The organism is Bullifex porci, assembly GCF_009695635.1.
Classification (GTDB): Bacteria; Spirochaetota; Spirochaetia; order Sphaerochaetales; family Sphaerochaetaceae; genus Bullifex; species Bullifex porci.
Map to the genome: position 1 here is coordinate 1 of NZ_VUNN01000005.1, position 57,671 is coordinate 57,671.

The 57,671-nt window shown below is 35.1% G+C and carries 57 protein-coding genes, 2 tRNA genes, 1 pseudogene and 1 riboswitch (1 of these 61 running past the window's edge); of the genes and pseudogenes, 34 read left to right on the top strand and 26 right to left on the bottom strand.

The features are described from left to right. Positions 1-190: 190 nt before the first annotated feature. A complete protein-coding gene (locus FYJ80_RS03895) occupies positions 191-1,717 on the top strand; it encodes a recombinase family protein (protein WP_154424832.1) in 1,527 nt (508 codons plus the stop codon). Between the two features lie 491 nt (positions 1,718-2,208). Continuing rightward, a complete protein-coding gene (locus tag FYJ80_RS03900; protein ID WP_154424834.1) occupies positions 2,209-2,541 on the top strand; it encodes a hypothetical protein in 333 nt (110 codons plus the stop codon). A 318-nt stretch (positions 2,542-2,859) separates the two neighbouring features. Here FYJ80_RS03900 and FYJ80_RS03905 read toward each other — a convergent pair whose 3' ends face one another. Next, positions 2,860-4,512, bottom strand: a complete 1,653-nt coding sequence (locus FYJ80_RS03905; RefSeq protein ID WP_154424836.1) for a PKD domain-containing protein — start codon at positions 4,510-4,512, stop codon at positions 2,860-2,862. Between the two features lie 722 nt (positions 4,513-5,234). Further along, positions 5,235-5,307: transfer RNA gene (locus FYJ80_RS03910), tRNA-Met, on the bottom strand. 128 nt (positions 5,308-5,435) lie between these two features. On the opposite strand from FYJ80_RS03910, the gene FYJ80_RS03915 reads away from it, so the two are divergent. Beyond that, positions 5,436-6,785, top strand: coding sequence for an MATE family efflux transporter (locus tag FYJ80_RS03915; protein WP_154424838.1), 1,350 nt, complete (start codon positions 5,436-5,438; stop codon positions 6,783-6,785). Here the strand turns inward: FYJ80_RS03915 and FYJ80_RS03920 are convergent. From FYJ80_RS03920 to hflK, 4 genes are read right to left on the bottom strand one after another with little or no spacing between them, the layout of a single operon-like run. Beyond that, positions 6,782-7,546, bottom strand: coding sequence for a fumarylacetoacetate hydrolase family protein (locus FYJ80_RS03920; RefSeq protein ID WP_154424840.1), 765 nt, complete (start codon positions 7,544-7,546; stop codon positions 6,782-6,784). The two genes, FYJ80_RS03915 and FYJ80_RS03920, sit on opposite strands and share 4 nt — an antisense overlap. Beyond that, the gene (locus FYJ80_RS03925; protein ID WP_154424842.1) at positions 7,543-8,184 is read right to left on the bottom strand and encodes a GNAT family N-acetyltransferase; all 642 of its coding nucleotides are present in this window, start codon (positions 8,182-8,184) and stop codon (positions 7,543-7,545) included. The genes FYJ80_RS03920 and FYJ80_RS03925 overlap by 4 nt, the downstream gene beginning before the upstream one ends. Further along, positions 8,184-9,164 (bottom strand): protease modulator HflC, encoded by a 981-nt coding sequence (hflC, locus tag FYJ80_RS03930; protein ID WP_154424843.1) that lies wholly within the window; start codon positions 9,162-9,164, stop codon positions 8,184-8,186. Before hflC ends, FYJ80_RS03925 begins: the two co-directional genes overlap by 1 nt. After that, entirely contained in the window at positions 9,161-10,135 is a 975-nt protein-coding gene (gene hflK / locus FYJ80_RS03935) for an FtsH protease activity modulator HflK (RefSeq protein WP_276986938.1), read from the bottom strand. The genes hflC and hflK overlap by 4 nt, the downstream gene beginning before the upstream one ends. A gap of 348 nt (positions 10,136-10,483) precedes the next feature. Between hflK and FYJ80_RS03940 the strand changes: the two genes are divergently transcribed. The 4 genes from FYJ80_RS03940 to FYJ80_RS03955 all read left to right on the top strand — a co-directional run bounded on the left by FYJ80_RS03940 (position 10,484) and on the right by FYJ80_RS03955 (position 15,583). Beyond that, positions 10,484-12,205 (top strand): hypothetical protein, encoded by a 1,722-nt coding sequence (locus tag FYJ80_RS03940; protein WP_206360958.1) that lies wholly within the window; start codon positions 10,484-10,486, stop codon positions 12,203-12,205. Between the two features lie 61 nt (positions 12,206-12,266). Further along, positions 12,267-12,416: a hypothetical protein gene (locus FYJ80_RS03945; protein ID WP_206360959.1), complete on the top strand. Its 150-nt coding sequence runs from the start codon at positions 12,267-12,269 to the stop codon at positions 12,414-12,416. A 16-nt stretch (positions 12,417-12,432) separates the two neighbouring features. Then, the gene (metG, locus tag FYJ80_RS03950; RefSeq protein ID WP_154424847.1) at positions 12,433-14,652 is read left to right on the top strand and encodes a methionine--tRNA ligase; all 2,220 of its coding nucleotides are present in this window, start codon (positions 12,433-12,435) and stop codon (positions 14,650-14,652) included. After that, entirely contained in the window at positions 14,636-15,583 is a 948-nt protein-coding gene (locus FYJ80_RS03955) for a lipid II:glycine glycyltransferase FemX (RefSeq protein ID WP_154424849.1), read from the top strand. Before metG ends, FYJ80_RS03955 begins: the two co-directional genes overlap by 17 nt. Here FYJ80_RS03955 and FYJ80_RS03960 read toward each other — a convergent pair. Continuing rightward, positions 15,570-16,895, bottom strand: coding sequence for a Mur ligase family protein (locus tag FYJ80_RS03960; protein WP_206360960.1), 1,326 nt, complete (start codon positions 16,893-16,895; stop codon positions 15,570-15,572). The two genes, FYJ80_RS03955 and FYJ80_RS03960, sit on opposite strands and share 14 nt — an antisense overlap. 105 nt (positions 16,896-17,000) lie before the next feature. Further along, positions 17,001-17,099: riboswitch (purine riboswitch) on the top strand. A 9-nt stretch (positions 17,100-17,108) separates the two neighbouring features. Between FYJ80_RS03960 and FYJ80_RS03965 the strand changes: the two genes are divergently transcribed. Further along, positions 17,109-18,380 (top strand): amidohydrolase family protein, encoded by a 1,272-nt coding sequence (locus tag FYJ80_RS03965; RefSeq protein ID WP_154424853.1) that lies wholly within the window; start codon positions 17,109-17,111, stop codon positions 18,378-18,380. 268 nt (positions 18,381-18,648) lie between these two features. Beyond that, the gene (locus tag FYJ80_RS03970; RefSeq protein ID WP_154424855.1) at positions 18,649-19,206 is read left to right on the top strand and encodes a carbohydrate-binding family 9-like protein; all 558 of its coding nucleotides are present in this window, start codon (positions 18,649-18,651) and stop codon (positions 19,204-19,206) included. Positions 19,207-19,208: 2 nt separating this feature from the next. On the opposite strand, the gene FYJ80_RS03975 is transcribed toward FYJ80_RS03970, so the two are convergent. Genes FYJ80_RS03975 through FYJ80_RS03985 form a run of 3 tightly spaced genes read right to left on the bottom strand, consistent with a single transcriptional unit; the run spans position 19,209 to position 21,960 of the window. Then, entirely contained in the window at positions 19,209-19,955 is a 747-nt protein-coding gene (locus tag FYJ80_RS03975; protein ID WP_154424857.1) for a tRNA threonylcarbamoyladenosine dehydratase, read from the bottom strand. After that, positions 19,927-20,547, bottom strand: coding sequence for a TatD family hydrolase (locus FYJ80_RS03980; RefSeq protein ID WP_154424859.1), 621 nt, complete (start codon positions 20,545-20,547; stop codon positions 19,927-19,929). The genes FYJ80_RS03975 and FYJ80_RS03980 overlap by 29 nt, the downstream gene beginning before the upstream one ends. 30 nt (positions 20,548-20,577) lie before the next feature. After that, positions 20,578-21,960 (bottom strand): MATE family efflux transporter, encoded by a 1,383-nt coding sequence (locus tag FYJ80_RS03985; RefSeq protein ID WP_154424860.1) that lies wholly within the window; start codon positions 21,958-21,960, stop codon positions 20,578-20,580. A gap of 201 nt (positions 21,961-22,161) precedes the next feature. On the opposite strand from FYJ80_RS03985, the gene rpsF reads away from it, so the two are divergent. The 6 genes from rpsF to FYJ80_RS04015 all read left to right on the top strand — a co-directional run bounded on the left by rpsF (position 22,162) and on the right by FYJ80_RS04015 (position 26,340). Beyond that, positions 22,162-22,443, top strand: a complete 282-nt coding sequence (gene rpsF / locus FYJ80_RS03990; RefSeq protein WP_154424862.1) for a 30S ribosomal protein S6 — start codon at positions 22,162-22,164, stop codon at positions 22,441-22,443. A 26-nt stretch (positions 22,444-22,469) separates the two neighbouring features. Then, positions 22,470-23,003, top strand: coding sequence for a single-stranded DNA-binding protein (locus tag FYJ80_RS03995; protein ID WP_154424864.1), 534 nt, complete (start codon positions 22,470-22,472; stop codon positions 23,001-23,003). 35 nt (positions 23,004-23,038) lie between these two features. After that, positions 23,039-23,302: a 30S ribosomal protein S18 gene (gene rpsR, locus FYJ80_RS04000; RefSeq protein WP_235899586.1), complete on the top strand. Its 264-nt coding sequence runs from the start codon at positions 23,039-23,041 to the stop codon at positions 23,300-23,302. Between the two features lie 224 nt (positions 23,303-23,526). Further along, positions 23,527-24,258 carry a hypothetical protein gene (locus tag FYJ80_RS04005; RefSeq protein WP_154424868.1) on the top strand — a complete coding sequence of 244 codons (732 nt, stop codon included), beginning with the start codon at positions 23,527-23,529 and terminating at the stop codon, positions 24,256-24,258. A gap of 12 nt (positions 24,259-24,270) precedes the next feature. Beyond that, positions 24,271-24,849 carry a 50S ribosomal protein L9 gene (gene rplI, locus FYJ80_RS04010; RefSeq protein WP_154424870.1) on the top strand — a complete coding sequence of 193 codons (579 nt, stop codon included), beginning with the start codon at positions 24,271-24,273 and terminating at the stop codon, positions 24,847-24,849. 93 nt (positions 24,850-24,942) lie between these two features. Then, entirely contained in the window at positions 24,943-26,340 is a 1,398-nt protein-coding gene (locus FYJ80_RS04015) for a replicative DNA helicase (protein ID WP_154424872.1), read from the top strand. Here the strand turns inward: FYJ80_RS04015 and rseP are convergent. From rseP to FYJ80_RS04055, 8 genes and pseudogenes are all read right to left on the bottom strand, one after another. Continuing rightward, on the bottom strand, positions 26,332-27,657 hold the full coding sequence (gene rseP, locus FYJ80_RS04020) for an RIP metalloprotease RseP (RefSeq protein WP_154424873.1): 1,326 nt from the start codon (positions 27,655-27,657) through the stop codon (positions 26,332-26,334). The genes FYJ80_RS04015 and rseP overlap by 9 nt on opposite strands. Then, positions 27,657-28,733: a 1-deoxy-D-xylulose-5-phosphate reductoisomerase gene (locus FYJ80_RS04025; RefSeq protein WP_154424875.1), complete on the bottom strand. Its 1,077-nt coding sequence runs from the start codon at positions 28,731-28,733 to the stop codon at positions 27,657-27,659. The genes rseP and FYJ80_RS04025 overlap by 1 nt, the downstream gene beginning before the upstream one ends. Then, complete coding sequence (locus FYJ80_RS04030; RefSeq protein WP_154424877.1) at positions 28,730-29,575, bottom strand: phosphatidate cytidylyltransferase; 846 nt, start codon at positions 29,573-29,575, stop codon at positions 28,730-28,732. Before FYJ80_RS04030 ends, FYJ80_RS04025 begins: the two co-directional genes overlap by 4 nt. Continuing rightward, complete coding sequence (gene uppS, locus FYJ80_RS04035) at positions 29,572-30,258, bottom strand: polyprenyl diphosphate synthase (RefSeq protein ID WP_154424879.1); 687 nt, start codon at positions 30,256-30,258, stop codon at positions 29,572-29,574. The genes FYJ80_RS04030 and uppS overlap by 4 nt, the downstream gene beginning before the upstream one ends. 3 nt (positions 30,259-30,261) lie before the next feature. Beyond that, the gene (frr, locus tag FYJ80_RS04040; protein ID WP_154424881.1) at positions 30,262-30,816 is read right to left on the bottom strand and encodes a ribosome recycling factor; all 555 of its coding nucleotides are present in this window, start codon (positions 30,814-30,816) and stop codon (positions 30,262-30,264) included. Positions 30,817-30,834: 18 nt separating this feature from the next. Continuing rightward, entirely contained in the window at positions 30,835-31,677 is an 843-nt protein-coding gene (gene tsf / locus FYJ80_RS04045; protein WP_154424882.1) for a translation elongation factor Ts, read from the bottom strand. 46 nt (positions 31,678-31,723) lie between these two features. Beyond that, a pseudogene (gene rpsB, locus FYJ80_RS04050) lies at positions 31,724-32,491 on the bottom strand (30S ribosomal protein S2); the annotation flags it as partial. Positions 32,492-32,676: 185 nt separating this feature from the next. Then, complete coding sequence (locus FYJ80_RS04055) at positions 32,677-33,900, bottom strand: argininosuccinate synthase (RefSeq protein ID WP_154424885.1); 1,224 nt, start codon at positions 33,898-33,900, stop codon at positions 32,677-32,679. A gap of 180 nt (positions 33,901-34,080) precedes the next feature. On the opposite strand from FYJ80_RS04055, the gene FYJ80_RS04060 reads away from it, so the two are divergent. Together FYJ80_RS04060 and cyaB are read left to right on the top strand one after the other, a co-directional pair. Continuing rightward, positions 34,081-34,854, top strand: coding sequence for a hypothetical protein (locus FYJ80_RS04060; protein WP_154424887.1), 774 nt, complete (start codon positions 34,081-34,083; stop codon positions 34,852-34,854). A gap of 2 nt (positions 34,855-34,856) precedes the next feature. Further along, entirely contained in the window at positions 34,857-35,393 is a 537-nt protein-coding gene (gene cyaB, locus FYJ80_RS04065) for a class IV adenylate cyclase (RefSeq protein WP_154424888.1), read from the top strand. Here cyaB and FYJ80_RS04070 read toward each other — a convergent pair. Together FYJ80_RS04070 and FYJ80_RS04075 are read right to left on the bottom strand one after the other, a co-directional pair. Continuing rightward, the gene (locus tag FYJ80_RS04070; RefSeq protein ID WP_154424889.1) at positions 35,349-36,104 is read right to left on the bottom strand and encodes a hypothetical protein; all 756 of its coding nucleotides are present in this window, start codon (positions 36,102-36,104) and stop codon (positions 35,349-35,351) included. The two genes, cyaB and FYJ80_RS04070, sit on opposite strands and share 45 nt — an antisense overlap. Positions 36,105-36,106: 2 nt before the next feature. Next, on the bottom strand, positions 36,107-36,778 hold the full coding sequence (locus FYJ80_RS04075) for a lysophospholipid acyltransferase family protein (protein WP_276998994.1): 672 nt from the start codon (positions 36,776-36,778) through the stop codon (positions 36,107-36,109). Between the two features lie 56 nt (positions 36,779-36,834). Here FYJ80_RS04075 and FYJ80_RS04080 point away from each other — a divergent pair, with 56 nt between their 5' ends. Together FYJ80_RS04080 and rnhA are read left to right on the top strand one after the other, a co-directional pair. Further along, positions 36,835-37,110: a peptidylprolyl isomerase gene (locus FYJ80_RS04080; RefSeq protein WP_154424891.1), complete on the top strand. Its 276-nt coding sequence runs from the start codon at positions 36,835-36,837 to the stop codon at positions 37,108-37,110. After that, positions 37,107-37,547, top strand: a complete 441-nt coding sequence (gene rnhA, locus FYJ80_RS04085; RefSeq protein ID WP_154424893.1) for a ribonuclease HI — start codon at positions 37,107-37,109, stop codon at positions 37,545-37,547. The genes FYJ80_RS04080 and rnhA overlap by 4 nt, the downstream gene beginning before the upstream one ends. Here the strand turns inward: rnhA and FYJ80_RS04090 are convergent. Further along, positions 37,509-38,108 carry a tetratricopeptide repeat protein gene (locus FYJ80_RS04090; protein WP_154424894.1) on the bottom strand — a complete coding sequence of 200 codons (600 nt, stop codon included), beginning with the start codon at positions 38,106-38,108 and terminating at the stop codon, positions 37,509-37,511. The genes rnhA and FYJ80_RS04090 overlap by 39 nt on opposite strands. Next, the gene (locus FYJ80_RS04095) at positions 38,101-39,162 is read right to left on the bottom strand and encodes a uracil phosphoribosyltransferase (RefSeq protein WP_154424896.1); all 1,062 of its coding nucleotides are present in this window, start codon (positions 39,160-39,162) and stop codon (positions 38,101-38,103) included. Before FYJ80_RS04095 ends, FYJ80_RS04090 begins: the two co-directional genes overlap by 8 nt. A gap of 119 nt (positions 39,163-39,281) precedes the next feature. Here FYJ80_RS04095 and FYJ80_RS04100 point away from each other — a divergent pair, with 119 nt between their 5' ends. Both FYJ80_RS04100 and FYJ80_RS04105 read left to right on the top strand, forming a co-directional pair. Next, positions 39,282-39,911: an adenylate kinase gene (locus FYJ80_RS04100; RefSeq protein WP_154424898.1), complete on the top strand. Its 630-nt coding sequence runs from the start codon at positions 39,282-39,284 to the stop codon at positions 39,909-39,911. Between the two features lie 42 nt (positions 39,912-39,953). Further along, entirely contained in the window at positions 39,954-41,789 is a 1,836-nt protein-coding gene (locus FYJ80_RS04105) for an alpha-amylase family glycosyl hydrolase (protein WP_154424899.1), read from the top strand. A 100-nt stretch (positions 41,790-41,889) separates the two neighbouring features. Here FYJ80_RS04105 and FYJ80_RS04110 read toward each other — a convergent pair. Further along, positions 41,890-41,961 (bottom strand) — tRNA-Val (locus FYJ80_RS04110). Positions 41,962-42,153: 192 nt separating this feature from the next. Here FYJ80_RS04110 and FYJ80_RS04115 point away from each other — a divergent pair. From FYJ80_RS04115 to FYJ80_RS04140, 6 genes are read left to right on the top strand one after another with little or no spacing between them, the layout of a single operon-like run. Beyond that, positions 42,154-42,963, top strand: coding sequence for a putative ABC transporter permease (locus tag FYJ80_RS04115; RefSeq protein WP_154424901.1), 810 nt, complete (start codon positions 42,154-42,156; stop codon positions 42,961-42,963). Continuing rightward, positions 42,956-43,627, top strand: a complete 672-nt coding sequence (locus FYJ80_RS04120) for a YggS family pyridoxal phosphate-dependent enzyme (protein WP_154424903.1) — start codon at positions 42,956-42,958, stop codon at positions 43,625-43,627. Before FYJ80_RS04115 ends, FYJ80_RS04120 begins: the two co-directional genes overlap by 8 nt. Next, a complete protein-coding gene (locus tag FYJ80_RS04125) occupies positions 43,620-43,955 on the top strand; it encodes a hypothetical protein (RefSeq protein WP_154424905.1) in 336 nt (111 codons plus the stop codon). The genes FYJ80_RS04120 and FYJ80_RS04125 overlap by 8 nt, the downstream gene beginning before the upstream one ends. Further along, entirely contained in the window at positions 43,945-44,853 is a 909-nt protein-coding gene (locus FYJ80_RS04130; RefSeq protein ID WP_154424906.1) for an RluA family pseudouridine synthase, read from the top strand. The genes FYJ80_RS04125 and FYJ80_RS04130 overlap by 11 nt, the downstream gene beginning before the upstream one ends. Before the next feature lie 31 nt (positions 44,854-44,884). Next, positions 44,885-45,817, top strand: coding sequence for a ribosome small subunit-dependent GTPase A (gene rsgA, locus FYJ80_RS04135; RefSeq protein ID WP_154424908.1), 933 nt, complete (start codon positions 44,885-44,887; stop codon positions 45,815-45,817). Then, a complete protein-coding gene (locus FYJ80_RS04140) occupies positions 45,814-48,093 on the top strand; it encodes an endonuclease MutS2 (protein WP_154424909.1) in 2,280 nt (759 codons plus the stop codon). The genes rsgA and FYJ80_RS04140 overlap by 4 nt, the downstream gene beginning before the upstream one ends. Here FYJ80_RS04140 and FYJ80_RS04145 read toward each other — a convergent pair. Then, the gene (locus FYJ80_RS04145; RefSeq protein ID WP_154424910.1) at positions 48,078-48,944 is read right to left on the bottom strand and encodes a DMT family transporter; all 867 of its coding nucleotides are present in this window, start codon (positions 48,942-48,944) and stop codon (positions 48,078-48,080) included. The genes FYJ80_RS04140 and FYJ80_RS04145 overlap by 16 nt on opposite strands. 106 nt (positions 48,945-49,050) lie before the next feature. On the opposite strand from FYJ80_RS04145, the gene FYJ80_RS04150 reads away from it, so the two are divergent. Together FYJ80_RS04150 and FYJ80_RS04155 are read left to right on the top strand one after the other, a co-directional pair. Further along, on the top strand, positions 49,051-50,316 hold the full coding sequence (locus FYJ80_RS04150) for an aconitase X (protein WP_154424912.1): 1,266 nt from the start codon (positions 49,051-49,053) through the stop codon (positions 50,314-50,316). Continuing rightward, complete coding sequence (locus tag FYJ80_RS04155; protein WP_154424914.1) at positions 50,313-50,759, top strand: aconitase X swivel domain-containing protein; 447 nt, start codon at positions 50,313-50,315, stop codon at positions 50,757-50,759. Before FYJ80_RS04150 ends, FYJ80_RS04155 begins: the two co-directional genes overlap by 4 nt. Before the next feature lie 39 nt (positions 50,760-50,798). On the opposite strand, the gene FYJ80_RS04160 is transcribed toward FYJ80_RS04155, so the two are convergent. Then, the gene (locus tag FYJ80_RS04160) at positions 50,799-52,850 is read right to left on the bottom strand and encodes an oxidoreductase (RefSeq protein ID WP_154424916.1); all 2,052 of its coding nucleotides are present in this window, start codon (positions 52,848-52,850) and stop codon (positions 50,799-50,801) included. Positions 52,851-52,981: 131 nt separating this feature from the next. Here FYJ80_RS04160 and udp point away from each other — a divergent pair, with 131 nt between their 5' ends. After that, complete coding sequence (udp, locus tag FYJ80_RS04165; protein WP_154424918.1) at positions 52,982-53,758, top strand: uridine phosphorylase; 777 nt, start codon at positions 52,982-52,984, stop codon at positions 53,756-53,758. Here udp and FYJ80_RS04170 read toward each other — a convergent pair. Then, a complete protein-coding gene (locus FYJ80_RS04170; RefSeq protein WP_154424919.1) occupies positions 53,739-54,041 on the bottom strand; it encodes a GIY-YIG nuclease family protein in 303 nt (100 codons plus the stop codon). The two genes, udp and FYJ80_RS04170, sit on opposite strands and share 20 nt — an antisense overlap. Before the next feature lie 119 nt (positions 54,042-54,160). Between FYJ80_RS04170 and FYJ80_RS04175 the strand changes: the two genes are divergently transcribed. The 4 genes in view from FYJ80_RS04175 to FYJ80_RS04190 are tightly spaced (at most 11 nt apart) and all read left to right on the top strand, a layout consistent with a single transcriptional unit that may run on beyond the window. Further along, on the top strand, positions 54,161-54,745 hold the full coding sequence (locus tag FYJ80_RS04175; RefSeq protein WP_154424921.1) for a hypothetical protein: 585 nt from the start codon (positions 54,161-54,163) through the stop codon (positions 54,743-54,745). Between the two features lie 11 nt (positions 54,746-54,756). After that, positions 54,757-55,299: a DUF2764 family protein gene (locus FYJ80_RS04180; protein ID WP_154424923.1), complete on the top strand. Its 543-nt coding sequence runs from the start codon at positions 54,757-54,759 to the stop codon at positions 55,297-55,299. Between the two features lie 10 nt (positions 55,300-55,309). Further along, on the top strand, positions 55,310-57,037 hold the full coding sequence (locus FYJ80_RS04185) for a V-type ATP synthase subunit A (protein WP_154424925.1): 1,728 nt from the start codon (positions 55,310-55,312) through the stop codon (positions 57,035-57,037). 2 nt (positions 57,038-57,039) lie between these two features. Further along, a protein-coding gene (locus FYJ80_RS04190; protein ID WP_154424927.1) for a V-type ATP synthase subunit B crosses the window boundary here: on the top strand, positions 57,040-57,671 show its start. It continues 661 nt past the right edge of the window; 632 of the gene's 1,293 nt are visible here — the first part of the coding sequence; its start codon is at positions 57,040-57,042; the stop codon falls past the right edge of the window.

Sequence of the window (57,671 nt, forward strand, 5' to 3'; positions counted from 1 at the left end):
TTACCGTGGACAGCAAAAAACTGTTTATAAAATCTCTACAAGTTCTGTGCCTGAAGTGACAGGTCTAAGTCTTTATCAATAATAATTAAGGAAAGCACTTTAGTATGGTTTGTATGTTTTCCCTTTTCATTTGACTTTTTCTGTCCATTTTCAGCTGACTCTTTTTGTCCTTTTTCAACTGACTCTGACAATGCCAATAAGTGCGCAGAAGAAGAGAAGGGTTGCTGCCTATGCACGTGTTTCAACTGAAGAGGACGACCAGCTTTCTAGCTATGAGGCACAGGTGAGCTATTATTCTTCATTCATCAAAAGTAACCCCGAATGGGAGTTTGTAGAAGTGTACTCTGATGAAGGTATTTCAGGTACACATACAAAGAAACGTGAAGGCTTTCTACGCATGATAGATGATGCAGTGAATCACAAAAAGATAGACCTCATACTCACAAAATCGGTATCGAGGTTTGCTAGAAACACTGTTGATAGTCTTTCCACCATTAGGCTTCTTAAGGAAAATGGTGTAGAGGTCTATTTTGAGAAAGAGAACATCTACACCTTTGACTCTAAGGGCGAAATGCTTCTTACCATCATGTCATCCATTGCCCAGGAAGAGTCCAGGTCCATATCGGAGAACGTTTCATGGGGAATGCAGAGGAGGTTCGAGGAAGGAAAGTACTCAGTAGGTTATAGCACATTTCTTGGCTACGATAAGGGGAATGATGGAAAGCTTGTCATAAACCCTGAACAGGCAAAGACAGTTAGATACATTTTCACCCGTTTCCTTGAGGGAAAGACTCCTTATTCCATAGCCAAGGAGCTAATGGAGAGGAAGATGAAGACAGGTGCCGGAAATGATAAATGGAGCACAGAGAGTGTTGTTAGAATTCTTCAAAACGAGAAGTACTGTGGAAAAGCCATACTCCAGAAGACCTACAAGAGAGATCTTCTTTCAAAAAGAATTACTAATAATGGAGAGGTGAGGAAATATCTAGTGGAAAATGGCCATGAAGCAATTATCCCACCTGAGCAATTTGAGATGGCGCAGCAGGAACTGGAATCTAGAAGAAAGGAAACTAGGCAGCATTCTTCAAAGTCTATATTTACTTCAAAGCTTGTCTGTGGTGACTGTGGTAGCTTCTACGGCTCAAAGGTCTGGCACTCCACCGACAAGTACCGCAGTGTTGTATGGCAGTGCAACAACAAGTTCAAGGCTGACAAGAAGTGTACCACTCCACATCTTAGGGAAGGTGTAATAAAGAACGTATTCATCAAAGCTGTAAACAGTATTGTTACCGACAAAGGCCCTGCAATTGATATGATGAACCATATTAAGGCTAAGATTGATGATACTGCAGCACTTGAAGGAAAGCTTGAAAAGGCTACTACAGCCTTCGATGAGAAGATGGTCCTTCTCCAGGATTACATTTCAAAAAACGCGATTACCGAGAAGGAGCTTGCAGATGGAAGATATTCAGAGCTTGAAAAGGATTACAGAGAAGCTTTAGCTGAGAAGGAAAAGCTTCAGGATGAGCTGACTGAGAGAAAGCGCAGGTCGCTGATGATAAAGAGATTCATTGATGAGGTGATTAGCTTTGATGATTTATTTACTGAATTCTCCGAAAACCTCTGGCTTGGGCTTGTGGATGTGATAGTAGTGATGGACAAGAAGAAATTTATGGTAAAGTTCAAGGGCGGAATGGAAGTACCGGTTGAGCTTTGACAAGCATCTTTACGATTATAAAGTAGTTCCGAAGGCAATGTGTCTCCGGACTATTTCTTCCACTCCTTAAATAGAAGGGGTTACAAGATTCCCTTCTGAATTAACATAAGTACCAAGGAGCTTTTCTATTATTTTCTTATTAAGTCGATACTCAGTAATACTGTCATATTCTTTAGGAGGAAGAATTTTCTCTAGGATCCACCATAATAATTGGCCATCACCAATCCATGTTACGTTATTGGTTTTCTCAATGTATTCTCTTAATGATTGGGGAAGGAAGAAGCTCACGGATGAGTTCCGAGAAAACAAAGCCATATGGGATAACATCGGCAAGTAAATCGACTGAGCATTGGTATGAAATCATATCCCCATGTCAAATCGCATAGAGCAGAGCCGTATGAAGACGTCACAGGATTCTTCGACTTCAGCCACTTAGGACGTTCCAAGGCATGCTTCCGCTAAGGTGACGGTACCGGCAAAAAATCATTATAGTGACTCAGAAGTTCCGGTGTATCAGTGAAGGGCATGGGCTTGAAGATGTAACTATAAATGTCAGGATGCTTGCAGGCAGCAGTCTCTCTGTCATTGATCTTCCTGCCGGATACTGCCGTGAATACGGTAGCTACTATGTGTACTCCTCGGTATTCGACGAGCTGATTGGAAGCCGTATGCGTCCAGAAGTGGAGATCTTTCAGAACCGCTTCAAAATGCCTGATGGCAGGTTTTACGGCTCGATATATGAAACAAACGGCAACCTTCAGAGCGAGTTCCTGCTGAAACGCTGCGGGTATACGGTCGGAATTACTGCTGGACTCAGCGATTGAGCAAGGATCATACTCCTAAAGCAGATAAATGCTATGTAGCTCATGACCAGATAGGAAGTGATGAGCTACCTGAACTATTTCATTAGCTTCAACGGCAGGAAGTCAGACAACGAGATTGCGAAAATGTAGTGGGAACAGGACCTGATGACTATCAGCAGAAGATGATTGTTACTGGCTGCCGACACTGCAAAGATTTGCCTCTAATGATGATTCTATCCGCTCCACGATTGCATGTGATATAAATAAAGAGAGACTTCCATTCATGTCATGGAAGTCTCTGGTATGAAGACAGTAATGCCATGTAAATAATAAAGATGATTACTCTATAACAAGTCCTGTTGAATCAATGCGGATTGTCTTCACGTTTCTTTCCTGATCAATATCCCAAGACTGGATGTAATCCAATTGTCCTGTGTGTCCTTGTTCATATCTCACATTAATATAGTTGTTCTTAATAAGGGTAACAGAAACGGATTTACTTTCTGATGTTGCATTAGAAGACAATGCAGGGTAGAGATTCTCTCCGTTTTCATTTACGATTTTGAAAATTCTTCCGTTCTCTTTATCCATTACATAAGAGATGAAGTCTTTTGCGTCTTTTGGATGACGTATGATATAATTGTTAACAGCAGACCAGTAATATGCAATACTGTACATATCATTTATCGGCCCAGTTGCTGATGGACTTCCATCAAATTTTCCTGTAGGGCCTCCTTTTATATTAGAAAAACCGTAAGTATGTGTATACGCTGTTGGTGCGTATTGGAAAAAAATCATATCACCACAATCAAAATAATTGATTACCCCGTAATCACCTTGAGTTATTTCTTGGCCGTTATGATCAATGAATACTATATCTTCTTCATCATCTGTTGGCAATATTCCCCTCAATGAAACTCGGTTATAACTATTATTTTCGTTGTTTTCAATCAGAGAAACTGATATTGAAGAATATTTGTTATAATCCTTCACACCTGTTATCCCAATTAGTCTGTTTCTGTCCAAAACACCAGTTGAAACAGTTACATTTATGGTTTTGCTTCCGGTCCATACTGTGCTGCCTTCATCCATGGCAACGCATGTTACCCGGTATTCGCCTTCCTGAAAGGTATAGTTTACCTGCTGAGAGTTCCCATCAATAGGTTTCCCATCAACATACCACATATAGGAGACAGGATTGAATTGCGTATGATTCGCCAACAGAGTTGTTTCATCATTTGCATATACATTTCTTTCAGATGTATCAATGGTTAAACTTGGAGTTTTAGTAATTCCGTTGGTTACACTTAAAGAAAGACTTCCTAAAGAATTTTCAGCTGCAGTCATGGAAACTGTTATGATATCACCTTTTACCATTCTGAAGCTCTCCGGTGCGGGCAGATCCAGTTCAACATTTGAAGTTACGGAATATAGATAATATCCGTTATTCAAAGTGAAAACAGCTTCAAGGACACCATCCTTAGCTGTAAAGGTTTTTTCATCGACCTGAGTAATTACGCCATTATTGTTTTTGTATATATGAGCTGTATAAATGATCGAAGGTGTAGTAGAACCATGAATTGATATCGAGAATGTACCAGTACCCTCAAGCTCATTTATTCTTATCGAAGCATTTGATGTTTTCTTGGGCTGGACGGTGACAGTCGTAGAACCTTCTCCAATTATCTGATTTCCTTCATTATCATTATACGCAGTTGCGCTGATTGTCCAGTCACCTACAAGAATTCCGGTTTTCTCAGCCTGCCATGGTGATGAAGTAAAATCCATAGAGAAAGAGTTTCCCGCAGGCCCTGAAGCATTGATTGTGATTTTTGAAATGTTCAGGTTTATATTGGTATCAATGGATCTGCTTGCAGATTCGTCTATTGAAATATGTATGCTTCCTGTCTCTGGTTGTGAGTTTGAATTGCTGCAGGAAACAGCAAACAATACTAACAGTATTGATAAAAATATGATTACAGTCTTTTTCATCAATTCCCTCCATATACATTATAAGAGTGATTACTTATTATTTCTATTCATTTTCAATGGTGCTTACTAAAAAACTTTATGAATGAGACTATATCTTTCAGGTAATATATAATCTGAGGATTACCCCAGTCAGTCCACGATAACTTCAGCAGGGCTGGCTGATTTTCTGTTCAGAGTGTAAATATATTTAAAATAAAGATTTACAATAAAAATCTAGAATGGAAGCTATAATTATTATGCTTTTTGAGCCTTGAATTAAAAAAAGAGAGAAAGAAAGGTCTATGGAATTAATGCTATAGGCCTATCTTTTTGCCTATGTGATTATACTCTTTTTTTATACAATGTTACGTTATTGAACACTGTGTTACGTTTTTCTTGAACTGTATAACGTTATTCAAGAACTGTGTTACGTTATTCGAGTACTGTATAACGTTATTCTAAACCTATGTAACGAAATTCATAAACCCGATAACGTTATTCCAAACCTGTGTAACGTTATTCAATAACTGTATTACGTTTTAAAAAATTATCGTTGCATACGTGTGTAACGATAATAAAGGGGGAGCGAACACGTGTTCATTTACGTTGCTACAGTTACCCAGATTTTACCTTATTTTTGAGCTTCTATGTTCAATTACGTTACAGAGGAGTCTTTTTAATTCTTTATGGTGTATAAATAAAAAAAATCAGAACCTGAAAGTATCAAGTTCTGACTAATTGGATAGCGAGAGGGGGACTCGGACCCTCGACCGAACGGATATGAGCCGTTTGCTCTACCAACTGAGCTATCTCGCCGACGCAACATGGTTACAATACACAATTAGTTAAAATGAGTCAACAGCTTTTCAAGGAAAAAATAAAAAAGATGTGTAAAAAATATTAATATTGATGATTTCTATGCAATGTGATAAATACTAAGCGTTATGGCTAATTCTTTAGATCTCACACAAGGCTCTATAAAAAAGGGGTTATTAAGCTTTGCATTTCCACTTTTCTTAGGAAATCTATTTCAGCAGCTTTATAATACAGTAGACTCCTTAATAGTTGGAAACTTTTTAGGTCCCTTAGCCTTAGCATCTGTTTCATCATCTACACCATTAATATTCATGATGATTGGCTTTTTCCAGGGTGTTGCAGTAGGAGCAGGTGTAGTTATAGCAAAATCCTTTGGCGCTAGAGATAAAGATAGCTTAACTAAAGCAGTTTATACAGATTTAGCTTTAGGCTTAACAGCAGGAATATTATTATCAATTTTTGGAGTTCTATTTACTCCATCAATATTAAAGCTGATGAAAACTCCAAGTGATATTCTACCTAATTCGATAGAATACTTTAGAATTTACTCGTATGGCTTGATATTTAGCATGATGTATAACATATGTAATGGAATCATGAATGCAATAGGTGATTCAAAGCACCCACTATATTATCTTATTACATCTTCAATAACTAATGTTATATTAGACCTTCTTTTTGTAGCTGTATTAGGCTTTGGTGTTTGGTCAGTTGCCTTAGCTACAACTCTATCTCAAGCATTAAGTGTAGTATTAAGCTTCATAAGATTAATGAAGGGTAATGATCTGTTTAAGGTTGAAATAAGTAAAATTAGATTCGATGGTAAAACATTAAAGGATGTAATTAGGTTTGGTCTTCCTGCTGGAATACAAAATAGTGTAGTTGGCTTTGCAAATACTGTAGTTCAAACTAATGTAAATACCTTTACTTCAGTTGCTGTTGCAGGTAGTGGTGCATATGCGAAGATTGAAGGCTTTGCATTTTTACCTATTACGTGCTTTGCTTTATCATTAACAACCTTTATAGGCCAAAATCTTGGAGCAAAAAAATATGATAGAGCTAAAGAGGGTGCTAGATTTGCAATTTTGTGTTCAATAAGTGCTGCAGAAATAATAGGAATATTAGTATTTATTTTTGCACCTTTCTTAATAAGTCTATTTAATGATGATCCTGAGGTTGTAGCATTTGGTACTAAGCAATGTCGTATTGAAGGATTATTTTACTTTGCTTTAGCCTTTTCTCATTGTATTGCTGGTATCTTAAGGGGTAGTGGAAAGGCAACAGTTCCTATGTTCATTATGATTGGAATATGGTGTGTATTTAGAGTTACCTATTTAACTGTAGTATTACATTTCTTCCACTATGTACAAATAATATATTCAGTCTACCCTCTAACCTGGTCATTAAGTACAATTCTATTCTTAATTTATTTCTTGAAGGCAGACTGGATACATGGATTAGAAAAGAAAAGGGTTTAAACTACCTCGTTTCTTAATACTCCTAATCCTTCGATTTCAATTTCAATAACATCGCCAGCTTCCATCTTATGAATACCTGATGGAGTACCTGTTAAGATTACATCACCTGGAAGTAATGTCATTACTTTAGATAGATATGATACTAAGTAATCACAGGTGAAGAGTAAGTTTTTGGTATTGCTTGATTGCATTACCTTACCATTAAGTCTTGATTCAATTTTAAGATTAGTTGGATCAACCTCATCGCTTACATATGGACCAAGTGGAAGGAAGGTATCAAAGCCCTTACAAATTGTCCATTGACCATTTTGATCCTGTAAGTCTCTAGCAGTTACATCATTAGCACAGGTATAGCCAAGGATGTAATCCTTACTCTCTTCTATTGAAACATTCTTACATTCCTTTTTAATTACGATAGCTAGCTCTGCTTCATAATCGACTCTTTGGCTCATCTCTGGTCTAATAATTTCACCATTTGGATCTAATACACTTGATGCTGGCTTGATAAAGATTACAGGAGACTTTGGAGTTACAAGCTTCATCTCCTCAATGTGGTCCTTATAGTTTAGGCCTACACATAAAGCCTTAGTTGGAATTGTTGGAGCTAATAATATAACACTTTCTCTGTCATAGGTTTTTCCACATTCAACTAATTCACCCTCTGTATCATAAATATTTTCAATTTCAACTATCTTTTCATCGTTTAAATATCCCATGTGGATATCATCATCTTCAACTGTAGAAAACATTACATATTTCATCTTTTATTCCTCCAAGTTTTATAGCTTCTAACTATTTCAAAGCCTAAGTGCTGATAAAAAGCTAAAAGCTCTATATCCTCAACAAAAATATAGCTGAAAGGAAGAGAATTTATCAATAAAGATGCATAGCCTTTATTCCTTTCTTCTATGCTTGTTGCAATATTTACAGCTAATTGCTGCTTCTTAATTGTATATAGAGAGCTAATAATATTATTTTGATTATCTCTAAAAAATGCAAATTCACTATCACACGGTTTTAAACCACTTAGATATTCATACTCTGTATCAAAGGGAGTTTTATCTTGGTAGAAGGAAGCTATTTCTTCTAATTCCTTACTACTTAGAAAATGATAAATATTACTATTTTTTATTTTATTTCTCTTTAGAAGATATCTATCGGGATTATCATTTGAGGGATAGATAGCATAGCTAATACTTTTTTTGTTTTTATTTATAAAGCTTAATATTTCATCATCAAAGCTATCTGCTATAACAAATAGATGGTTATAGGCGTTAATATAAATTATCCCCTTATCAGAGGAGTAGATGACCATATTATCATCTATTTCTGAAAAGGGGATGATAAGGTGGCTTTCATTTAGATAATCGATCTTAAAGCTTGAAAGCCGCTTAAACATTATTTATTACTTCCTGCATAAAGCTGATCAAAGTAGCTCATATCGGTTGAGAAGATTTTATCTATACCAACAAGTGAAGTCTTATAGGATTCCAGTGTTCTATAGAATGAGAAGAATTCAGGATCAGCTTCATAAGCCTGAGAGTAAATTCTTGAGGCTTGAGCATCTGCATCACCCTTAATCTTTTCAGCTTTAGCATAGGCTTCAGAGAGGATAGCTTTTTTATCATTTTCTGTTTTACCCTGCCACTGAGCAAGCTGTCCACGACCATAGGAACGATAAGCTTCAGCTATTTGGTTTCTTTCCTTAATCATTCTTGTGTAAACAGATTCTGTTAAATCATCTGAATATCTAATTTGACGAATGATAATATCTTGAAGAGTAATACCATATGCCTTAGTAAACTCTGAGGCTTGAGCGAGAATCTTATTTGAAAGCCCCTCACGACCAATTTTAATTTCCTCTTGGCTAGTAGCTGTAGCAGTAAGGTTTCTAAGTGTTTCAGCATCCTCTGTATTTTCTAAGGATACATCTTCCTTAACTGTAATTAAGTTAATTTGGTTACTACTTCTAACAGCCTCATTAAGATAGTTTTCTGAGATAACAGTTCTAATAGTTGAGTCAATGACATCATTTAATCTTCCAAGACCAGATTCAATAGTACCAACAGTTTCATAGAAGAGTGCTACATCACTGATGTACCATCTTGCTGTTGCATCAACCCAAATAAACTGATTTTCCTTAGTAGGAATTCTCTGCGCGTCCCCATCCCAGCTTAAAAGCTTTTTAGTATATTTTGTTACATTATCAACTACAGGCATTTTGAATTTTAAGCCAGACTCTGTTTGATAATCTACAATTTTACCAAATCTAGTTACTATAGCCTGTTCGCCTTCTTCAAGAATGTAGAATGGGCCTAACATTAAAAATACTATTAGTAAAACTGCAAGCACAACTAGAGTTGTAATTAGCTTTTTCATTTTGTACCTCCAAGATTCTTAATAGGTAAGAACTGTGATAGGTTTTTATCTACTAATGTAATTTCTTTATCTGTTAGGATTTCATCCATAGTCTCAATATACAAACGATTAGAGGTAATTTCCTTACTCTCCTCATAAGCCTCTCTAAGAGCATCAAATCTAGCTGCATCACCAGTAGCAGTATTTACTCTTTCAGCTGCATATCCCTGAGCCTGTAGAATAAGCTTACTAGCTTCACCCTGAGCGGCAGGAATTTCTTGGTTATAGTGCTCCTTACCTTCGTTGATTAATCTATTCATATCCTGAATAGCTTTGTTTACATCCTCAAAGGCATCCTGTACATCACCCTCTGGTGGAACAATATTTTGAAGCTTTACAGTTACAATTTGAATACCAAAGTTATATCTATCAAAGATTTCCTGCATGTTCTGCTGAGCTTCAATTTCTATCTGAGTTCTTAAGTTAGTCATTACAGATAAAATAGGTAAATCTCCAACTAGAGCATTCATTACAGATTGAGAGATATCACGAATAGTTGTTTCTCTATTTTCAACATTAAAGAGCCAATTCTTTGGATCATTAATCTTATATTGAACAATCCACTCTACATCAACAATATTCAAGTCCCCTGTTAACATTGTTGATTCACTCTTATAGCTAGAAGCACCCTTTAAGCCTGTACCAGTTTTATCGTTTGCACGATAACCAAAGGTTAAGGTTTGTACTACCTGAGTAGGTACAATATAAACGCTATCAATACCAAAAGGTATTTTGGTCTGAAGTCCAGGGCCTACAGTTCTATTATACTTTCCAAGTCTTAAAACTACAGCTTGTTCAGTCTGGTCAACTACAAAGAATGATGAAGCTGCTGCACCTACTAGTAATGCAATTATTAGTGCAACAATAATAATCTTTGGTGAGAGTGAAAAACCATGTTTTACAGGTCTCACGACTTTTTCTTCTTCGTCCACACATTACTCCTTTAAATAAATATATGATAAAATTAGACCAATTAGGGTTTATCGGCAAGACAAATTGTGTTTTTCTTTTAATCACCTTACAAAATATAGGGTAAATCTTTATCCTGTTATATATATGCTGCGAAAAACCCTCACGCTTGCGTGTGGGATGAAAGCAGTTTTTTTTACCTTGAAAATTAACTAGGATAATTAAATATTCTATATGTATAATAAATCTAGAAAGGAAATAAAAGGGGAATAAGTAATACAAGCATACACAGAAAACAGTAACCATCATAATAATCAATGAAATACTGATAATTCAGCATATCATTCAAATCGTGGAGGAAGATAATAGTAATGGCTCGTCCCAAAAGCAATAACGTACAAATCAATATTTCTGTTCCCTCTGAATGGAAAACTGAACTTGAAAACCTTGCTAGAATCTATTCAGTTGAGGAAGGAAAAACCATGATTGATGAAGAGTATAATAAGCTACTAAAACAATATCATAAGGTTTCAGAGAGGCATATTTTAGCTGTTGAAAGTGATATGCCTTATTCTGATATACTTCAAGTTGTAACTCTTTCAGATAAAATACGAAAAGCAGGAAACGAGCTTGTAGCTCTTATGAGAAAGAATTATGAGCAACTTCTACGCACAAAGAGATACCGCAAGCTACTTGTTTTGTATGGTAACACCGGAGATAAAAATAAACGAAAAGCTTTAGCTAATCAGCTTAGTGAAATGCAGAAAGACTATAATGTCACATGGGATTATTGTAGAAAATCCATGATTCCAATAGGTAAAAAATATGGAATAGATGCTGTTTTTGCCTTAACTAAAGCTGAGGATATTTGGGGAGGTGTAGAGAAATGCTTATATGGGAGAGGAGCAACAATTCACTTCTCTAAATACGGAGAACTGCCTTGCATCAGATCAAAACAGATAAATCGTGGTATACCAATATCTGTAAAGAAAGAGCAGCTACAATTCAAACTTGGTAAGATTAATTTTGGAATAAAGATAGTTGATAGATTTCAACGAGATGAGGTTAATTCAATTGTGTCCTATCTTGCAGAATCTGAAAACATAGATAGAAAAGCGGTTAATGCTTTCAAGGAAGATGCCCGATGCATAGACACATACAGGCCATGCTATGCAACGCTTGTACCTAAATTAATAAGGCGCAAATACAGGGTATATTTACACCTGACCATTGAAGGTAAGGCAAAACCAAAATACAACAAGTATGGTAGTCTTCGACATAAGTATGGTAAAGGTATTATAGGTGCTGATATTGGTACACAGACTGTTGCGTATACATCTAATACAGAGGTGGGCTTGAAAAATCTTTCAGAGCGTGGAAATAGTATTCAAACTTCAGAGAGGAAAGAACGACTACTCCATCGTGCGATGGATAGGTCAAGAAGAGCTACTAATCCTCAAAACTATAACGATGATGGTAGTGTTAAAAAAGGTCATAAGGATTGGAAATATTCAAATCATTATAAAAAGCTGAAATCCAAATTTCATGAATTATGTCGAATCAATGCAGTAAATAGACAACTTGCAATAAACGAGGATGCAAATCATTTACGTAGTTTGGCTAATACATTTGTAACTGAAGAGAAAAATGCAAGCAAACTCATGAAGCGTGCTAAAGAAACCACAAAAAATGAAAAAGGTAAATTCAATAAGAAAAAAAGATTTGGCAAAACAATAAAGAACAGGTGCCCTTCTAAATTTCAGACCACTGTACAAAAGAAATTCGAAGTGACAGGCGGTACATATATCGAGGTTTCTAATAATTATAGAGCATCACAATATGACCATACTGCGGATGATTATATCAAGAAGAAGCTATCTGATAGATTGTATAAACTTCGTAGTGGTACTGAGGTGCAGAGAGATTGGTATTCCTCATTCTTACTCTATTGTTACGATTATAGAACAAACAGCATAGATAAAAATAAATGTAATATGGAATTTGGAAGATTCTACAATATGGAGAAAAAACTAATAGAAAGGATTAAGGTTAATAAGATTAAAGTATTGAACAGTGGAATTAAAATAGGTTAAAACTTAATAACAGGGAGAATGACTGTACTTCCTTGCTGAAAAGCAGAAATTTATCGCTAATGTGGTCGTAGGACTGCTTGATAATGAAAGTCCTGATTCAAATAGGCTTACACTTGTAACTCCAAAGTCTGAAAATGATGTACGATTACAAGCTACTCTTGGTAATCAGAACCCCACGGGCTTGCCCGTGGGAGCAGTCAGAAGTTTTTAAAAAGTAGGTGGATTTAATGAAAAAGAGATTAATAACTTCAGCACTTCCATATGTAAATAATATTCCTCACTTAGGTAACTTAACTCAGGTTTTATCAGCAGATGTATTTGCAAGATTTTGTCGCTTACGTGGCTATGAGACACTATACATTTGTGGAACAGATGAGTATGGTACAGCTAGTGAGACTAGAGCATTAAAAGAGGGTGTAACACCAAGAGAGCTATGTGACCATTATCATGCTATTCATAGAGATATATATAAATGGTTTAATATTTCTTTTGATTATTTTGGTAGAACTAGTACAGAGAAGCAGACAGAAATTGTACAAGCAATATTTAATGAGGTTGATAAGAATGGCTATATCACAGAGCGTGAGATAGAACAGCTATATTGTCCTAAATGTGGTAGATTCCTAGCAGATAGATTCGTTGAAGGTACCTGTCCTCATTGTGGTAGTGAAGGAGCACGTGGTGACCAGTGTGATGCCTGTCAGACTCTTCTTGAGCCAACAGAGCTTATTAATCCACATTGCTCTGTTTGTGGAACTACTCCAGAGGTTAGAAAGACAAAGCATCTATATATCGACCTTCCAAAGGCTCTTCCACTATTAAAGAAGTGGATGGAAAAGGCCTCTGTCGAGGGCTTCTGGGCAAAGAATGCTATCCAGCTGACAAACTCTTGGATTCGTGATGGCTTAAAGGAAAGATGTATTACTCGTGATTTAAAGTGGGGTATCCCAGTTCCTAAGCCAGGCTATGAAAATAAAGTATTCTATGTTTGGTTTGATGCTCCAATTGGATATATTTCAATTACAGCTAATTATACTGATAATTGGAAATATTGGTGGCAGGACCCAGATAACACAGAATTATTCCAATTTATTGGTAAAGATAATATCCCATTCCATACAGTTATTTTCCCATCATCACTACTTGCAACTGGTGAGAATTGGACAATGCTACACCATATGTCCTCTACTGAATATTTAAACTATGAGGGTGGTAAGTTTAGTAAATCACTTGGTATTGGTGTATTTGGTAATGATGTACAGGAGACTGGAATTCCTGCTGATTGCTGGAGATTCTATATGTTCTATAACAGACCAGAAAGAAGTGATGTTAATTTCTCATGGTCAGATTTCCAAGAGAAGGTTAATGGCGAGCTAATTGGTAATCTTTCAAATCTCGTTAATAGAACTCTAACCTTTATCTCAAGATTCTATGATGGCAAGATCCCTGAGGGAGAGCTTGATGCAGATTTAGTTAATGATATTAGAGCTAAAGAAAATGAGATCACTAATCTCTTAGAGAGAGCTGAAGAAAGAGATGCTTTAAGAGCTATCTTTGGTCTTTCAGATATCGGTAATAAGGCTTTCCAAGCTGGTGAACCATGGAAGATGAGAAAGGAAGATCCTGCTAAAGCAGCTTCACTATTAAAGACTCTTTGCTACTTAATTAGAGATTTAGCAATTATGATTGAGCCATATATGCCTACTACTAGTAAGCAAATTCTCTCATTCTTCTCAATTGAGAACGAAAACTGGGATAGTGTTGGATCATTTGAGGGTATTAGTACAATTAGCGGTGTAACTCTTCTTTTCTCAAAGCTTGAGGATGACTTTATTAATAACTTAAAGCTTAAGTATTCAGGCTCACAAGAAGAGAGAAATAAGGCACAGGAAGAAAAAAAGATTAATAAGGAAGAAAAGAAAATGGATAATGAAAATCAGATGAGCATTGCAGATCAATTTGCTCACAAGGTAATTTTAAAGGTTAGTAAGATTGTTAGTGTAGAAAAGCACCCTAATGGTGATATTTTATACATCCTTAAGCTTAACTGCGGTGAGCCAGAGGAAAGAACAATTGTATCTTCAATCGTTCCATATTACACAGCTGAAGAGCTTCTTGGACATAACATCGTATTAGTTTCAAATCTTAAGCCAGCTAACTTTAGAGGTGTTAAGAGCTATGGTATGCTTCTTGCTGCAAGTGATCCAAATGCTCCTGAGCATACAACCTGTGAAGTTCTCTTTGCAGATGATTTTGAGCCAGGTACTGTTCTTGAGTTCGATGGACAGGGTGAAGTTGAGAAGGTAACTACATATATTAAGCCAGATCATTTCTTTGCTCTCCCAATCTATTCTGAGGATGGTGTTATCAAGGTTGATGGCAAGGCTCTCGGCTTTAGTGGTAAGCACTTAACCTGTAAGAAATATATTAATGGACCAGTTGGTTAATATAGAGCCAATAAATATTTCTGAATTAAATTCAGAAAGTGTTTTTCAATCCTCATTTTGGGCTTATGTTAAAAGCCCAAATTGGGTATCTTATGCCTTCAGATATCAAACAAATAGATCTGGAGGCACTTTTCTTATTTTAGTAAGAAAGCTATTTTTATCTTTTTCTATTGCATACTCTCCATTTTGTTTTAAAGATATTGATAGTAAAGAATTAATCGAAATCTCAAAGAAAATAAAAAAATATATAAATGAAAATATAATTTTAGTTCGATATGATTTATCTTATAGTAATGATAATTTTTCATTTATTAAGCATTTACATAGATGTAAATATTCAATTCAACCAAAAGAATCTGTAATAATCGATTTAGAAAAGGATTTGTGCTTTAAGCAAAGAGTTAAGAGAAATCTTAAGAAAGAAGCAGAGGTTGAAGTTTTCAAGTGGGATAATAGTGAAGCTGAGTATAACGCTTGGTATAGAACCTATTTAGAGACAGCAAAGCGTGATGGCTTTGACGCAAGAAGTAAAGCATATATAAAAAGATTACTTAGCTATAAGGGTGTAGATGTTAAACCTATTTTATACATTGCAAAGCACAATGATGAGGTAATAGGTGGAATAGTTAATATAAGAAATAGCTTTGAGGAGATTTATCTCTTTGGCTCTTCTTCATTTATTAAGGATGGAGTTTCATGTGGCTATAGCTTGCAAAGCTATGCAATAAATAGAGCTAAGGAAGATAAGCTAAAATACTACGATTTATTTGGAATAGGAGAGGGGAATTTAAATAAGCTAACAACCTTTAAAACCTCCTTTGGCGGAGAAGCTGTTAAAAGACCTGCTTCCTGTGATTACTACTATAATAAAATTCTGGCATCGTGCTATAAGTTTATTGAAAATATAAGATTTAAAGCTAAGCGCGGCTAACATACTCACCAACTAAGCGTCTAAATGAGTCACCTCTATCAAATTCATTTTTAAACATACCAAAGCTAGCTGCACCAGGAGATAGGATTACTACCTGCATTTGATTATTAAATCCCTTCTTTTCTTCAGCATTATCTACAGCCTTCTCAAAGGCATCTCTTAGATTATTATATGGTCCATAGTATGGAAGCTGATACTTATTAAGTAGTGGAATAAGCTTATCTGTTGTAAATGAACCATCTAGCAGAAGAATAGATGTAGCACTCTTTAATGCTGGTAGCATACCAAGTGCTTTAATATCCTTATCTGTACCACCACATATTAAATGGTATGATAAAGGATAAAGCGTACTAGTTGAGAAGGTTACTGCCTCACTGATTGTTGCAGCACTATCATTAATAAACATAATATCATTTTTGATAGCAATTTGTTCTATCCTATGAGGTATTCCCTTATAGCTAGATAGTGCTTTAATTATTTCATCCTTCTTAAAGCCAAGTAGCTTTAAAGCATTAAATGCACACATTAGCTCTATTTTATTACCAGCATAAGGATTAAAAAGAGTAGGGAAGAGCTTTATTTTTCTCTTTAAGCCATGAGTGTGCTTATCAACATAGAGCTTAGTGCGAATATTAATTAATATATGCTTACATTTATCATTAATAAGTGTGAGTTTATCATCATAATATTCAGTTAAAGAGTGATATCTATTTTGATGATCTCTATACAAGCTTGTTAAAATAGTAAGCTCAGTATTTGGCCAAACACCATTTAATGCAATATTAGTATCATGAATTTGCCAAGAGGACATCTCTGCTACAATATAATTTGGTAGAGGCTTTTTATCTATTTGTCTATTTTCTAAATCCTTTAATATCTCAAAGGCTGATACACCAATATTTCCACAATATATAGCGCTATTACCAAGTCTATTTAGAGCATGTGTAATAGCTGATACTGTTGTTGATTTACCCTTAGTACCAGTTACTAGGATTAATTTTATATCTTTTATTAGAGGAGAGGAAAAAAGATAAGAGAAATCATTTTGAATATTCTTTGCAAGTGATAGCTGAGGTAAGGTGTTAGGAATAGCAGGATTCTTAATTACGATATCAGCCCACTTAATGTTTTCCTTTGGGTCCTTATCAGAAAAGTGACAATTAATCCCTAGGGCCTCCATTTCATCAGCTAGAGGACCAAATGTTTCTCGAGGAGAGATATCGGAGATACGAACATCTGCCTTTCCTGCAAAGTATCTTGCTGCAGATGCACCTCCGCCATTTAGACCTAAACCTAAAATAAGAATTTTCATAATCCCTCTCTTGAAAACTAAGATAAGTCTTTTTTTACAATTCATCTACTATAAATTTTACGAAATGTTAGATAATTTTATATATCACTCTTATTCTTAGACGTGTTATAATCTTAAGCATAAGATAATATATTCTTACGATATGGGTAAGAGTTTCTACCGGGTTGCCATAAACATCCGACTATTATCAAAAAAGATTAATAGGAGGCTTTTATGGATAGCTTTATTATTCATGGTAATTTTGTTCACTCTAAAAATAGGTTTGTATTAGAAGAAATTAATGATATGAATCTTGTTGTTTTAAATAACAAGATTGATGGGTTTTATAAAACTATTCCTGAGTGCTTTAAAAACCTGGAATACTATGATTATAGCGATAAAATAATAATTCCTGGACTAAGTGACTTACATGTTCATGCACCTCAATATCAATTCAGGGGGCTTTGGATGGATATGGAGCTTCTCCCTTGGCTTGATAGACATACCTTCCCAGAGGAGAGCAAATATAAGAATCTTGATTACGCAAATAAGGCTTATGATATTTTTGTTGAGGACTTGAAAAAAAGCGCTACAACAAGAGTATGTGCCTTTGCAACTATTCATGAAGAAGCAACGTTAGCTTTAATGAAAAAGCTAGAGGCCGCAGGTCTTTCAGGCTTTGTTGGTAAAGTTAATACAGATAGAAATGCTCCAGATATATTAATTGAAGAAAGTGATGTAAGTATAAAAAACACTTTATCATATATCGAAAAATCTAAAGAGTTTAAAAATATTAAGCCAATAATTACTCCGCGCTTTATTCCAACCTGCTCTGATTACCTATTAAAGGAGCTTGGAAAGATCTCAAAAGAATATAAGCTACCAGTTCAATCACATTTAAGTGAAAATCTATCTGAAATAGAGTGGGTTAAGGAGCTAGTACCTCAAAGCAAAAGCTATGCAGATGCTTATAATATCTTTGGATTATGGGGAATAAATAAAACTGTAATGGCTCATTGTGTTTATAGCTATGAAAGTGAGCTAGAGCTACTTCAAAATAAAAATGTGTTTGTAGCTCATTGTCCAGATTCAAATACAAATTTAACTAGTGGAGTTGCTAGAGTTACTGCACTCTTAGATAGTGGTGTAAATGTTGGACTTGGAAGTGATATAGCAGGTGGAGAGGATATATCGATATTATCAGCGATGAAAAATGCAATAAAGGTTAGTAAATTAAATAAGAGATTAAGTCATAATAATGATGGCTCATTACTCTTTCCAGAGGCCTTTTATCTTGCTACAAAAATGGGTGGTCAGTTCTTTGGAAATGTTGGAGCCTTTATAAAAGGGTATGATGCAGATATTGTAGTTCTTGATGATTCATCAATAAAAACAACATTGAAATCTGAGTTAACATTAAAAGAACGCTTAGAGCAATATGTATATTTAAAGAGTAGTGACTGTGTATTTGCTAAATTTGTTAAGGGTAGGAAAATTGAGGATTAAAAATATATTCAATTTTAATACACTTACTTGACTAGTATTTATTAAAAAAGGCATAATGACTCGGTAATTACAAAAAAATCCAATTGGAATAAGGAGCAGAACTGTGCCTTGCGGTAAGAAAAGAAAGAAGCATAAGATTGCAACACACAAGAGAAAGAAGAGACTCAGACAGAATAGACATAAGAAAAAGTAATTCTTTTTCGTTGCAACATTAATGTGGTATACAGGAGATATAATTCTCCTGTATATTTTTATATAGGACTATATTATGAAAATTGATAAAAATACATCGACCTTTGAGCTGACTAATTATCTTTGGAATAGTGATCCAAATGATACTAAGGTATCTCTTTCTTTAAGAGTAGAGGATTTTAATTTATATTTCTCATTTCATGTTACTGAAAAAGAGCTAAGAAGAATGGTAAAAGAGGATAATGGTAGTGTTTGGGAGGATAGCTGTGTAGAATTATTTATCTCTCCAGATAAGGTTCATTATTATAATTTTGAATTCTCTGCATCTACTGCTCTTCGCTGTGGCTATGGTAGTAGTAGAAGTGATAGAACACCTGTTGATACCGATTTACTTAAATTAGTAAAAAGAAATATGAAAATATTTGAAAACAACAATAAAAGAAGTACCTACGAGCTTTCAGGTGTAATTCCATTAAAGAGCTTTAGCTTAGATAGAGATAAATTATATATTAATGCTTATAAGTGTGGTGATAAGCTAAGTAAGCCTCACTTTATCTCTCTATTCCCTATTGATACTCCAGCTCCTGATTTTCATCAAATAAGATTCTTCCAGGAGATAGAGTTAATTAATTAGGCTTAATTAATTTCAAAGCCTTTAATATCGAGTAGCTTTGTTAGGGCGAGATGTGCCATCATCTCGCCAAATATTGCTGTTATTGTTACAAGACTTCCAAGTACTAGCTTTTTCCTACCAGATACTTCATCGGCTTCAGCATTCTCAGAGTTGTATTTGAAGTCTACCTGCTCAGGAGAGAATACACACATAACATTTAGTGGGACATTCATCTTTCTTAAGCCTGTTCTTACCTGTCTCGCTAGAGGGCAGCCATAAGTATCCTTAATAGTTGAATATCTAATTAGAGTAGGATCTCTTCGTAATGCTGCTCCCATTGAGGAAATAATCTCTATATTATGAGTAGTGCAGTAAGCGATTAGCCCAATTTTTGATTTAACTGAATCGATACAATCGAGTACTATATCGCTGTCCTTAGTAATTTCGGCATAGTTATCTTCATTTACAAAAGCATCAACAGTTTCTACTGAGCAATCGGGAAAGATATCTAAAATTCTTTGCTTTGCAACTAAAACCTTTTTTAAACCAACACTGCTGTAGGTTGCAAGTATTTGTCTATTAATATTTGAATATGTAAAGGTATCGAAATCTACGACTCTAATTTTCCCAACTCCAGAACGAACTAAAGCCTCTAATGCATAACCACCAACAGCACCACACCCTATAACTGTTACTCTCTTGTTATGAAGCCTTTCAACCTTATCTCTTCCAATTAATCTTTCAAGGCGTAAAAACTGTTCTTCGTTCATCTATAATTTCCTCAAGCTCATTAGCTTTAATACCAATATCTTTACTTACAGTGTTATACCATAAAAATAAAGTTTTTATTTCTTCCTCTCCACTTTTTAAATCTGTTTCTAATAAAAATGGAAGCTTCAATAGGCTTTTGTAGCTCTTACATCTTTGAGCTCTAGGTGATAGAGATATATACCCACCAGAATTAATAATTCTTTTTGCAACCTCATATGAGCCTGTAAAGCCATGAACTAAAAAGGGTGGTATTGGAGCTAATTCAGCTAAAAGCTTGAAAAAAATATCATAGTGTCCAACTAAATGAAAAATAATAGGGCGGCTATTAGCTTTTCCTAATTTAATCGCTTCTCTTAAAAACTCCTCTTGTCCAGCAATATTAAATCTCTTATCTAAGCCAATCTCACCAATTAATCCATCTTCATCCTTTTTTAAGTATTCTTTGATTACACATATATCTTCTTTATTAAATGATAATGAGCCATAGGCTCTATATTTAAATTGTGATAGCTTATCAAACTCTTCTATATATGAGGTTGCTACTAAGCAATTTTCGTTATATTCACCAATATGTGCATGTATATCAAACATTGAAATAACCTTTATTAAAAATAATAAATGTTACTCTTTAGCCTTTGCAACCTTTATTAAAGCATATATTGCAACTAAAAATGCAAATATACCTGTTAGTGAGTTTGATATCATCATTGTATATCCTACTGCTTCAGCATTTAAATTTGTATATGTAGTAAAGTAATGTATTACAGGTATTCTAAAAACAAACACTCTAAATATATTTACTATCATTACTAGCTTTGTTTGCTTAAGTCCTAAAAGTAAAGAAATTGAAGCATAGCAAAAGGATAGTAAAAAGCATCCTAAGATCTCATATTTAAAAATTAGAATAATAAGATTCTGGAATTCTTGATTAAAGCCACCCTTACTTGAAGCAAAAATATAGCTAATTGGCCACATTAAAAATAAATATAAGAAATTTCCTATACAGCCAATTATAAATTCAATAGTAGTTAAGCGAGCAAATATTTTAACAACTCTTTTGAATAATCCAGCACCATTATTTTGACTTATTAATGAGGTTCCTCCATCCTGAATACCTGTTTGTATTCCAGTCAAAAGGCCAGACATATTATTTGATATCCCAGCAGCTCCTACGGTTGTCTCTCCATAGGTTGCACTCATATTGTTTACTAAAGCCTTTCCAAATGAAAAGCTCATCTTCTCTATCATAGTTGGAATTGATAGCTTTATCATAGGCCCAATAGCTTTCCACTTTAAGGATGCAGCCTTAAGTGAGAATGAAAATGCATCCTCTCCATTGATTAATCTAATTGGACCAAGGAAGAATAGTGTAAGGTAGCTAAGAAGGGTTGCTAATGCAATATAGTTAATCCCACCCTTAAGAATGTAAATAAATATAGCTGTTAATAATAGCTTAACTATCATAACTAATAGATTTAGCTTTAATATTACCTTTGTGTTTCCTCTAGATTTTTCTATCGCAAGGTAAATTGAATTAAAGAAATTAATTACTATTCCAACAAGTACTATCATAAAGTAGACGCTTCCACTATTAGTAAAGCCCTCAGGGGTACCTGTTAGCCTTAAAATAGCAGGGGTGAATGGAATTAATAATATAATGAATAGTGAAATAATTGCTGTTAGTAAAAATAGACTACTAATTTCCTTTTTTACATCATCATAAGAGCCTTTACCATAGAAGTTAGCAATTCTAATTGATCCAGCTACAGATAAGCCTCCTCCAATAGCTGAAACTATGTGCTGAAGCTGTACCATGTATGCAACCGTTGATACAGCTGTTGCATCGATATATGATGCCATTAGAGTGTCTAATATATTAAATAGCTGAGTAATAAATTGGAAAATAGCTAGGGGAAAACAAACCTTTATTATTAGCCTTATTAGCTTAGAAGTAGTTAATACTTCCTCACGAAATTCTTTATCTCTTTTACTAATTATTGCCATAAGTGGTATAGTATCATAAAAAATAATTATTGTTTTTAATTAATATTTGTATTATTAAGACAGAAATATGTATTAGGTCTAAATCTTTGGATTATTTCTTGTTAATACGTTGACTTATGTTTCTCCTTTTGGTATATTTCATGATGCCTCTTTAACCGCTTAGTTCTAAAGCGGTTCATTTTTAGTCCATAGGGAGGAACCATGAGAAATTATGAGTTCACCGTCATCTTCGACGCAAATGACGAGAAGATGAAAGCAGGTCTTCAGTTTGTTACTGATGAACTTGCTAAAGCTGGTGTTGAAATCACCAAGCAGGAGGATATGGGAGTTAAGACACTCGCATATCTCATCAATAAGCAGGAAAAAGGACACTATGTGTACTTTGAGCTTTCTGCAGATCCAGCTAAGATCGCAGGCTTATCACACGTATTCCAGCTCAGCACTTTAGTTCTTAAGTTCTTGTTCGTAAATCCTGAGAAATAATATTATCAGAGCTTTGGGAGGAATTTATGGCAGGAGATCTTAATGTTGTTACTTTAGTCGGAAGACTAACAAGAGACAGTGAGATCAGATATTCACAAAAGGGTGATGCCGTTGTACGTTTTTCAGTAGCTATCAACAGAAGAAAGAGGAATGCTGATGGCACCTGGGGAGACGAGGTTAATTACTTTAATTGTGTATATTTTGGTAAATCAGCTGAAGCTGTAAATCAATATCTATCTAAGGGTACTCAAGTAGCTATTAATGGTGAGCTGAGACAGAATAGATATGAGGTAGAAGGTCAGGCACGCTCAACTGTTGAAGTATTCGTTAATAGTCTTCAGCTTCTTGGAAGCTCTCAGAATTCTCAGCAATCATATAGAGATTCTTCAGAGTCCCCAAGACAGAGTTCATACTCTAGACCTAACTCCCAGTACGAGAACAGAGGAAGATCTCAGGCTCCTAGTCAGTCTATGGGATCACAAAGTGTAGACGATTCACTTGATAATGTTGATTTTTCAGGTGGTCCAGAAAATTATGGGGATGACCCAATTCCATTCTAAGGAGATTTAAAATGCGTGATGATAATGAAGCATTCATGAATGATAAGGATGCAGCAATCAAAGATAGAAAATTTGGTGCTCGCAAGGTTGGATTTAAGAAAAAGGTCTGTAAGTTCTGTCAGGCAGGTGCACAAATGCCAGATTACAAAAATCCTGACATGCTCCGCCGCTATATTACTGAAAGAGGTAAGATCCTCCCAGGTAGAATTACAGGCACATGTGCTAAGCACCAGAGAGCTTTAAATGCAGAGATCAAGAAGGCTCGCGTGCTCGCATATCTTCCATTCGAGAAAAAATGATTTCTTAAGGATCTTAAGTGATGGAGAAAAAAGAAACTAGAGATTACATTCTTTTGATTGCTTTGAGTTTTTTCTTAAGCATCTTTTCGTTTGGTTCTTTAGTATTTACTCTTCCACTTCTGTTTCTTAGTACGCGCTACCCAAGGAAGGCTACGGACACCGCCTGCGTTGCTGTGATGGTGCTGACTGCTGGAAAGCAGCTCTTTATGTCAAGAGATTTGCTTATGAACAGCCTAACGTACTTCTTTGCGGGAAACAATTTGTTTATTCCTTTTTCACTCATACTAGGCGCAATAGTATGGGTAAACACTAAGGGCAAGGAGTGTGTTAAAAGATTACTTTTAACAATGCTCCCAGCTTTAATACTCTTTCTCTTGTTTGTCGGTTTATACACCATATTCCCTCAAACAGCTGAAACAGTGAAGGAGTCCTATAGAGAGATTTTTGTAGCGTTGTTTACACAAATCTTTAAAATGAGCACTGAATCGATATCTACTATGTTTGATATCGTCTTAGAGCTAATGCTTAGTATTGTATTACCTTTGGTATTTTTAAATATCGTAGTAGTACATTACTATTTTGAGTCATTTACTCATAGATTAGATGAGAGCTTTGATAAAAAGGTTATTTCATTTAATCTTCCAGAAGTGTTCATTTATTTCTTTTTAGGACTTTGGACAATAATGCTTTTTAAGCGTTTTGTTAACATTCCTATGAGTGTTAATGTTTTATTAAACAATTTAACATTAACCTGTACACTGTTTTATGGTCTTCAGGGCTTTAGTATTTTACTATATAACCTAAGAAGAAAGGGCTCAGCAATTAGTGGCATCAAGCTAATGGGTCTTTTGATTATATTAATGATGCTACTTCCTGGAATAAACGTGATTCTTGTATTAGCACTTATTGGTGTAGGAGTTCTTAATACATGGATCGAACTTAGAAAACCTTTTTAAGGAGTGCTTGATATGAAGATTATTCTTAATCAAGACGTTGTCAACCTCGGTGAAGAGGGTGACGTAGTAGTAGTAAAGGACGGTTACGCTCGTAACTATCTTCTCCCAACTGGTGCAGCTGTATTATACACAAAGGGTAACGCAGCAATTTTCCAGTCACGTGCAGCTCAGATCGAAAAGAGAAAGGCTGAAAAGAGAGCTCAGAGTGCATCACTCAAAGAGAAGCTTGATTCAACAGTTATTAATCTTGTTGTTACTGCAGGTGAATCTGGCAAGCTCTTTGGTTCTGTAACAGCTACAATGGTACAGGAAGCTCTTGCTAAGCTCGGTATCGAGGTAGAGAGAAAGAAGATTGAAGTTGCTACACATGCAATCAAGATGGTTGGTACTTATTCTGTAGTTATCCACCTCTATGAGAGTGAGGTTTCTCACGTTAAGCTCGTAGTTGAGTCAGAAATTCAGGTTAAGGAAAGAAAGGCTGCAGAAGCTAAGGCTGCTGCTGAAGCTGCAAAGGCAGCTGCAGAGGCTAAAGCTGCTGAGGAAGCAAAGGCTGCAGAAGAAGCAGCTCAGGCTCCAGCTGAAGCAAACTAATATATCTATTAGCTTAGGCCACTAGGTAATTCTAGTGGCTTTTTTTTTGCTTTAGCTTTATAATATTTTTCTGTTCACCTCAAGGAGTTTTATATGGCATTTGATAATAAAGGACAGACATTACCATTTGATGAAGATGTTGAAAAGGCAGTTATCGGTTCAATCTTACTTAATTCAAATGCATTAGAAATTGCCTCAGAAGTAATTAAGGCCTCTGATTTTTATCATACTGGGCACCAAAAGCTCTTCCAGGCTCTAATTGATTACTCAGAACAAAAGCAATTAAAGACTCTCGATTTTCTTTCTATAACTTCTTTTTTGGAAAGTAGAAATCAATTAGCAGAGTGTGGGGGAGCTGCTTATATTGCATCTCTTCCAGAGAATGTTACAAATACTGCATCTGTTAGTGTACATGCAGCTAAAATTAAAGAGCTATCACTTAGACGCTCATTAATTAAAAATGCTGCAGCATTAACTGCTAATGCATATGATATGAGCTCAAACATTCAAAAGGTTATTGATGAAGGTGAATCAGAGCTAGGTAGATTAGCAATAGGAACTGGTGAAGCTAATAAGGATCACCAGGTAAATGACTTTATTGCTCAAACTATCGAGAACATCCAGGAAAGGATGTCTGGAGCTTCTTCAGGCGCAGTAGAAACTGGTTTTGATGTACTTGATAGCGCAACAGATGGTGGCTTTAGACCTACAGATTTTATTATTATCGCTGCTCGTCCTTCTATCGGTAAAACTGCATTTGCAACCTCTATTATACAAAACATGGTATCGAAGGGTAACAGTAATGCAGATAGCTACTCTGTAGCCTTTTATTCACTAGAAATGAGTGGTGTACAGGTTTGTCAAAGATTAATATCTGGTATTTCAAAGGTTCCATTAAAGCAAATCAGAAATGCTACCTTTGGCGGTGGAAAGGATAGAAACTTTAATAGAATGATGGAAGCTTCTAATAAGCTCTATGATAGAAACTTATTTATCTTCGATACTCCAAATATGAAGCTCTCTGAGATTAGATCCTCTGCAAGAAGACTTAAGAGAGAGAGGGGCTTACAGGCTATGTTCATTGACTATATTGGATTAATCGATGCAGAGCTTGATGCTACAGTTCCTCGCTTTGAGCAGGTTGCTAGTGTATCAAGATCCTTAAAGGCGTTAGCTCGTGAGCTAGAAATCCCAGTAGTTGTTCTCTGTCAGGTTTCTCGTGATGCAGAGGGTGATAAGAATGAACCACAGCTAAATAATCTTAGAGACTCTGGTGCTATTGAGCAGGATGCCGATGTTGTAATGTTTTTACACCGTTCTAGAAAGGTTGATCCAGAAAAGCTTGTAAAGGATAAGGAAGGAAATCCAACACTAATGCCTACAAAGCTTATTATTGCGAAGCAAAGAAATGGTGAGACTGGTGAATTTAAGATTGGCTTTAGACCTGTAACTGCATCCTTTGAGAATATAGATCAAAATGTATCACTGTAGGTGAAAGTAAAATCTTATATCAACATAATATAGTAAGAAAAGCATAACAAGAGAAAGAATAAGACCTATTATATGAAATACTATGTAGGTCTTTGGCTTTAATTGTCTTCTAAAAAATATTTGATATAGATTAATAATAAGCTGTCCACCATCAAAGGATGGGATCGGTAAAAGATTAATTACTCCAATTGATACAGAGACTGTAGATAGTAAATATAGGAAAGCTCTAATACCTGTATTTTTACTTGTCTTAAAGCTTTGAGTTGTAATAGATCCAATTTGAGTAGCAGCTCTAGTTGGTCCTGTAATTTCATTTCTAGTATCTGTAAGCTTACCAGATACTAGATTTTTTATAGTTGTAATTATCCCTCTGATAATATTTTGTGTACGAGTAAGACCTGCTTCAATAGCTTCGTTAATACTTGGTTTTGACGATATTACAACCTTACTTCTCCAAGAGAATGGGAATGTTTTCATCGGCTCTAAGGTTATATCGATAATTTCATCACCTCTTTTAAGAGTAATATTCATTACTTCGTCTGAGTGCTTATATAAATCATATGTACAATTTATTTTATCTCCATTTACACTCAATAAAATATCATCCTCTTTAAATGGAGAATTAATATCAGAGCTTCCTATAATAGGTCTTTGAAATAGAGTTAAACCAAATTTACCATCGATTGGTGTTAAAGTAGCTTCAACTAATATACCATTTCTTTCTAAGATTGCATTAACACTATCCTTATTATGAAGCTTTAAATATTCTTCTGCTTCTTCAAAGGTATTAATTGTATTTCCATCTAATTTGATAATTTTATCACCAGGTAAAACATCGTTTTGCTTAATATCAATATTAAATAAGAAAGCAAAATCTGCTGCATTAGCAATTAATGGATCATTTACAATCGTCTCTACAGGTATAAAGGAAATAATAATAAATATAATTAAAGCAAGTAAAATATTAATAAAAGGTCCTGCAAAGAATATAAAAAAGCGTCTAATAGGGGAGGTGCTGAAGAATGAACCTGCTTCACTATTATTAAAATCCTTAGCATCCTCTCTTAAAGCTCGAGTTAAATCTGTAGAGCCATTCATTCTAGTACTTCCACCTAATGGAAGGAGGCGCAATGTAAAAGAAGTTTTCTTACCATGCAATGTAAAAACTCTTGGACCCATTCCAATGGAAAACTCCTCTACATTTACTTTTAATAAGAGTGCAGTAATAAAATGAGCTAATTCATGAATAATTAAAACTATAGAAATACCTACAAAACCAATTAAAAACTGAGATATAAAGGTAAGTAATTGAGTCATTAAAATCCTTTTAAAGCTATAGCTCTAGCTCTTTGATCTTGATACATTATCTCTTCAAAGCTATTACAGGTAGTTGAGAAATCATGCATTAACACCTCTTTAGTTATATTTGCTATAGAAGTAAATTTTATCTTATGGTCAATAAAAAGTCCAACTGCTACCTCATTTGCTGCATTAAAGGCAATAGGGTAGGAGCCCTTTTGCTCTAAAGCCTTATAGGCAAGAGCTAATAGAGGGAATTCCTCTTCATCCCATTTTTTAAAGGTTAAAGTTAAATCCTCAAATGATAATGGCTTTACAACATTATATAATGGATTAACTTCATCATTTACAGCACCAACAATTGGCAGTGTCATATCAGGTGGTGATAGTTGTGCATATACTGCACCATTATCAAGTCTAATCATAGAGTGAATAACAGATTGTCTATGAATTGTAACTTCAATATCCTTTGGAGAAAGATTAAATAGAAAACCAGCCTCAATAACCTCTAAACCCTTATTAGCAAGAGTTGCGCTATCAATACTAATCTTCTTTCCCATCTTCCACGTTGGATGATTAATAGCCTCCTCAACAGTAACATTATCAAGATTCTTCTTTTGATAAAAAGGACCACCAGAGGCAGTAATTACAACACTATGAATTTTATTATGTGCTTTTATTAAATTATATATTGCGCTATGCTCACTATCGACAGGAATTATCTTTCGATTTAATCGTTTAGCTTCATTTAAAATAAAGTCTCCACCCATTACTATAGATTCTTTATTTGCTAATGCTAAATCAAAGCCACAATTTAATGCAATTAAGGATGCCTCTAAGCCTGGGGCACCTGCAATTCCATTTAATACGATATCACCATCTAAAGAGGATAAAAATTCCTTTAACTTATTTGAGTTATCATTAATAAAGTAGGGACAATTAAATTCCTTTGCTAATTCAGAAAGTGAGTCCTTACTAGATCTTGCTACTAAGCCAGTAACCTCACCATATAATGATCCATTTCTAATTGCGTTTAAGCAGGTTGTTCCTATTGAGCCTGTAGAACCTAAAATAATAACCTTTCTTTTTATCATGCTACATATTGCATAAAGTGCATAAATGCAATAAAGACAGGAGCTCCAAAAAGAAGAGAGTCGATGCTATCTAACATACCACCTCTACCTGGAATAATCTTTCCACTATCCTTCATATTTGCACTTCTTTTTAGTACTGATTCAACTAAATCACCTATAGCAGCTGCAGCAGCTGTTGATAAGCCTAAGAAGAATCCCAAATAACCATCAACCTCGAAAGCCTTAATAAAGACACCGCATAGACATCCGATAATTGCTGGGAATACTAATGCTGCGATAAAGCCAGCTACACTCTTATTTGGACTTACCTTTACAATACCCTTATTATTCTTACCAAATAATTTACCAATAAAATATGCAAATGTATCTGAGCCAAAAACTAATGCAAAGAAAATTAATAAATATAACCAAGCATTATCTAGGAAACAGAACTTAATGAAGAATATTGCAAATGTATTTGGATATACTATTTGAAGTACTGTGTAGGATATTCGTTCTATAGATGCTTTAAAATTATCAACCTCACCCTTTTTTATTTCCATTGCTAATGCAATAAAGATTAATCCAATTAAAGAGTAGAGTGATAAGTTATAAAATGGATAAAATGCATATTGAATATATGTTGCTATTATCTGTATTGAACCTAAATAGGGTGGAAATAGTAGCTTTCCTGTAACGTGCTTGCTTAAAATATTATGTAGCTCATAAGAACCAATAATTGAAACTACCAATACTAATAGTGCAAAGCATAAATAGTTATACTGAGGTAATAATACAATTATAGCTATAAGTAGAGGTATAGCAATAACACCAGTTATAATTCTTTTCATATTAGATGTCATTTAATACCTCCAAAACGTCTTACTCGATGAGAGTACTCTTCAAGAACCTTAGTTACATCATTTTCGTCCCAATCTGGCCATAGTTTATCACAAAAAACTAATTCGGCATAGGCTGAATCAAAAAGTAAGAAGTTAGAAAGTCTTTTTTCTCCTGCTGAACGTGCAATAACATCGACAGGAGGTATTTCTGGATGTTCAAAATTATTACGAATTACTTCTGGTGTAATTTCAGTGATACCACTTTTTAAAGCTTTTGTTACCGCCATAGCAATTTCTGCTTGACCGCCGTAGTTTATAGCTAATTGAATAGTAATTACATTATTATTCTTAGTAGCCTCTATAGTATCCTGAATTGCTTTTTTAGCTTCATCGGGTAGGGGAGATAAATCTCCAATAGTTAAAACTCTTATACCATGCTCATTATAAAACATTAGCTCAGAGTAAAGCTTAGAAGAGAAAAGGCTCATTAAATATCCAACCTCTTCCTTACTTCTTTTCCAATTTTCTGTTGAAAAACAATAGAGAGAAAGATACTTCACATTATTATTAATCGCACCTTGAACAACTTTCTTTAAGCTTTTAATTCCTGCAAGGTGTCCTGCTGTTCTTGGAAGATGTCTAGCTTGTGCCCATCTACCATTTCCATCCATAATAAGTCCTAAGTGAAGTCCCCTCTCTCCCATAACTTAGATCTCCATGATCTCTTTTTCTTTTGCTTCAGCAACCTTAGCAACGTCGCTAATAGCGTTATCAGTCATTTTCTGGATCTTAGCTTCTCCGTCCTTCTGCTGATCTTCACTTATTTCAGAAGCTTTCTGCATCTTCTTAAGTGCTTCAAGAGCATCACGACGAACATTACGAATTGCAACACGTGCATTCTCTGCAGTTGCTTTAGCGCTCTTTGCTAATTCCTTTCTTCTCTGCTCTGTTAAAGCTGGGAAGTTAACACGAATGAGCTTTCCATCATTATTAGGATTAAGTCCAAGCTCACTCTTCTGGATAGCCTTTTCAATTGCTGAAAGAATGCTCTTGTCCCAAGGCTGAATAACTACAAGGCGTGCTTCTGGAACGCTAATTGAAGCTACCTGGTTCAGAGGTGTCTCTGAACCATAGTAATCAACTTTAATCTTATCAAATAAAGAAGCGTTCGCGCGTCCTGTTCTCATATTCTGATATTCTGTCTCAAGAGATAAAACGCATTTCTTCATTTTATCCTGACAGTTGTCAAGTACGCTCTGCATGAAATACTCCTACTATTATTAAGCCTGAACACCAGCCTGATAGTAATCGCAAGAAACGATATCAAGCTTAGCACCAGCAGCCTTACCAACCTCTGCCATCTTCTTAGAAACACTCATTGAGTCATCCTTTACGAATGGCTGGTTAAGGAAGCAAACTTCACTGTAAAGCTTATTAAGCTTACCTCTAACGATTCCCTCAAGAACCTTAGCTGGCTTATTCATAGAAGCAACCTGTGCCTGGAAGATTGAAAGCTGCTCAGCTTCATATTCCTTTGATACACTCTCTGTATTTAAGAACTGAGGCTTAAAAGCTGCAACGTGGAGTGCACAATCATGTGTGAACTCTTTAACCTGCTCATTTTCGAAAGCTGCTGCATTGTCGCTTGTGAATACAACACAAACTGCAACAGAACCTTCACCATGAACGTATGTTGAAGCATAACCATTAGCAGGAATATCGATTACAGTAAATCTCTTAACAGACATATTCTCTTTGATGATTGCGATTAAGCCTGCTACCATACCCTTAAGCTCGTCATTGATTTCTGTGTAGCCTTTCTCTACGATAACCTTACACATCTCTTCACCAAGCTCTTTGAACTGATCGTTCTTTGCAACGAAGTCAGTTTCACAGCTGAGCTCGAGAAGAACTGCCTTATTACCTGCTACATAAGTAAATACTCTACCATTTTCAGTAGCTCTATCCTGTCTCTTAGCAACAGCAGCAAGTCCCATTTCCTTAAGGATCTTTTCTGCCTGAGCCATATCACCGTTAGCGTCATTAAGAGCCTTCTTACAGTCCATCATGCCTGCGCCAGTGATATCACGGAGTTTCTTTACATCAGATGCTGAAATAGCCATTTTATTCTCCTTATTTTGTATATAACTCTTCTTCGAGAGCCTCTGCCTCTTCGTCCTTATCCTGAACAGGAGCAGCGTCAACTGCAGCAGCCTCATCCTCATCTGAGAGAGATTCGATGATCTGGATACCAGTCTCGTTATCTGCATCGATTACTGCATTAGCGATAATCTCAACGAAAAGTGAGATAGCTCTAATAGCATCATCGTTACCTGGGATTGGGTAAGTGATATCTGTTGGGTCACAGTTTGTATCAACTACTGCAACAACTGGGATACCAAGTCTCTTAGCCTCTGCAACTGCAAGAGCCTCTTTCTTTGTATCGATAATGAAAAGTGCACCTGGAAGCTCTTTCATATCCTTGATACCACCAAGGTTCTTCTCGAGCTTATTCTTCTCTTTTGTGAGAAGTGCAACTTCCTTCTTTGTGAGTGAATCGAAAGTACCATCAGCTTCCATCTTCTCAATCTTCTTTAAGCGAGCAATACTCTTTTTGATTGTTGAGAAGTTTGTAAGCATACCACCAAGCCAGCGGTTGTTAACATAAGGCATGCCACAGCGCTTAGCTTCCTGCTCAATTGTCTGCTGAGCTTGTTTTTTTGTTCCTACGAAAAGGATTGATTTACCGTTCTTAACCTGAGCGCGAATAGCTTCATAAGCTTCTACGATACATGCGCTAGTCTTCTGAAGGTCAATGATATGAATACCGTTTCTCTCTGTGAAAATGAAACGATCCATCTTTGGATTCCATCTCTTTGTCTGATGTCCAAAGTGTACGCCTGATTCTAACAGGCTTTTCATGGTTACTACTGCCATAGTAATCCTCCTAACTTTTTCGCTAAATTAATATTTAGCCCCTAACACTTTATCTCAGTAGATAATCTACCGGAAATTCTGGTTCAACGAACACAGTAACGTAATAATGCCAAAAATAATTAAATCATTCAAGGCATGAAATAAAAAAATGGACAGGAAAAGCCTTCCTGTCCGTAATAATGAGCTTATTTATTATCTCTTTGTGATGAAGCCATAAGTCTAATTGCACAAATATTAATAAAGCCCTTGCAATCGACTGGGTGGTAGCCACCAGCTTTATCCATACTTCCAAGATCCTGGTTATAGAGTGAACAAGGAGAGGAAATACCTGCATTAATTACATTTCCTTTATAGAGAGCAACCTTAGCAGTACCAGTTACATTCTTTTGGCTTGTATCAAATAGGCTAGTTAGCATATTAAACTCAGGAGCTCCCCAGTAGCCATTGTAAATTAATTCAGCATACTTTGGAGAGAGCATATCTCTAAGGTGCATTGCTTCCTTATCCATGCAAAGACCCTCTAGATTATGGTGAGCCTTCCATAGAATCTCGCAGCCCGGTGTCTCATAAACACCTCTTGATTTAATACCAACAAAGCGGTTTTCAACCATATCAACTCTACCAATAGCATTATCGTGACCAACCTTATTGAGGTACTCAATCATAGCTAATGGGCCAGTTACTACAGTATTATCATTTTCATTCTTAATTGATACTGGTAAGCCATCCTTAAATTCAATTGCAAGTACTGTTTCCTCATTAGGAGCATCCTTTGGATCTACAGTTAATGAGAATACATCACTTGGACATCTTGATGATGGATCTTCCAAAATACCTGCCTCATGAGAGATGTGGATTAAGTTAGCATCCTCACTATATGGCTTTTTTAATGATGCCTTTACTGGAATTGAATACTTTTCAGCATAAGCAAGCATATCAGATCTTCCTTCGAACTGAGAAAGGAATTCAGGATCCTTCCAAGGTGAGATAATCTTTACATCTGGCATATTCATGTAGTAGCCAAATTCAAATCTTACCTGGTCATTTCCTTTACCTGTTGCACCGTGAGCAACATATTTAGTGCCTTCCTTCTTTGCAATCTCAATATGGCGCTTTGCAATAATAGGGCGAGCTAAGGAGGTACCAAGCATATAGGTGCCTTCATATATTGTATTTGCTTTTAAAGCTGGAAAAACATAGTCCTTAACAAGCTCATCTCTTAAATCCTCGATGTAAACCTTACTAGCACCTGTTAAATATGCTTTTTCCTCTATTGCTTTGAAATCTTCGTTCTGACCGACATTTGCAACATATGCAATAACCTCAAAACCCTTGTTTGAGAGCCATTTTAGAATTACTGATGTATCTAGTCCGCCTGAGTAGGCTAGAACGACTTTTTCTTTTTTCATTTTATTATCTCCGTTTGATATTCTGCTTGTGAATAATTATGCATAAATAAAAAGAAATATCAACTATATAATGCATATTTATTAAAAAATTTTGTATATCACTATTTATATATGAATAATTAATGCATATATATAGTTTTTTACTTGGCTATTTCTTTTTTAAGCATTAATCTATATAGCATGATCGGATTTTTTATTAAAAAAGCTTTCTTTGACGGTTGGGACAATCTTATAGGACTTGTCCTTTATAATTTAGTTAGTATCGGTTTACTAATTTTATTGCTATTAGCTAGCTACCTTACAGAGGTAAGTACATTAGTATGGCTCTTAGCAATAGCATTAACACTATTAATATTTTGTTTATTCTCTGGTGCTCTTTCAAATGTTTGTTATGAATATTCAAACTATAGAAGAAGTGGCTTTTCAGTCTTTAGAGAAGGCTTTTCAAGATATTTTAAGCACTCATTATTTTACTTTGTATTCCTGCTTTTAATGTTTGTAATTGCCTTTGTTGTAATTCCATTTTATTTAAGTATAAATGGTGTAGTTGGAATGCTATTAGCAGTAGTAATGCTTTGGGTATTTATTATCATGGCTTTAATAATGCCATACTACTTAGCATTATCATCCTATTTACCAGGAGATGGACCATTTAAAACCTTTAAAAAGTGTTTCCTTGTTATGGCTGATAATATGGGCTTTTCACTTTTCTTTGCGCTTTACAACTTAGTAATGATAGTACTTAGTGTTGTTACTATGGGCTTTATTCCTGGTGTTGCAGGTATGAATCTTGCAAGTCATGATGCAGTTAAATTAATAATGCTAAAATATGATTATTTAGAGGAAAATCCAGATACAGATAAAAAACACTTGCCTTGGGAGGATATTCTCTTTGAAGAGAAGGAAAAGGTTGGCCCAAGATCGTTTAGAAGTATGATTTTCCCTTGGAAGTAGCTATGGCATACGAAGTAGAAATAAAGGCACATGCATATCCTGAGCTTAAAGAGGTCTTAGATAGATTCTGCTCAGCTGAGGGTCATGCAGTTGATAAGGATGATATTTATTTTGCTTTTCCAACTGACACAGCTCCTAAATTCAGAATTAGAACGTGTGGTGATGAGCTATTAATCACAGCTAAAAGAAATCATAGAGAGAATGGTCTTGAGTGCAATGAGGAATTAGAGTTTTCACATAGCGCTAAGGATAAGGATGTTATGATTAAGATGGCTCATATGCTTGGCTATGTTGAGTTTTTAAGAAAGCAAAAGAAGGGATATGAATGGCACTATAAGGATGTTCATATTGAGCTATTAAATGTAAAAACTCTAGGATGGTTTCTTGAAATGGAGATTATGAGTGATACAGATGATAAGGAGAAGAACCTTGATAAAATTCTTCTCCTATACTCGATATTAAATAGTGTAGGACTATGCTCGTGTGATGTTGAATCAAAGAGCTATCAGCAGATGCTCAAAGAACAAAAAGAAAAATAAGATAGATAGCAGGTAGAAAAGACTAGTAGTTTTAATTGTACCTGCTATTTTTGTTTTATCGCTATCAAAGATTGCATTTAATAGACCATTTATTATTAATGAGAGTGAAATAAAAACTATATATAGGTCTTGATTTGAAAAAACTAATACAAGTCCAATTATAGAGATAATTATATTACCAGCCTTTAAGCCTCCCTTTGTTGCAAGTAGCGATAAAAAGAGTGATAAAACAGATAAAAGTAAAAAGGTTAAAGTTAATAACACACTATCACTTGTTGCTTTTACAACTGTTGCAGTAAGCAGGAATATAGTTACATTTAAAATAAACTGTCTTACTAATAGCAGTACTCTAGAGGTTCTTTGATGGTTTACTGAAAAAAGGTGATAAATAGAGCTCATGACAGAAAACAGGATGAAGAAGGAGTAGGTTAGAGTCTCAAGTATCATCTGAGTAGATAGTGAGTTCTGAATAGTTGAGATAGCAAGCATAGCAATTGTTGCAAGAGCAGCTATGATATCACAAACACCATTAACAACACTATTTACTTCTTTCTTTTTAGCCATCTCAAAGCGTGCTATATCAAAGTCAAAGTTAAATCTAGTTCCATTTTTTAATAGTGCATAGAACTTTATCTCTTCAACCTCATCATAGTGATTAACAATTTCCTCTATTCGCGATTTAAATGATTCAAATACTTCTTTTTTATTCATAATCAGCTCCAAAACCTATTTGTCTTAATATCATTAATTAAGAATTCAACTTCTTTCTTTATCTTTTCAGTAATTAACTCTTCAGCCTTAGCTCTATCATATTTCGCTATTTCTATTTCCTCTTCGAAGGTCATAGGGGCACCAACATTTGCATAGTAATTTTTAGATACAACTGTCATTTCATGTCCAACAAAGCTACTATCCTTCTTTTTAACTCTTCTCATCGGAGCAATTAGTCCAATAGGGATTATTGGTGCTTTTGTTTCTAGATATATTCTAGCAGCTCCCTTTTTAAACTCTAATAGACTATTTCCAGTATTTAGCATTCCCTCTGGAAATATATAGATACTATCACCTTGATTTATATATTCCTTAGCTCTTTGTACAACCTTACTTCGATTTTCCTTATTATTTGCAGGTATTTGGTCTGCTAGAGTTAAATAGGTTTTAAGAAGTGGTACATTAAAGCCTGGACCGATAACCATATGAATATCATCCTTCATAATGGTTGTAACAAAATGAGCATCAGAAGATGAAAAGTGATTAGATACAAAAATTTTAGGTCCCTTTGGAAGGGGACAATAAAACCAAGTTTGGAAATCAAACCTGATGGAAAGGAAGATCTTAACGGCCTTTCTATATACTTGATGTAGAAATCTAGCTCTTTTGTTCACTTTGTTAATATTTACTCTCTATTTTCACTTTGAGTCAATTATGCTAACTTAATCTTATGGAAATGAGAGCAAGTCATATATTAGTTAAGGATAAATCCCTAGCTGATAAATTATATTTAGAGCTTAAGGGTGGTGCAAACTTCCAAGCTCTAGCAAGACGTTATTCAACCTGTCCATCTAAGGAAAAGGGTGGAGATCTTGGATGGTTTAAAGAGGGTGCAATGGTTAAGGAATTTGAGGAAGCTACCAAGCGCCTTAGCTATGGATCTATTTCACGCCCTGTAAGAACTCAATTTGGTTATCATATTATTAAGAAAACAGGTACTAGATGAAGAAGGTTTTAATTTATACAGATGGTGCATGTAGTGGTAATCCTGGCCCAGGAGGGTGGGGTGCTATCTTAAAATATGGTGAAGCAGAGAAAGAGCTTTCAGGCGGTGAGGAGCTAACAACTAATAACAGAATGGAGCTTACAGCAGCTATTAAAGCACTTTCAGCATTAAAGGAACCTTGCTTCGTAGATCTTTATTCAGATAGTAAATACTTAATAGACTCATTTGATAAGGGATGGGTTTATTCTTGGCAAAAGCTAGGCTTTAAAAAGAAGGGTAAGGATGTTCCTAATACAGATTTATGGATAAAGCTGTTAGAGCTATTTAAAATTCATCAGATAAATCTTATATGGGTTAAGGGACACGCTGAAAACGAATATAATAATCGCTGTGATAAATTAGCGGTCAGTGAGTGGAAGAGGATTAAAGGTAATTGATGATAAATCAGGGATTTGTGGCTTTTCATATTTATATTGGTTACCACTATCCTCCTTTTCACTTGTTATAGAAGATAGCACTTCATCGTTAGAGTATAAAACTCTTATAGCATCCTTATTATCCTTTTCATACTTTAATACTAAAGCTGCCATTTTCTTTGCTTTTTCACTTTCAAAGAGAGCTTCATAGTGCTTCATTAATTCTAAAGCAACGGCAGTATGAGCGCTATCTAGCTCAAGAAGCTTTTCATAGGTTCTTTCATATTCAGGATAGTTAAATGTTGCTTTGCAAATATATGCTTTAAGAGTGTAAAATCTTACAATTTCAGGATTTAATTCTAATGCTTTATCAATTATTATTAATGCCTCATCATATCTTCCTTCACTCGTTAGAGCATATGCAAGATTATATGAGGCACTTTTATCAGCTGAATTTTGCTCATATGCTTTATTTAGAGCTGAAAGAGTTTCAGCCTTATTCTCTAATGGTGTGAGTGCTAAATTATCACTCACACTATTAGTAGTACATGAAAGCATTAATAATAATATGATTTCAACCAAGAACAGTTTCTTCAATTTCTCTAACCTGATCTCTATAAAGATTTAGAATACCGCTACCGTAGTCTCCAATTAACTGAATCATATTTCTTGGATTTTCACCATCAACTCCATTTAATCTATCACCAGCATCACCAAGACCTGGTAGGATATAAGCCTTTTCATTAAGTACAGGGTCCATCCAAAGTGTATAAATCTCAGCATTTGGGATTGCTCTAGCAATTCTCATTGCACCCTTTAAAGCAGATATAACATTAATAAACTTAATAGATTTTGGCTTAATACCTTCCTTTTCAAGGTACTTAATAATTGTTACTAAGGAGCCACCTGTTGCATTCATTGGATCTGCAAAAATTAAATCCTTTCCATCAAGCTGCTTAAGATCAAAGAAGGATTTATCAAGGTCGAGAACATATGCCATATTATCTTCTTTCTTTGTTTCATCTCTTTTAATCTTAAAGAGTGCAAAAGGAGTGATGAAACCATCACTTGAGTAATCTTGAATTTCTTTACTCATGATAATAGAAGGAAGAAGAGCTCCACGAAGCATAACACACATTACAGAGTTGTGAATTAAATCATCAACATCTGGAATTCTATGAACTGCATAGTTTTGTGTTGGAATATTAACAGGTGTAATTTGAATAATTGATCTCTTATTCTTAATTACCTTATCTGAATAGGTATGAGCAAATAAGAGCTCATATGCCTTTTGAATGTAATAAACAAACTCATCGTGCTGTGTCTTTGGATCTCTAAGCTTAGCAATTAAGCGTGAGGCAGCACCATGCTGTTCATCTGGTGTTTCAAAGGAATATACGTGAATCTGAGGCTCGTTTGCACATATCTCTTCAAGAGAATGTCCAATTCTAGCAGCATTTTCAGTTAATAGAGTTGCTGCCTTATTTTTGTCATCCTCACTTTCAGCTTTATCCATTAGCTTGCAGCTTTCTAGATATTCATCATATATAGAGTGTACATTTGAAAGCTTAAGCTTATCATCATCTTTCAAAAAGCCATCAAGGTCAGTGGCATGTAAAACTATTTTATTTGACATAATTTAATCTCCAACTAAAGACAATATAAATGAAAAAGATAACTTTCTCCACAACATTCTTTATCTAATTGAGACATTTTGATAATATTATTTCATCTTTAAATTTTAGAAGGTAAAATATGAATATGGTATTTTTAGGCCCTCCAGGAGCTGGTAAGGGTACTATCGCAACTCAAGCAAAGGTTTTTTATTCAATTCCACACATCTCAACAGGTGATTTATTTAGAGCAGAGCAGGAGAAGGGCTCTGAGCTTGGTAACAAGGTTAAATCAATTATCGCAAGTGGAAAGCTAGTTCCAGATGAAATCACAATCGAAGTAGTTAAGCAGCGCTTAAGCCAGGATGACACTAAGAATGGTTTTATCTTAGATGGTTTCCCACGCACTATTGCTCAGGCAGATGCTTTAGCTAATATTGTAAATATTGATGCAGTTGTTAACTTTGTTGTTGATAAGGATGCAGTTGTTAAGAGAATTAGCGGCAGAAGATTCTGTAAGAGTACAGGAAGAACATATCATGTTATCTACAATCCTCCTAAGGTTGAAGGTATCGATGATGAAACTGGTGAGCCACTCTATCAGAGAGAGGATGATAAGCCAGAAAATGTTAAGACAAGACTTGAAGTTTATGATGCTTCAACAGCACCTCTCATCGAGTACTATAGAGCTAAGGGCAAGCTAGTTGATGTAGATGCTTCTCCAGCTCCAGAGGTTGTTTTTGACAATCTTAAGAAGGCACTTACAAAATAATTATTTATTTTATAGAATACCCTCTCAAGAGGGTATTTTTTTATGTTTAAAGATATAATTTCAAGCCAGGTTTCAAGTGAATTTGTCTCACCTTTATTTCCTAAGCAGGGCGATGATGTAGAAATTAAAATTTATACAGGCAATGTAAATGTTTCAAATGTTAGTGCCTTTACAAATAGATTTGGTCTAGAGTGGCGCTATGAAATGAAAAAGGCTGGAGAATACTATAGTTGTATAGTAAAGGCTCCATATAAGGTTGAAAATCTTAGATACTATTTTAGCTTTGTTTATGAGGATAGAACCTACTACCTTTCTAAAAAAGGCTTTACAATGTGGGCTCCTGCTGCAAAAGATCAATACACATTAGTTACAGATTATACATCCCCAAAATATATAGCTTCATCAACCTGCTACCAGATTTTTCCAGATAGATTCTTTAATGGCGATAAGTCTAATGATGTTAAGGATGGTGAATATGAGTTTAATGGGGGAGTTGTAAGTGCACATACCTTTGATGAAATTCCTGATGACTATGAAAAAGCTCGTTGTGTAGATTTCTTTAATGGGGACCTTAAAGGAATTGAAGAAAAGCTTCCTTACTTAAAGGATTTAGGAATTACAGTACTTTATATTAATCCTATTTTAAGAAGTAGAACTGTCCATCGTTTTGACTGCATCGATTACTTTAATGTTGATGAAAAGCTTGGAGGAAATGAAGCTCTTTCCTCTTTAACTAGTAAGGCCCATGAGCTTGGAATAAAAATAATTATTGATATTTCAATTAACCATACAGGAAGTGACCATGAATGGTTTAAGAAGGCTCAAGCAGATTTAAACTCTGAGGAAGCTTCATATTACTATAAAAATAATGATGGAACATTCTTATATTGGCAAAATGTCGATACACTTCCACAGCTAAACTATAACAACCAAAGGCTTAGAGATATTGTTTATAGATCCGAGAATGCTGCTATGAAGAAATTCTTACTTCCACCATATTCTATCGATGGCTGGCGTCTTGATGTTGCTCCTGAGCTTGGTAGAACAGAAACTGACCAGCTATGTAAGGAGGTTTGGAGAGAGGTAAGAGCAAGCCTAAGAGAGGTTAAGGATGATTTATACCTAGTTGGTGAGGATTGGAATGATGCAACAGAATACCTTGAGGGTGATATGTGGGATGCTACAATGAACTACTTTGGTTCAGGACGCTTACTTCGCTCCTGGATGGGAGAAAAGGATCGCTTCCAATGCCAAGGTTGGGGCCATAGTCCTGAATTAGAAAAGTATTCAATGGATGCATATACACTAGCTGAGGCATTAAAGGATACAGAGAATGCATCTCAAGATTTATCTAGATTCTTTAGAATGAATCTTTTTGATAGTCATGATACTCCAAGGCTTCACAATAATCTTTCTATATATAATGAGGATATTTATAATGGTGTTGTTATGGCACTATACATGCTTCCTGGTATGCCTAATATCTACTATGGTGACGAAATTGGTATCGATGGTAAGCTTGGAAGTGTTGAAGCATCACGCTATCCAATGCAATGGAATGAAGAAAAATGGAATAAGAATGTACTTAATGTACATAAGCTTATGGGAAAGCTTAGAAAGGATAATGAAGATTTAGCATTTGCTTCTGCTTACTATATTCCATTAAATAAAGATATTTTAGCAATTATAAGAAAGGGTAAGGAGAAGGGCTATTTACTATTAATGAATAAGAATAATAAAAATTCAAATGTAAAGCTTGATATTTCTTCTTTAAAATCCTACTCAAAGCTAGTTGATATCGAAAATAACCAAAGTATAGATATAAATAGCGAAATAACACTTGATGCAAATAAGAGCAGAGTATTTATAGCTTATTAATTAGTTAATGACTGGTAGCAAAATTATGATAGCTACCAGTTTTTTTATTTGTTCTCTTAAAGATAAAAAAAAGAAGTCAAGCTTTTAACTTGACTTCTAGTGGAGGATATAAGGATTGAACTTATGACATCCTGCTTGTAAGGCAGGCGCTCTCCCGCTGAGCTAATCCTCCAGTTTGTTAAGCTCTTGTCGCTCAACGATGATATTTATACCAGTTTCAAATTTTTTTTTCAATACTATTTTAATAAAAATTTTACTTTTTTTACACAAAATATATTAATTATTGATAGCTTAAATAGTTACATCATAAAACTGACCTAGACAATTATTATTTCTTATTATATTTTTCTTTTGGAGGTTTTATATGTGGACTCTTGATACATTTATTATATCCTTTTTCATTTATTCCTTTATCGGTTGGTGCTGTGAGGTTGTTTATTGTTCTATACCTAAAAAGAGATTTGTAAATAGGGGATTTATGTTTGGACCATATCTTCCAATATATGGAAGTGGTGCTATGGTTGTCTTAACCTTATTAAGACCATTTTATGATAAATGGTACCTAGTATTTATTTTCGGTGTTATAAGTACAAGCATTATTGAATACTTTACCTCCTGGGCTCTTGAGAAGATATTTAAAATTAAGCTCTGGGATTACTCTAAACATCCAATAAATATTAATGGTAGAGTATGTGAATTAAACTCAACACTCTTTGGTATTATGTCATTAGTTTTAGTTTATATAGTTGATGAGCCAGTTAGAGATTTAATTTCTAAAATTAAGCCATTTCTATTAGAGCCTACTGCTATGGTTATTGTTGCTATACTATCTGCTGACTTTGCAACATCAGTTGTTAAGATGAGTGCCTTTAGAAAGGCTGTTGAGGAAATTAACAGAGCTAAAGCAGATGCAGAAGAGAAAATTAAAGCCTTTAGAGCTGAGAATGCTGAAAACATGGCTCTTCTTAAGGAAAAGCTATATAATGATATAGATAATCTTAGAGCTAGATATTATAAGAATGCAAAGCATATATTTAACTCTAACCCATCTCTTACTGGTAGCAAGGATATGCGTTTACTCCTATTAAATGCAAAGCTTGGAATTGAAGAGAGAACAGCAAGATTAAAAGAGCTAAAGAGAATTAGAAAGGAAGAAAAGAGAAAAAATGGTTAAGCTAAATGCTGTACGAGATGATATAAAGAAATTATCTAATAGTGTTGAATTGATGGCCGTAAGTAAAACCCATCCATATTCAGCAATATTAGAGTGCTATGAGCTTGGACAGAGATTATTTGGAGAAAATAGAGTTCAAGAGATTGAGGAGAAGTTTCCTAAAATGGAGGAGCGTCCTCAAGATATGTATTTAGCTTTAATCGGACATCTTCAATCTAATAAGGTTAAGAAGGCTGTCGCTTTGGTTGATAGAATTGACTCTGTTGATTCAATTAAGCTCCTTCTATTAATTAATAAGGAATGTGAAAAGCTTAATAAGGTAATCGATATACTCTTTGAGGTAAACTCCTCAGGTGAAGAGCAAAAGAGTGGATTTACATCTAAAGAGGAGCTATTTGAGGCTGTTAAGCTTTTAAAGGATTTAAAATTTGTACATCTTAGGGGAATAATGACAGTTGGCCCTTTAGGTGATGATAGAGAAAAGAATATTAAAGCCTTTAAATATACAAAGAATATCTTTGATGAAATAAAGAGCTCATATATTAGTGATATTGATATTCTTTCTATGGGTATGAGTGGTGATTACAAAGAAGCTATTGAGTGTGGAAGTAATTTAGTAAGAATTGGAACTGCGATATTTGGTCAAAGGGATTACAATGTTTAAGAAGCTTATAAGCATATTACTAATTTTAATATTTCTTTCATCACCAATTTTTGCTGAAGCAGAGCTATCATATAAGCCATATGGAAAGGATGAATTTCCAATATGGACTATGAAGCTTAGGAGAGCTGAATCTATTTTCTTTGGCTCCCTAGTATTAACGCTACCAATTACATCGCTAGTTTGGAATCTTTGTGAAAATAATGGATTAATTACAAAAATTGATAGACCTATGGATAAATTTCTCTACCAGCTTGGTGTTGCTTCAGGGCTATCACTTTGTATCTCAACAGCCGATTGGATTATAGGAGAATTCTCAAGTGATAACTGAGAAAAATGTATCCTTTAAGTCTGAAGAGGATGGAAGAGTTGATAAGGTTGCTTCAGCTATAGTTCCAAGATCTATTTTTTCTCAAGCAGATACAATAATTAAGGTTAATGGAAAATCTGTAAAGAAGAGTCAGAAAATTAAGCAAAATGACTTTGTTGAAATCCTTTACAAGGAAGAGACCTTTGAAGGTCTTGAGGCTGAGGATATTTCTCTTAATGTAATTTATGAGGATGATGCAATTTTAGTTATTAATAAGGATTGTGGAATGGTAGTCCATCCAGGAGCTGGAAATCATTCTGGAACAGTTGTTAATGCACTATTAAATAAATTCGGTGATGGCTTTAAAACAATAGATGATGAGGATAGCTCACTAAGACCAGGTATAGTTCATCGCTTAGATAAGGATACTAGTGGCGTATTATTAATAGCAAAAACAAGAGAGGCTCATCAGGAGTTATCAAACCAATTCTCAGTACATTCTAATGAAAAGATTTATATTGCAATCTGTAAGGGCTTTTTTGATAAAAAAAGAGGTACTATTAATAAAAACATCGTAAGAAATGAACAAAATAGAAAGACCTTCACAGTTACAGATGAAGATAGAGGAAAGAGTGCAATTACTCACTATACTGTATTAAGACAGTTTGATGGATATGCACTTGTAAGAGTTAGAATTGAAACTGGTCGTACTCATCAAATAAGAGTTCATATGAAGAGTATTAATCATCCAATATTAGGTGATGTAATTTATTCTAGAAAGGACTCAAAATTTGATGTTAACCTTTGCTTACATGCATTTTCTTTAACAATTGATCATCCTGTTACAAAGGAGAGGATGACATTTAGAGCAAAGATGCCAACAAGAATTAGAGATGTAATAAAAGAACTCTCTATTTGAATTTTTTTTCTAATAGGGTAGACTCAAAAACATGTTAGGAACTATTCACAGAGCAATAAATAATTTATACACCATAGCTGCAGAGGATGGTAAAACCTATAGCTGTAAAATAAAGGGTAAAAAGCTTCCTCTAGAGGAGTATGAATATAATCCCTTAGCTGTAGGAGATAATGTTGAATTTACTCCTTATTCAGATAATGAAGGGCTAATATTATCTCGATTAGATAGAAAAAGTGTCTTTAGACGTTGGAATATAAAGCTTGAGAAGAACCAAACTATTGCAGCTAATATGGATCAGGTTGCAATTGTTACCTCTGCCTATGAGCCACCCTTTAGACCTCGCTTCTTAGATAGAGCTCTAACCTGCGCTAGTGGATGTGATAAAATTATTGTTATGAATAAGTGTGACTTTGACTTAACAGAATATGAGTTTGAGCGTTGGGCACTTTATCATAAGCTAGGGTATAAAATAATTGCTGTAAGTGCTAAAACAGGTGAAAACATCGAGCAATTAAAGGATTTACTTAGAGGTAAGGTTACTGCATTTGTAGGTCAATCAGGAGTTGGGAAATCAACATTAGTCAATTTAATAATTGACCCAGAGGTAAAGCAGGTAACTAATGAAATAAGTGAGAAATATCAACGAGGTAGGCATACAACTAATCATGCACTTTGGTTTGAAAGAGATGACATAAAAATTATTGATACTCCGGGTGTAAGAGAGATGCTTGTTCCACTAGAGGATGTTAAATTACTCTCTGATGCATTTCCTGAGTTTAGTAATTTTAAATGTGCCTATAATGGTTGCTCACACATCGATGAGCCTGGCTGTGGTGTTAAAGCAGCATTAGATGAGGAGAAAATTGATTTTGATAGATATGAATCCTATGTACACCTTTTTGAGAGTATTAAGGAAAGAACTCCTCAATGGTCTAGAACGAAATTTAGGAAAAATAAGCAATGATTAATAAGCAAGCATTAATAGATTTAGAGCTTGATAGTGTTTTATCTTTAGTTCGTCATCATAGTATTTGTTCTAAAGGTAAGGAAAGTATTACAGAGTCTCTTATCACAGATAATTTAAGCTTAATAAATGAAAGAGCTAATAAAATAGATGAGCTAATTGCACTTATAAAAATAAAGGGTGAAAGTGTAAATTACTTTGTAGCTATTGATAATATATTTACTTATAAAAATTCAGCATCCTTTGATGGAAAGGATATTTATAGTGTAGGATGCTTTTTATCAGCTATTCCCTCATTAGAAGCTTTTCTATCAAAAGAGCTTATTGATAAGGATTTAATTGAATTAAAGGATAATATCTCTCTTTCTATCGATGAGGATGGATTAGTTAAGGAGACTCATCCATTACTTTATCCTCTATATAAAAAGGTAGAAGAGACTAAGCAAAGAAGACAAATATATAGTCAAAATTTTCTATCCTCGCACCTTGATGCTGCGCAGAATTTAAATGCAGTTTATAGAAATGAAAGAGTAGTTCTCCCAATTAAGAGAGAAAAGAGAGGGGATGTTGAAGGGTATATTCAAGGCTCATCACAATCTGGTGGAACTCTTTTTATAGAGCCATTTGAGCTTGTAGAATTAAATAACCAAGTAGTTTTAGCTGAGGAAGAGATAATCAGGATGAAGCAAAAGATACTACTTGATATCTCTTTAAAAATTCGATCCCACCTAGATGCTTTAAGGTATTTAGATGAATTTGTCACAGATTTTGATATTCATTACTCTGCAGCTTGCTTTGTAATTAAAAATAAGGCTGTGAGAATTGAATCTTCAAAATCTATAAAGCTCATTAATGCAAGACATCCATTACTAGGTAAAAAAGCGGTTCCTATTACCTTGTGTCTCGATGAAAGCACTAAATGTGTTGTTCTTTCAGGTGCTAATGCAGGTGGTAAAACAGTTTCAATGAAAACTGTAGCGCTCTTTACACTTTTGAATCAAATATTTGGCTTTGCACCATGTGAGGAGGGCTCAGCGCTTCCAATTTACTCTAATGTTTATACAGATATTGGTGATGGACAATCTATAAGTGAGAACTTTTCTACGTTCTCTCATCATATGTCTAATGTTGCTTATATTACTAAAAAAGCAGATGAAAGCTCCTTAATTCTTTTAGATGAATTAGGCTCAGGCACAGACCCTCAGGAGGGCTCTGCCTTAACAATTGCTCTATTAGATAGCTTAATGAAGAAGGGCTCAACTGTATTTATTACTAGCCACTACTCAACTGTAAAGATGCATGCATACAATACAGATTTTATGATGAATGCTTCTATGGAATTTGATGAAAGATCATCGATGCCAACCTATAAAATTATCCCAGGTCTTCCTGGTGAAAGCCATGCAATAGAAATTGCTAAGAGGATGGGAGTTAGTAAGGAAGTAATAGCAGCTGCAAAGGAGAATTTAGGCTCAACAGCTAATGTTACAAAGCTGATGAATGAATTAAGTGGTAAAAATAGAGCACTTGATAGAAAGATTACCCAATTAGAGCTTGAAAAAAGAGAGTTAATAAAAAGAGAAAAGGAAGCTGAATTAATAAAGCTCCAAAATGAAAGCCTTGAAAAAAAGCTTAGAAAAGAGGGTGATATAGAATTAAATAAATTCTTAAATTCAGCTAGAAAGGAGCTTGAGCGTCTAGTTCACGATGTCTCTACTGGAAAGCTAAATAGTGAGAAAACTAAGAATGTTAAGCAATTTATAAAGAAGCTTGAAAACAAAGCTAATGAGACTCATGAAAGAGTTAAAAGTGAAGAGGAAGAGGAAATTAATTCAATTGAATATGATTTCAAGGAGGGCGATGAGGTTCTCTGCGGCTCATATTCTAGACGTGGTATAATTCTAAAGGATTTAGGTAAGGGAAGATACCAGGTTGCATTAGATAATATTAAAATGACCTTAACAAAGAAGGAATTACAGCCAGCTAAGAAGGAGGAAATAAAATTCTCTTCTTCCTATAAAATATCTGCAGTAAAGCCTTCTCTTGTTATGGATGTAAGAGGCTTAACATTAAAGGAAACTTTAGAAAAGCTTGATACCCAGCTGGAGGGGTGCTTAGTTTATAACCTATCCTCATTCTCAATTATTCATGGCTATGGTGATGGAATATTATCACGTGGTATCCATGAATATTTAAAGAAGCAAAAGGATGTTAAGGATTATCGCTTTGCAACTCCTGAGGATGGAGGAATGGGTAAAACCTATGTATTCTTTTGAGGTAGCTGGGCATACACAACAAAGATAAATACTATAAAACATCCAAGTAATTCCTTTGCACTTAATGTATCACCTAAAATAACCCATGCTGCTAGTACACTAAATACAGATTCTAATGATAGTACTAGAGTTGCTATTGCTGGATGAATATATTTTTGTGCAATTACTTGGAGTGTGTATGCAATACCACAGGAAAAAATACCTGCATATAAAAGTGGAATTATAGCTTTAATAATTAAATTTAAATCTATTTTTTCACTTATAAGAGCACCAAATAAGCAAATTACACCGCTCACAAAGAATTGTAGGCAGCTAAGTGTAAGTCCATCTGTTTCTTTGAAATAATCAATAATAATTATATGAAGTGCAAAGCCTATTGCACAGAGTAATAAAAAGATATCACCTCGTTCTAGGCTAAAGGTTTCATTAATACATAGTAGATACATACCTACAATTGCACCTAATGCACAGATAAAATTTCTTTTTGTGAGCTTTTTACCCATTAAAACTAAGATAAATGGAACAAAGATATTATATAGGCTAGTAATAAAGCCACCCTTACCAGCACCTGATGAGCCAACACCAATTTGCTGTAGTACAGATGCTATAGCTAATGCAACTCCACAGCTTAAGCCTGCTTTAATTGCTGTGATATCCTCCTTCTTTGTTATTTTTCTCTTTTTCCTACTATTTAAAACAAATGGAAGCAAAACTGCTGATCCAATGAAAAATCTTACAAAGTTAAAGGTAAATGGTCCAAGATAATCACTTGAAACATCTTGAGCAACAAAGGAGCAGCCCCAAATTAGAGCTGTAAGTAGTAATAATAGTGTAGCCGTTTTCTTATTCATGGCCACGAATAGTAACATTTTCTTAATTTTCATTAAATATATAGGAAGTTATTTTGACAAAAAAGTTTTATATGTTAAAATAAATAAGTCTTTTAGGAGGATTCAAATGCAACTTACACAAAGACAGCAAAATATCTATGACGGTAAAGAGGGCGAAGTAAAGGCTAAAATCATGAAGACTCTTGTCATGTATGGTGAAGCCTTTGGCGCTACAAGAATGGCTGATATCACCTCTGATAAGGGGCACTTAGTTACTAGCTTTGGTTTATCTGTTATGAAGCCAGTTTATGAGCTGATGGATAAGCTAATTGAAAGCAATGCAATTTCAACACAAAAGTTTACAGTTGATCCAAAGCCACTAGATCCAAATGTTCCAAAGAACTTTTTACAGGAAATCTTCTTTAAGGTTATGTACTCAAAGCAAAAGGATTACGATGAGCAGCTAAAGAAGCTCGGTATCGTTGGCGACGATGGATATACATGTACCTGTTATATGGATGAGGTTGGTAATATTCCAAAAGAAGGGGATATTCTTTCCTGGGCAGAGAGCTCAGCTGTTGTATATGCTAATAGTGTATTAGGTGCTAGATGTAATAGAAACAGTGGTATCTTCGATCTTTTTGGCTCAATAGTTGGCTGTGTCCCATATTTTGGTTTATTAACAGATGAGGGTAGAAAGGCTACCTGGCTAATTGAGGTTAAGACAAAGGCTAAGCCTGAGGCTCAATTACTTGGTTCTGCTATTGGCATGAAGGTAATGGAGGATGTTCCATATGTTGTTGGCTTAGATCAATATTTTAAGGATCTTGATGATGCTAAATCCTACCTTAAGGATTTTGGTGCAGCTACAGCTTCAAATGGTGCAGTAGGTCTATATCATATTGAGAATTTAACACCTGAAGCAGCAAAGCAAAAGAGAGCATTGCTTGCTGAAAACTATCAAACCTATGTCATTGATGATGCAGAGCTTGAAAGAGTTGAAAAGAGCTATCCAATTATTTGGAAGGATAAAAATGCAAAGCCTAAGCTTGCGTTTATTGGATGTCCACATCTATCTATTAACCAGCTATATGATTGGGCTCATAAAATTGAAGAAAGCTTAAAGAAGAAGGGTAATAAGAAGGTTGTTATTCCTACAGTAATGACAGCTGCTCCTGGAGTAGTTAATGAGTTTAAAAAGAGTAGAGAGTATAGTGTATTAGTTGATAGTGGAGTAATTATCTCATCTATCTGTCCACTTATGTATATGAATAACCCTCAATGTGGAAAGATGCCAGTTATTACCTGCTCTAATAAGCTAAGAACCTATACTAGCTCAAAGTTTATGAGAGAGGATGTATTACTTGACACTATTACTGGAGGTGCACTATGAAAAAAGAATTTAAGGGTAGAGTAGTTGTTAAGGGTAATGTAAAAGCTGAAGCCTTAGTTTCTCATGGTGGCTTTAATACTCTTGCTTCCTATCAGCATTCATTAATGTTTGGTGATAAGAGTGCAAAGTGCTCAGACCAGAATAATCCAGATTTATATAACAAGCCAATGGCAGGTAAAGCACTATGCCTTCCTCAAACAATTGGCTCTACTACTGGTGGCTTAGTTCTATATTGTGCGGCATCAATGCAGAGACAGGCTGCATGCTTGCTTTTTAGTAAGCCAATTGACTCACTAGCTGCTGCAGGTGCAATACTTGCTGATGTTTGGACAGACCATTCTATGCCTACTATTGATAACTTAGGAGATGAATTTTTATCCTTTGTTCAAAGTGGTGATTCAATAACTGTAAAGGATGATGGAACAGTTATTGTAGAGAGATAAATTAAAGACAGCTCAATGCGAGCTGTCTTATTATATATCTTAAATTTTCATTGCAGTTTCATATGCTTTCCAAATAACTGTTCTAAGGTTACCAACTTTATTACAGTCTCCAATAAGATGAACATGTGAGCTCTTCTTTGCTATTGGAGAAGGAATATAACCAGTACTCATAATTACTGAATCAACAGCAATATCTTGTTTGTTTCCATTTTTATCCTTAATAACTATTGAATTATCCTTTACTTCATCTAGAAGAGTTTCTAAATAAACTGGTGTCTTCTTTAACTCAAAGTACTCTCTTAGGTACGATGAGTTTGCAAGACATACTCCCTTTTGAGAGATTAAATCATCCTTCATCTCAACAATTATAGGATTTTTACCTTGAAGTATTAATTCATATGCAATTTCACATCCAGTAAGACCACCACCTATTACAGCAACTGTGTTACCTACCTCTTTTCCAGATAAATACTCACAAGCCTCAATAGTTTTATCAATTCCCTTGATATTTAATCTTCTTGGCTTAGCTCCTGTTGCAATAATTACATCCTTACCCTTAAAGCTACTAATATCCTTAATTTCACTATTTAAATGAATTTCGATATTAAGCTTATCCATTTGTCTAATGTACCAAGCAAGCAAATCTCTAAGCTTTCCCTTATAGCTTTCAGCAGATGCAGCAATAAATGTTCCACCAAGCTTTGATGACTTTTCATAAATAATAGGGTTGTGGCCTCTCAGCTTAAGAACTCTTGCTGCTTCCATTCCACCAATACCACCACCAACTATGATGACATCCTTACACTTATTTGTCTTTACTATCTTATGCTTATTCCACTGCATAGTTTCAGCATTAACTGCACAGCGTGCAAGACCAAGAGAGTCAAATAAATCCTGGTCATTAGCAACTCCCTTATAGTGACACATATTAAAGCATCCATTATGACACAAAATACAAGGTCTAATATCATCTGATTTATCATTAATTAGCTTAGTAACCCACTCCTGGTCTGCAAGGAAGCTTCTTGCAAAGCCAGCTCCATCTAGCTTTCCAGCCTCTATTTGCTCAGCTGCTAAATATGGGTCTAATCTACCGGCACAAACAATAGGAGCTGAAGTAAATTTCTTAATATGTATAGCATCCTCAAGATTACAGTTTTCAGGCATGTAAATAGGTGGGTGAGCCCAATACCAAGCATCATATGTTCCATTATCGCAGTTAAACATATCGTATCCTGCATCTGTTAGGTACTTTATAGCTCTCTCACTTTCTTTAAGATCTCTACCAACCTCTTTATAATCCTCTCCTGGGAGTGCTCCTTTTCTAAAATCCTTAGTTTTTGAAACTATTGAGTATCTTAAGGAAACAGGGAAATCCTTTCCACAAGCCTTTTTAATACCTTGAACAATTTCTACTGCAAAGCGATATCTATTTTCAAATGAACCGCCATATTCATCTGTTCTCTTATTTACATATCCAAGTGTAAATTGATCTAAGAGATAACCTTCATGTACTGCATGTATCTCAACGCCATCAACACCAGCATCCTTTAATAAAACAGCTGATTTAACAAAGGAATCTATAATATCCTTAATTTCCTTTTTAGTTATTTCTCTTGATGGAACCTTATCAGACCATCTATTTGGAGAAGGGCTAGCAGTTGCTGTTATCTTATCAAGATTCATTATTGGCTTTGAAAGTACATTTAAGACCTTATTTGTATAAAGCATCTCCATCATTGGAGAAATAGTAAAGGATCTACCAAAGCCAGCAGTAAGCTGTACAAATAGCTTTGCTCCTGTTTTATGAAATTCAGGCATCCAGGCCTTAAGATCATTAAACATCTTTTTATTCTTATGAAGCCATTGGCCAAGCATAGGATTATAAACTGGCTGACAACCAGGCAATACTAAGCCTACATTATTTTGAGCTACTCTCATAATGAACTCAGCACCAGCTTTATCAAAGTGATTCTTTTCCATCCAGCCAAATAGGTCTGTTCCACCCATACTTGTTAATACAATTCTGTTTTTGATTTCAAGCTTATTAATTTTCCATGGTGTAAATAAAGGTTGTAATCTTTGATCCATTTATTTTGACACTCCTAAATAAGATTGTCAAAATTATATCATAACATCATCAAATCAAACAACTTAAATTATGTAATTGCTTTTAATAAGTCTTACAGTATAATTATTCATATCTAATTTTGGGAGGCTATATGTCTGATTACATGAATGGAACTGGGATACAATATCATTTACATATTAAAAAGGGTGATGTTGGTAGATATGTTATCCTACCTGGAGATCCTAAAAGAGTTCCTTTAATTGCAAAGTATTTAGATGATGCAAAGCTAATTGCAGATTCAAGAGAATATGTCACATATACTGGATATCTTGATGGAGAGATGGTTAGTGTTACTAGTACCGGTATTGGTGGTCCATCTGCTTCAATAGCAATGGAGGAGCTTTATAAGTGTGGTGCTGACACATTTATTAGAATGGGTACCTGCGGAGGAATTGCTCTTCCTGTAATTGGGGGAGATGTTGTTATTGCAACTGGTGCAGTTAGAATGGAAGGAACAAGCCGTGAATATGCTCCAATTGAATTTCCAGCAGTTGCAGATTTTGATGTAGCATTAGCTTTAAGAACTGCAGCCAAAAAGCTTGGCTTAAGACACCATATGGGAGTTGTTCAATGTAAGGATAGCTTCTATGGTCAGCATGACCCAGATATTATGCCTGTTAGCTATGAGCTTAAGAATAAATGGGAAGCCTGGAAGCGCCTTGGTGTTTTAGCATCTGAAATGGAGTCAGCAGCACTATTTACAGTAGCAGCAAGACTAGGAGCTAGATGTGGCTCTGAATTCTTCGTAGTTGGTAACCAAGAAAGAGAGGCCTTGGGTATGGATAACCCAAAGCTTCATGATACGACTAATGCAATTAGAGTCGCAATTGAGGGTGTAAGAGAGTTAATTAAGCTTGATAAAGAGTAATTCCTTTATCTGTAAAGGCTTTAATAGTTTCTTCAAGGAGGGCATTTAGCATGTCCTCCTTTTCACATTTACTCACTAAATCAATTACAAATAGCTCTAAACCTGTAGCTGTGTAATCCTTTTGAAGCTCATGATTTGGATGAGCTCCTAGATCGAGCATGAACCTTTGCTCTGCACGTGTTTTTATTATATCCTTAGTAATTCCAAAATAGGATTTATCTGTCTTTAGGTTGTAGATTCTAAATATTCCCATTTCTTTCTTTCCAATTAGATAATCATTCATACAATCTCCAAAAAATGAAACACAAAGTTATTATTTTTTCAGTTTCCTTTCAGTTTTATTTATATTATCATAAATAATGAGATTTTTTTGATCTATTATTAAAATTAAGGTGGACAAAAATGGAACAACAGATTCAGGATTTGGTTGCTTCTATCAAAAAAGAAGGTATAGAAGAAGCTAAAAAACAGAGTGCTGAGATCCTTGCATCTGCTAAAGCAGAGGCTGAAGAAATTATCAAAAAGGCAAAGGCTGAAGGTTATAAGATTATTCAAGATGCAAAAAACAGTGCAAAGTTAGAAGCTGAAAGTGCAAAAGCTCAGATCGTTCAAGCTGGTAGAGATGTTACATTATCTTTAAAACAAAGTGTTGAAGCCCTTTTTAACAAGATTCTCGTAGATGATTGTAAGAAGGCTATGGATGCTTCTTTATTAGCACAATTAATTACTCAAGCTGTAAACGCTGATTTAAACGGAGTTACAGCAGAGATTCCTGAGGGCTTAAAGGACGATGTAGTCAAGGCTCTTAGCAGTGAGGTTGCAAAGCTAGTAAAGCAGAAGGATTTCCTAAAGGAAAGTAAGGGTGTACTTTCAGGAATCAAGCTTTCAAGCAATGATGGTTCAGGATATATCGATATGTCTGCAAGTGAGTGTGCTCTTCTTGTTAAGCCATATCTTTCTGAGAGATTAAGAGAGCTTATTGGCTGATAGGACAGCTTATGGGTAATTATTACTATCTAGTACCAACACTTCCAGCTCTAAAAAGTGATATGAATGAATATATGAGTTTGGATGATTTCCTCAAGCTTTGTAAGGGATATTTATCAAAGAAGGATTATGAGATTTTGTCTCATGCAACATTAAATGGTAGTGATGAGGTAAAGGGAAATCATTTTATAAAGGAGTTTTCTCACTTTAGATCTATGGTTGATAGCGCACTCATAGATGAGAGAGCAAAGAAGCTAGGACTTAATGACGATGAATATGTCAATAAGGGAGAAAAAGAAAACCGCATAAGAGAAGTAGTTAAAAAGGCTGTTTATTCAAATAATCCATTAGAAAGTGAAAAGCTAATACTTAAGCTTTACTGGGATTTTTTAGAAAAGGAAATAGGTCTTGGACATTATTTTGATTTAACCTTTTTAATTAGTTATGCGCTTAGATTACAAATCCTTAAACGACTATCCGTCTTTACGTTGGAAAAGGGTAATGAGGAGTTCTCAAAGCTCTTTGGCACATTGAAAGAGGAAATATTCCGCTAGAGGTAGAAATATGGGTAATAACAAAGGACATGTTGTATCTGTTAACGGCAACATGGTTAATGTTGAGTTTACTGGTGCTATCACAAAGAACGAAGTAGGATATATTATTCTTGGAAATACTCGTTTAAAGAGTGAAGTAATCAGAATTAACTCAAATATAGCTTCCCTTCAGGTATATGAGATGACAGGTGGGGTTGCTGTTGGTGATGAGGTAGAGTTTACAGGTGAGCTACTTTCTGCAGAGCTTGGTCCAGGACTCTTAACACAGATTTATGATGGTCTACAGAATCCACTCCCACAGTTAGCAGAAGAATGTGGCTTCTTCTTACAGCGCGGTGTATATTTAACTGCTATTCCAGATAAGAATTGGGATTTTACTCCAGTTTGTAAGGTTGGTGATACAGTAGTTGCAGGTGATACTTTAGGTACAGTACCTGAGGGCGTATTCACTCATAAGATTATGGTTCCATTTGATCTTTTAGGTGAGTGGAAGGTTGTATCTATTGTAAAGAGTGGAAACTACAACGTAAGAAGTACTATTGCAACAATTGAAAATGAAAATGGCGTAAAGAAGGACCTTTCAATGGTATTTGAATGGCCTGTTAAGAAGGCTATTAAATGCTATGAGGAAAGACTTAGACCAGATGAAACAATGGTTACTAAGATTAGACTTATCGACACATTCCTTCCAGTTGCTAAGGGTGGTACATATTGTATTCCAGGACCTTTCGGTGCAGGTAAAACAGTATTACAGCACTTAACTAGTAAGAATGCAGATGTTGATATCGTAATTATCGCAGCATGTGGTGAACGTGCAGGTGAGGTAGTAGAGGTTCTTAAGGAGTTCCCAGAGCTAATAGACCCAAAGACAGGTCGAAGCCTTATGGAAAGAACTATTATTATTTGTAATACCTCTTCAATGCCAGTTGCTGCTCGTGAAGCTTCTGTATATACAGCAGTTACTCTTGCTGAATACTATAGAAACATGGGACTTGATGTTCTTCTTCTTGCTGACTCAACCTCTCGTTGGGCACAGGCCATGAGAGAGATGAGTGGAAGACTTGAGGAAATCCCAGGTGAAGAGGCTTTCCCAGCTTACCTTGAATCTAAGATTGCAGAGTTCTATGAAAGAGCAGGTAAGGTAAGATTAAAGGATGGTACAACTGCATCTGTAACTATTGGTGGTACAGTATCTCCTGCAGGTGGTAACTTCGAAGAGCCAGTAACACAGGCAACATTAAAGGTAGTAGGAGCCTTCCACGGACTTTCTCGTGAAAGATCTGATGCAAGAAAGTATCCTGCAATTGATCCACTTGAATCTTGGTCAAAATATGAGGGTGTATTACCAGCTGATAAGGTTTCAAAGGCTTATAGCATCTTATTACGCGGTAATGAGGTTAACCAAATGATGAAGGTTGTAGGTGAAGAGGGTACTTCTCTTGAGGACTACATTATTTATCAAAAGGGTGAGCTTCTTGATAGTGTATACCTACAGCAGAACTCATTTGATCCTGTTGATGCTGCAGTTGTTGTAGAGCGTCAGGTTGAAACCTTTGATGTGCTTTATGATATTCTTATGAGCAACTTTGCACTCGATGATAAAAAGGATGTAAGACTTTTCTTCAATAGAGTTAGACAGGCATTCTTAGACTGGAATGGTACTGCTCAGGATGATAAGGCATATAGTAGTAGAAAGGATGAGCTAATCACCCTTTATAAGGAAAAAGTTAGAGGCTAGTTATGCAGAAAGTATATACAAAGATTGAATCAATTGTAGGTAACGTTATTACTGTTCGAGCAACTGGTGTTAAGAACCAGGACCTTGCAGAAGTTACTACAAAATCAGGAATTAGCTATGCTAACGTTATTAAGCTAGACCACGATTTAGTATCCTTACAGGTATTTAGTGGTGCTCAGGGAATTAGTACTGGTGATAGTGTTCGTTTCTTAGGCGTTCCAATGAGAGTTAGCTTCTCAGATAACCTCTTAGGAAGAATCTTCAACGGTTCTGGAGAGCCAAGAGATAAGGGGCCAGCATTAAATGAGAACATGATCGAAATCGGTGGTCCATCTGTTAACCCTGCTAAGAGAATTATCCCTAAAAACATGATTAGAACTGGTATTCCAATGATCGATGTTTTTAATACTCTAGTTGAATCACAAAAGCTTCCTATCTTCTCAATATCTGGTGAACCATATAACCAGCTACTTGCTAGAATTGCAATGCAGGCAGAGGTCGATATGATCGTACTTGGTGGTATGGGATTAAAGTATGATGACTATCTATTCTTTAAGGAAACACTAGAGAAGAGTGGTGCTATGAGTAGAACTATTATGTTCATTCATACAGCTTCAGACCCAACAGTAGAGTG

What these genes read in the sequence shown, in the direction of transcription:
- FYJ80_RS03960 (WP_206360960.1), bottom strand. Translation starts at nt 16,895, where the DNA reads ATGAAAATTCTTATTTTAGGTTTAGGTCTAAATGGCGGAGGTGCATCT.
- FYJ80_RS03970 (WP_154424855.1), top strand. Translation starts at nt 18,649, where the DNA reads ATGAAAATTGATAAAAATACATCGACCTTTGAGCTGACTAATTATCTT.
- FYJ80_RS03915 (WP_154424838.1), top strand. Translation starts at nt 5,436, where the DNA reads ATGGCTAATTCTTTAGATCTCACACAAGGCTCTATAAAAAAGGGGTTA.
- FYJ80_RS04055 (WP_154424885.1), bottom strand. Translation starts at nt 33,900, where the DNA reads ATGAAAAAAGAAAAAGTCGTTCTAGCCTACTCAGGCGGACTAGATACA.
- rplI (WP_154424870.1), top strand. Translation starts at nt 24,271, where the DNA reads ATGAAGATTATTCTTAATCAAGACGTTGTCAACCTCGGTGAAGAGGGT.
- FYJ80_RS04070 (WP_154424889.1), bottom strand. Translation starts at nt 36,104, where the DNA reads ATGAATAAAAAAGAAGTATTTGAATCATTTAAATCGCGAATAGAGGAA.
- FYJ80_RS04015 (WP_154424872.1), top strand. Translation starts at nt 24,943, where the DNA reads ATGGCATTTGATAATAAAGGACAGACATTACCATTTGATGAAGATGTT.
- FYJ80_RS04160 (WP_154424916.1), bottom strand. Translation starts at nt 52,850, where the DNA reads ATGGATCAAAGATTACAACCTTTATTTACACCATGGAAAATTAATAAG.
- FYJ80_RS03925 (WP_154424842.1), bottom strand. Translation starts at nt 8,184, where the DNA reads ATGTTTAAGCGGCTTTCAAGCTTTAAGATCGATTATCTAAATGAAAGC.
- FYJ80_RS04080 (WP_154424891.1), top strand. Translation starts at nt 36,835, where the DNA reads ATGGAAATGAGAGCAAGTCATATATTAGTTAAGGATAAATCCCTAGCT.
- FYJ80_RS04030 (WP_154424877.1), bottom strand. Translation starts at nt 29,575, where the DNA reads ATGACATCTAATATGAAAAGAATTATAACTGGTGTTATTGCTATACCT.
- rseP (WP_154424873.1), bottom strand. Translation starts at nt 27,657, where the DNA reads ATGACTCAATTACTTACCTTTATATCTCAGTTTTTAATTGGTTTTGTA.
- FYJ80_RS04100 (WP_154424898.1), top strand. Translation starts at nt 39,282, where the DNA reads ATGAATATGGTATTTTTAGGCCCTCCAGGAGCTGGTAAGGGTACTATC.
- FYJ80_RS04025 (WP_154424875.1), bottom strand. Translation starts at nt 28,733, where the DNA reads ATGATAAAAAGAAAGGTTATTATTTTAGGTTCTACAGGCTCAATAGGA.
- FYJ80_RS04120 (WP_154424903.1), top strand. Translation starts at nt 42,956, where the DNA reads ATGGTTAAGCTAAATGCTGTACGAGATGATATAAAGAAATTATCTAAT.
- FYJ80_RS04125 (WP_154424905.1), top strand. Translation starts at nt 43,620, where the DNA reads ATGTTTAAGAAGCTTATAAGCATATTACTAATTTTAATATTTCTTTCA.
- FYJ80_RS03975 (WP_154424857.1), bottom strand. Translation starts at nt 19,955, where the DNA reads ATGAACGAAGAACAGTTTTTACGCCTTGAAAGATTAATTGGAAGAGAT.
- FYJ80_RS04175 (WP_154424921.1), top strand. Translation starts at nt 54,161, where the DNA reads ATGGAACAACAGATTCAGGATTTGGTTGCTTCTATCAAAAAAGAAGGT.
- FYJ80_RS04115 (WP_154424901.1), top strand. Translation starts at nt 42,154, where the DNA reads ATGTGGACTCTTGATACATTTATTATATCCTTTTTCATTTATTCCTTT.
- FYJ80_RS04155 (WP_154424914.1), top strand. Translation starts at nt 50,313, where the DNA reads ATGAAAAAAGAATTTAAGGGTAGAGTAGTTGTTAAGGGTAATGTAAAA.
- frr (WP_154424881.1), bottom strand. Translation starts at nt 30,816, where the DNA reads ATGCAGAGCGTACTTGACAACTGTCAGGATAAAATGAAGAAATGCGTT.
- FYJ80_RS03955 (WP_154424849.1), top strand. Translation starts at nt 14,636, where the DNA reads ATGGACCAGTTGGTTAATATAGAGCCAATAAATATTTCTGAATTAAAT.
- FYJ80_RS03895 (WP_154424832.1), top strand. Translation starts at nt 191, where the DNA reads ATGCCAATAAGTGCGCAGAAGAAGAGAAGGGTTGCTGCCTATGCACGT.
- FYJ80_RS04140 (WP_154424909.1), top strand. Translation starts at nt 45,814, where the DNA reads ATGATTAATAAGCAAGCATTAATAGATTTAGAGCTTGATAGTGTTTTA.
- FYJ80_RS03980 (WP_154424859.1), bottom strand. Translation starts at nt 20,547, where the DNA reads ATGTTTGATATACATGCACATATTGGTGAATATAACGAAAATTGCTTA.
- FYJ80_RS04060 (WP_154424887.1), top strand. Translation starts at nt 34,081, where the DNA reads ATGATCGGATTTTTTATTAAAAAAGCTTTCTTTGACGGTTGGGACAAT.
- FYJ80_RS04170 (WP_154424919.1), bottom strand. Translation starts at nt 54,041, where the DNA reads ATGAATGATTATCTAATTGGAAAGAAAGAAATGGGAATATTTAGAATC.
- rsgA (WP_154424908.1), top strand. Translation starts at nt 44,885, where the DNA reads ATGTTAGGAACTATTCACAGAGCAATAAATAATTTATACACCATAGCT.
- cyaB (WP_154424888.1), top strand. Translation starts at nt 34,857, where the DNA reads ATGGCATACGAAGTAGAAATAAAGGCACATGCATATCCTGAGCTTAAA.
- FYJ80_RS04180 (WP_154424923.1), top strand. Translation starts at nt 54,757, where the DNA reads ATGGGTAATTATTACTATCTAGTACCAACACTTCCAGCTCTAAAAAGT.
- FYJ80_RS03905 (WP_154424836.1), bottom strand. Translation starts at nt 4,512, where the DNA reads ATGAAAAAGACTGTAATCATATTTTTATCAATACTGTTAGTATTGTTT.
- metG (WP_154424847.1), top strand. Translation starts at nt 12,433, where the DNA reads ATGAAAAAGAGATTAATAACTTCAGCACTTCCATATGTAAATAATATT.
- FYJ80_RS04095 (WP_154424896.1), bottom strand. Translation starts at nt 39,162, where the DNA reads ATGTCAAATAAAATAGTTTTACATGCCACTGACCTTGATGGCTTTTTG.
- FYJ80_RS04150 (WP_154424912.1), top strand. Translation starts at nt 49,051, where the DNA reads ATGCAACTTACACAAAGACAGCAAAATATCTATGACGGTAAAGAGGGC.
- FYJ80_RS04145 (WP_154424910.1), bottom strand. Translation starts at nt 48,944, where the DNA reads ATGAATAAGAAAACGGCTACACTATTATTACTACTTACAGCTCTAATT.
- FYJ80_RS03995 (WP_154424864.1), top strand. Translation starts at nt 22,470, where the DNA reads ATGGCAGGAGATCTTAATGTTGTTACTTTAGTCGGAAGACTAACAAGA.
- rpsF (WP_154424862.1), top strand. Translation starts at nt 22,162, where the DNA reads ATGAGAAATTATGAGTTCACCGTCATCTTCGACGCAAATGACGAGAAG.
- tsf (WP_154424882.1), bottom strand. Translation starts at nt 31,677, where the DNA reads ATGGCTATTTCAGCATCTGATGTAAAGAAACTCCGTGATATCACTGGC.
- FYJ80_RS03940 (WP_206360958.1), top strand. Translation starts at nt 10,484, where the DNA reads ATGGCTCGTCCCAAAAGCAATAACGTACAAATCAATATTTCTGTTCCC.
- udp (WP_154424918.1), top strand. Translation starts at nt 52,982, where the DNA reads ATGTCTGATTACATGAATGGAACTGGGATACAATATCATTTACATATT.
- FYJ80_RS03920 (WP_154424840.1), bottom strand. Translation starts at nt 7,546, where the DNA reads ATGAAATATGTAATGTTTTCTACAGTTGAAGATGATGATATCCACATG.
- hflC (WP_154424843.1), bottom strand. Translation starts at nt 9,164, where the DNA reads ATGAAAAAGCTAATTACAACTCTAGTTGTGCTTGCAGTTTTACTAATA.
- FYJ80_RS03985 (WP_154424860.1), bottom strand. Translation starts at nt 21,960, where the DNA reads ATGGCAATAATTAGTAAAAGAGATAAAGAATTTCGTGAGGAAGTATTA.
- FYJ80_RS04105 (WP_154424899.1), top strand. Translation starts at nt 39,954, where the DNA reads ATGTTTAAAGATATAATTTCAAGCCAGGTTTCAAGTGAATTTGTCTCA.
- FYJ80_RS03965 (WP_154424853.1), top strand. Translation starts at nt 17,109, where the DNA reads ATGGATAGCTTTATTATTCATGGTAATTTTGTTCACTCTAAAAATAGG.
- uppS (WP_154424879.1), bottom strand. Translation starts at nt 30,258, where the DNA reads ATGGGAGAGAGGGGACTTCACTTAGGACTTATTATGGATGGAAATGGT.
- FYJ80_RS04005 (WP_154424868.1), top strand. Translation starts at nt 23,527, where the DNA reads ATGAACAGCCTAACGTACTTCTTTGCGGGAAACAATTTGTTTATTCCT.
- rpsR (WP_235899586.1), top strand. Translation starts at nt 23,039, where the DNA reads ATGAATGATAAGGATGCAGCAATCAAAGATAGAAAATTTGGTGCTCGC.
- FYJ80_RS04185 (WP_154424925.1), top strand. Translation starts at nt 55,310, where the DNA reads ATGGGTAATAACAAAGGACATGTTGTATCTGTTAACGGCAACATGGTT.
- rnhA (WP_154424893.1), top strand. Translation starts at nt 37,107, where the DNA reads ATGAAGAAGGTTTTAATTTATACAGATGGTGCATGTAGTGGTAATCCT.